This window comes from Cerasibacillus sp., assembly GCF_036516575.1.
Taxonomy (GTDB): domain Bacteria; phylum Bacillota; class Bacilli; order Bacillales; family Amphibacillaceae; genus Cerasibacillus.
Genome location: NZ_DATBTY010000002.1, coordinates 1 through 56,378, shown reverse-complemented (window position 1 = coordinate 56,378; position 56,378 = coordinate 1). Strand labels below are relative to the sequence as shown.

General features: G+C 37.6%; 43 protein-coding genes and 2 pseudogenes. 19 read left to right on the top strand and 26 right to left on the bottom strand.

The genetic code is table 11. The annotated features are described in order from the left end of the window. Window positions 1-110 precede the first annotated feature (110 nt). Window positions 111-896 carry an enoyl-CoA hydratase-related protein gene (locus VIG73_RS00270; RefSeq protein WP_331638174.1) on the top strand — a complete coding sequence of 262 codons (786 nt, stop codon included), beginning with the start codon at window positions 111-113 and terminating at the stop codon, window positions 894-896. A 385-nt stretch (window positions 897-1,281) separates the two neighbouring features. Next, a complete protein-coding gene (locus VIG73_RS00265) occupies window positions 1,282-2,325 on the top strand; it encodes an enoyl-CoA hydratase/isomerase family protein (protein ID WP_331638172.1) in 1,044 nt (347 codons plus the stop codon). 249 nt (window positions 2,326-2,574) lie between these two features. Here VIG73_RS00265 and VIG73_RS00260 read toward each other — a convergent pair whose 3' ends face one another. The 4 genes from VIG73_RS00260 to mmgD all read right to left on the bottom strand — a co-directional run bounded on the left by VIG73_RS00260 (window position 2,575) and on the right by mmgD (window position 8,696). Then, complete coding sequence (locus VIG73_RS00260) at window positions 2,575-4,044, bottom strand: CoA-acylating methylmalonate-semialdehyde dehydrogenase (RefSeq protein WP_331638170.1); 1,470 nt, start codon at window positions 4,042-4,044, stop codon at window positions 2,575-2,577. After that, a complete protein-coding gene (locus VIG73_RS00255; RefSeq protein ID WP_331638168.1) occupies window positions 4,037-4,960 on the bottom strand; it encodes an NAD(P)-dependent oxidoreductase in 924 nt (307 codons plus the stop codon). Before VIG73_RS00255 ends, VIG73_RS00260 begins: the two co-directional genes overlap by 8 nt. An 87-nt stretch (window positions 4,961-5,047) precedes the next feature. Continuing rightward, on the bottom strand, window positions 5,048-6,706 hold the full coding sequence (locus tag VIG73_RS00250; RefSeq protein WP_331638166.1) for an acyl-CoA dehydrogenase family protein: 1,659 nt from the start codon (window positions 6,704-6,706) through the stop codon (window positions 5,048-5,050). Between the two features lie 883 nt (window positions 6,707-7,589). Then, complete coding sequence (gene mmgD / locus VIG73_RS00245) at window positions 7,590-8,696, bottom strand: citrate synthase (RefSeq protein ID WP_331638164.1); 1,107 nt, start codon at window positions 8,694-8,696, stop codon at window positions 7,590-7,592. Between the two features lie 511 nt (window positions 8,697-9,207). Here mmgD and VIG73_RS00240 point away from each other — a divergent pair. From VIG73_RS00240 to VIG73_RS00220, 5 genes and pseudogenes are all read left to right on the top strand, one after another. Beyond that, window positions 9,208-9,786, top strand: coding sequence for a DeoR family transcriptional regulator (locus VIG73_RS00240; protein ID WP_331638162.1), 579 nt, complete (start codon window positions 9,208-9,210; stop codon window positions 9,784-9,786). Window positions 9,787-9,952: 166 nt separating this feature from the next. Further along, window positions 9,953-10,543 (top strand): SCO family protein, encoded by a 591-nt coding sequence (locus VIG73_RS00235; protein WP_331638160.1) that lies wholly within the window; start codon window positions 9,953-9,955, stop codon window positions 10,541-10,543. Between the two features lie 151 nt (window positions 10,544-10,694). After that, window positions 10,695-11,138 carry a FixH family protein gene (locus VIG73_RS00230; RefSeq protein ID WP_331638158.1) on the top strand — a complete coding sequence of 148 codons (444 nt, stop codon included), beginning with the start codon at window positions 10,695-10,697 and terminating at the stop codon, window positions 11,136-11,138. A gap of 78 nt (window positions 11,139-11,216) precedes the next feature. Then, window positions 11,217-11,453: pseudogene (locus tag VIG73_RS00225) on the top strand (ectoine/hydroxyectoine ABC transporter ATP-binding protein EhuA); the annotation flags it as partial. Between the two features lie 325 nt (window positions 11,454-11,778). Continuing rightward, window positions 11,779-13,845 carry an MMPL family transporter gene (locus VIG73_RS00220; RefSeq protein ID WP_331638184.1) on the top strand — a complete coding sequence of 689 codons (2,067 nt, stop codon included), beginning with the start codon at window positions 11,779-11,781 and terminating at the stop codon, window positions 13,843-13,845. Window positions 13,846-14,161: 316 nt separating this feature from the next. Here VIG73_RS00220 and VIG73_RS00215 read toward each other — a convergent pair whose 3' ends face one another. The 3 genes and pseudogenes from VIG73_RS00215 to VIG73_RS00205 all read right to left on the bottom strand — a co-directional run. After that, window positions 14,162-14,719, bottom strand: coding sequence for a hypothetical protein (locus tag VIG73_RS00215; RefSeq protein WP_331638156.1), 558 nt, complete (start codon window positions 14,717-14,719; stop codon window positions 14,162-14,164). Window positions 14,720-15,264: 545 nt separating this feature from the next. Then, window positions 15,265-15,588: a GNAT family N-acetyltransferase gene (locus VIG73_RS00210; protein WP_331638182.1), complete on the bottom strand. Its 324-nt coding sequence runs from the start codon at window positions 15,586-15,588 to the stop codon at window positions 15,265-15,267. Window positions 15,589-15,848: 260 nt separating this feature from the next. After that, a pseudogene (locus VIG73_RS00205) lies at window positions 15,849-16,237 on the bottom strand (hypothetical protein); the annotation flags it as partial. Window positions 16,238-16,403: 166 nt separating this feature from the next. On the opposite strand from VIG73_RS00205, the gene VIG73_RS00200 reads away from it, so the two are divergent. The 9 genes from VIG73_RS00200 (at window position 16,404) to VIG73_RS00160 (ending at window position 26,067) form a co-directional block, all read left to right on the top strand. Further along, entirely contained in the window at window positions 16,404-16,880 is a 477-nt protein-coding gene (locus VIG73_RS00200; RefSeq protein ID WP_331638154.1) for a hypothetical protein, read from the top strand. 946 nt (window positions 16,881-17,826) lie between these two features. After that, complete coding sequence (locus tag VIG73_RS00195) at window positions 17,827-18,681, top strand: sugar ABC transporter permease (RefSeq protein WP_331638180.1); 855 nt, start codon at window positions 17,827-17,829, stop codon at window positions 18,679-18,681. Beyond that, the gene (locus VIG73_RS00190) at window positions 18,678-19,487 is read left to right on the top strand and encodes a carbohydrate ABC transporter permease (RefSeq protein WP_331638153.1); all 810 of its coding nucleotides are present in this window, start codon (window positions 18,678-18,680) and stop codon (window positions 19,485-19,487) included. Before VIG73_RS00195 ends, VIG73_RS00190 begins: the two co-directional genes overlap by 4 nt. A gap of 70 nt (window positions 19,488-19,557) precedes the next feature. Beyond that, window positions 19,558-20,862 carry an ABC transporter substrate-binding protein gene (locus VIG73_RS00185; protein WP_331638151.1) on the top strand — a complete coding sequence of 435 codons (1,305 nt, stop codon included), beginning with the start codon at window positions 19,558-19,560 and terminating at the stop codon, window positions 20,860-20,862. Between the two features lie 108 nt (window positions 20,863-20,970). Continuing rightward, window positions 20,971-21,690 (top strand): glycerophosphodiester phosphodiesterase, encoded by a 720-nt coding sequence (locus VIG73_RS00180; protein ID WP_331638149.1) that lies wholly within the window; start codon window positions 20,971-20,973, stop codon window positions 21,688-21,690. A 79-nt stretch (window positions 21,691-21,769) separates the two neighbouring features. Beyond that, window positions 21,770-22,405 (top strand): phosphate uptake regulator PhoU, encoded by a 636-nt coding sequence (locus tag VIG73_RS00175; RefSeq protein ID WP_331638147.1) that lies wholly within the window; start codon window positions 21,770-21,772, stop codon window positions 22,403-22,405. After that, entirely contained in the window at window positions 22,405-24,012 is a 1,608-nt protein-coding gene (locus VIG73_RS00170) for a Na/Pi cotransporter family protein (protein WP_331638145.1), read from the top strand. The genes VIG73_RS00175 and VIG73_RS00170 overlap by 1 nt, the downstream gene beginning before the upstream one ends. A gap of 92 nt (window positions 24,013-24,104) precedes the next feature. Further along, the gene (locus VIG73_RS00165) at window positions 24,105-24,941 is read left to right on the top strand and encodes an SH3 domain-containing protein (RefSeq protein WP_331638143.1); all 837 of its coding nucleotides are present in this window, start codon (window positions 24,105-24,107) and stop codon (window positions 24,939-24,941) included. Window positions 24,942-25,146: 205 nt separating this feature from the next. Continuing rightward, window positions 25,147-26,067 (top strand): glycerophosphodiester phosphodiesterase, encoded by a 921-nt coding sequence (locus tag VIG73_RS00160; protein ID WP_331638141.1) that lies wholly within the window; start codon window positions 25,147-25,149, stop codon window positions 26,065-26,067. 81 nt (window positions 26,068-26,148) lie between these two features. Here VIG73_RS00160 and VIG73_RS00155 read toward each other — a convergent pair whose 3' ends face one another. The 3 genes from VIG73_RS00155 to VIG73_RS00145 form a co-directional block, all read right to left on the bottom strand. Further along, window positions 26,149-26,283, bottom strand: a complete 135-nt coding sequence (locus VIG73_RS00155) for a YvrJ family protein (RefSeq protein ID WP_331638178.1) — start codon at window positions 26,281-26,283, stop codon at window positions 26,149-26,151. 154 nt (window positions 26,284-26,437) lie between these two features. Continuing rightward, on the bottom strand, window positions 26,438-26,653 hold the full coding sequence (locus VIG73_RS00150; RefSeq protein WP_331638139.1) for a DUF2922 domain-containing protein: 216 nt from the start codon (window positions 26,651-26,653) through the stop codon (window positions 26,438-26,440). A gap of 56 nt (window positions 26,654-26,709) precedes the next feature. Next, window positions 26,710-26,931 (bottom strand): DUF1659 domain-containing protein, encoded by a 222-nt coding sequence (locus tag VIG73_RS00145; protein WP_331638137.1) that lies wholly within the window; start codon window positions 26,929-26,931, stop codon window positions 26,710-26,712. Window positions 26,932-27,184: 253 nt separating this feature from the next. Between VIG73_RS00145 and tagD the strand changes: the two genes are divergently transcribed. Both tagD and VIG73_RS00135 read left to right on the top strand, forming a co-directional pair. Then, window positions 27,185-27,583 carry a glycerol-3-phosphate cytidylyltransferase gene (gene tagD, locus VIG73_RS00140; protein ID WP_331638135.1) on the top strand — a complete coding sequence of 133 codons (399 nt, stop codon included), beginning with the start codon at window positions 27,185-27,187 and terminating at the stop codon, window positions 27,581-27,583. 116 nt (window positions 27,584-27,699) lie between these two features. Continuing rightward, window positions 27,700-28,707, top strand: coding sequence for an LCP family protein (locus VIG73_RS00135; protein WP_331638133.1), 1,008 nt, complete (start codon window positions 27,700-27,702; stop codon window positions 28,705-28,707). Window positions 28,708-29,007: 300 nt separating this feature from the next. On the opposite strand, the gene VIG73_RS00130 is transcribed toward VIG73_RS00135, so the two are convergent. From VIG73_RS00130 to VIG73_RS00105, 6 genes are all read right to left on the bottom strand, one after another. After that, entirely contained in the window at window positions 29,008-30,102 is a 1,095-nt protein-coding gene (locus VIG73_RS00130; protein WP_331638130.1) for an MraY family glycosyltransferase, read from the bottom strand. 365 nt (window positions 30,103-30,467) lie between these two features. After that, the gene (locus VIG73_RS00125; protein ID WP_331638128.1) at window positions 30,468-31,382 is read right to left on the bottom strand and encodes a glycine betaine ABC transporter substrate-binding protein; all 915 of its coding nucleotides are present in this window, start codon (window positions 31,380-31,382) and stop codon (window positions 30,468-30,470) included. Between the two features lie 63 nt (window positions 31,383-31,445). Then, the gene (locus VIG73_RS00120; RefSeq protein WP_414648343.1) at window positions 31,446-32,291 is read right to left on the bottom strand and encodes an ABC transporter permease; all 846 of its coding nucleotides are present in this window, start codon (window positions 32,289-32,291) and stop codon (window positions 31,446-31,448) included. After that, on the bottom strand, window positions 32,284-33,480 hold the full coding sequence (locus tag VIG73_RS00115; protein ID WP_331638123.1) for a glycine betaine/L-proline ABC transporter ATP-binding protein: 1,197 nt from the start codon (window positions 33,478-33,480) through the stop codon (window positions 32,284-32,286). Before VIG73_RS00115 ends, VIG73_RS00120 begins: the two co-directional genes overlap by 8 nt. Before the next feature lie 423 nt (window positions 33,481-33,903). Beyond that, window positions 33,904-37,269 (bottom strand): peptidoglycan-binding protein, encoded by a 3,366-nt coding sequence (locus tag VIG73_RS00110; RefSeq protein WP_331638121.1) that lies wholly within the window; start codon window positions 37,267-37,269, stop codon window positions 33,904-33,906. Window positions 37,270-37,400: 131 nt separating this feature from the next. Beyond that, window positions 37,401-39,707 carry a peptidoglycan-binding protein gene (locus tag VIG73_RS00105; RefSeq protein ID WP_331638119.1) on the bottom strand — a complete coding sequence of 769 codons (2,307 nt, stop codon included), beginning with the start codon at window positions 39,705-39,707 and terminating at the stop codon, window positions 37,401-37,403. 277 nt (window positions 39,708-39,984) lie between these two features. Between VIG73_RS00105 and VIG73_RS00100 the strand changes: the two genes are divergently transcribed. Further along, window positions 39,985-41,442 (top strand): APC family permease, encoded by a 1,458-nt coding sequence (locus tag VIG73_RS00100; RefSeq protein ID WP_331638117.1) that lies wholly within the window; start codon window positions 39,985-39,987, stop codon window positions 41,440-41,442. 175 nt (window positions 41,443-41,617) lie between these two features. Here the strand turns inward: VIG73_RS00100 and VIG73_RS00095 are convergent, their stop codons facing one another. The 10 genes from VIG73_RS00095 to VIG73_RS00050 all read right to left on the bottom strand — a co-directional run. Next, window positions 41,618-43,249, bottom strand: a complete 1,632-nt coding sequence (locus VIG73_RS00095; RefSeq protein WP_331638114.1) for an acylphosphatase — start codon at window positions 43,247-43,249, stop codon at window positions 41,618-41,620. A gap of 44 nt (window positions 43,250-43,293) precedes the next feature. Continuing rightward, on the bottom strand, window positions 43,294-44,937 hold the full coding sequence (locus tag VIG73_RS00090; RefSeq protein WP_331638112.1) for an acylphosphatase: 1,644 nt from the start codon (window positions 44,935-44,937) through the stop codon (window positions 43,294-43,296). A 32-nt stretch (window positions 44,938-44,969) separates the two neighbouring features. After that, on the bottom strand, window positions 44,970-46,598 hold the full coding sequence (locus VIG73_RS00085; protein ID WP_331638110.1) for an acylphosphatase: 1,629 nt from the start codon (window positions 46,596-46,598) through the stop codon (window positions 44,970-44,972). Between the two features lie 36 nt (window positions 46,599-46,634). Then, window positions 46,635-48,134 carry an ATP-grasp fold amidoligase family protein gene (locus VIG73_RS00080; protein ID WP_331638108.1) on the bottom strand — a complete coding sequence of 500 codons (1,500 nt, stop codon included), beginning with the start codon at window positions 48,132-48,134 and terminating at the stop codon, window positions 46,635-46,637. A 14-nt stretch (window positions 48,135-48,148) separates the two neighbouring features. Next, window positions 48,149-50,281, bottom strand: coding sequence for a glycosyltransferase family 2 protein (locus tag VIG73_RS00075; protein WP_331638106.1), 2,133 nt, complete (start codon window positions 50,279-50,281; stop codon window positions 48,149-48,151). 3 nt (window positions 50,282-50,284) lie between these two features. Continuing rightward, window positions 50,285-52,201 carry a glycosyltransferase family 2 protein gene (locus tag VIG73_RS00070; protein WP_331638104.1) on the bottom strand — a complete coding sequence of 639 codons (1,917 nt, stop codon included), beginning with the start codon at window positions 52,199-52,201 and terminating at the stop codon, window positions 50,285-50,287. Between the two features lie 33 nt (window positions 52,202-52,234). Beyond that, complete coding sequence (locus VIG73_RS00065; protein WP_331638102.1) at window positions 52,235-53,773, bottom strand: ABC transporter ATP-binding protein; 1,539 nt, start codon at window positions 53,771-53,773, stop codon at window positions 52,235-52,237. Between the two features lie 45 nt (window positions 53,774-53,818). Continuing rightward, complete coding sequence (locus VIG73_RS00060; protein ID WP_331638176.1) at window positions 53,819-54,595, bottom strand: ABC transporter permease; 777 nt, start codon at window positions 54,593-54,595, stop codon at window positions 53,819-53,821. A 58-nt stretch (window positions 54,596-54,653) separates the two neighbouring features. Then, the gene (locus VIG73_RS00055; protein ID WP_331638100.1) at window positions 54,654-55,433 is read right to left on the bottom strand and encodes a glycosyltransferase family 2 protein; all 780 of its coding nucleotides are present in this window, start codon (window positions 55,431-55,433) and stop codon (window positions 54,654-54,656) included. 14 nt (window positions 55,434-55,447) lie between these two features. After that, window positions 55,448-56,378, bottom strand: a 931-nt coding sequence (locus VIG73_RS00050; RefSeq protein ID WP_331638098.1) for a glycosyltransferase, incomplete at its 5' end; no start/stop codon positions are given.

Below are 56,378 nucleotides of genomic sequence, written 5' to 3'. Positions count from 1 at the left end.
ATAGGAGATAGGAAGTTTTTTCATGGAAATTTTAACTGGAAATATGGTAAGTTCATAGTAGTCATAAAAATTTCCGTTGATTTATTAATTATTTTTAGGGGGTATACAAGATGGATTTGAAAACGGTTTCAATAAAACGTGAAGGAGCAGTTTCCATTGTCGAGGTGAATCATCCACCGGCAAACACGCTGTCTTCTGAAACGATTACTGATTTGAGAAAGGCTTTTGGTAAATTGAAAGATGACCAAGAGACTCAAGCGATCGTTGTGACTGGTGCGGGACGCTTCTTTGTTGCGGGAGCAGATATTAAGGAATTCACAGATGCATTCGGTGACTATGAGAAAGCGTATGGCATGGCCGAAGCTGGGCAAAAATTGTGTGATGAGATTGAGGAAATGAAAAAGCCTGTCGTTGCCGCGATTAATGGGGCAGCGCTTGGTGGTGGCTTGGAGCTTGCTATGGCGTGTGATTTAAGAGTTGCTGCGGATGATGCGATTTTAGGATTGCCGGAACTGAATCTCGGGCTCATTCCAGGATTTGGTGGAACACAGCGCCTGCGTGACATTGTTGGAACAGCAAAAGCGATTGAAATGGTGTTAACGAGTAAACAAGTGAACGGTAAAGAAGCAAGTGGCATGGGGCTTGTCCAGGCGTCGGTTGCTAAGGATGAAGTGGTCGATACGGCTTTAGCTCTGGCGAAATCCCTCATTGAAGGCAAAAGCATGACGAGCGTGACGCGTGCCCTTGAATGTATTGTTAAAGGTGAAAATGAAAGTCTTAAGCACGGCCTTGAGCGCGAGCGTAATCGTTTTGCTGAATTGTTCTTGACTGAAGATGCCAAAGAAGGCGTCACAGCGTTTATTGAAAAACGTAAGCCTGAGTTTAAACATAAGTAGTTTTGGTAGATTACATACCGAGTTGGGCAGAGTCATTCAGATGGTGGACTGAGCTGAGTTCTCTGGCCTGGCATAAAGGCTCAATCTGATGTAGAGCTGATTTTTATTTTGGGAATGTATCCTAACCAAGCGGGACCATCCTACGTAACGATTTTTGTTTGAAAATTTGTCCCAAAATAATCAGCACAATCAACTCACAAATGTGGAAATCGATTTTTCTAAAGAGGCGCATTCCTCTGTGATATCATTAAAAAAGTGATTGACTGCTCGCTTGGAAGTATAGTAGTCTTATGAAAATTTTGTGGTGGAGTTGTCCACCTATCCTATAAATCATCGGGGATTGCGGTTCCCCACTTTATAACTATTAATAACAAAGGGAGGCGTTTTGATGGGTGACGTGTTGTTTTCAAAGGAAAAAAATGGTCTAGGGGTGATCACGCTCAATCGTCCAAAAGCATTAAATGCGCTGAACGATGAGATGCTAAAAGGAATTAATGAAACGTTGAAAGAATGGCGTGACGATGATGCCGTTCAGGTTGTTCTGTTTGACGCGGCCGGTGACCGAGCATTTTGTGCCGGGGGTGACATTAAGACACTTTATGAAGCAAGGCAAGGTGGTGCCAAGATTGAAGAGGCAGTTGCCTTTTTCGACATAGAGTACGAAACCGATGAGTTAATTTATGATTATCCGAAGCCAATTGTCGCCAATTTGGACGGCATCGTCATGGGTGGTGGCGTCGGGTTGACATATGGGGCAGATTTTAAAATTGTTACCGAAAAAACGAAATGGGCGATGCCTGAGATGAATATTGGATTTTTCCCAGATGTCGGTGCGGCCTATTTTCTAAATAAAGGTCCAGGCATGGCTGGACGTTATGCCGTTTTAACAGCCCGCACGCTCGGCGCAGCGGATGTGTTGTATATGGAAGCGGCTGATGCACACGTTCAGACTGAGCAGTTGGTCAAACTACTTGATGAATTGAAATCTGAGGATTGGCTAGCTGGCAATGTGGAGAAGCGTCTATCAGCCCTTGTTGAAAAATATGCTTCAACTCCAGAAGAATTGGGTGAACTCCATAGATTGCAACCAGTCATCGACAAGCACTTTGGCCATGACACGCTGGAGGAAATCGTGGCGTCTCTTGAGGGCGAAGAAAGTGAGTTTGGAGAAAATACGAGGAATAGATTGTTAGAAAAATCACCGGTATCATTGAAGGTAACACTGGAACAACTTAAACGTGGCGAAGGAAAATCATTTGGTGAATGTCTCGCAACAGATTTAATAATAGCTGAGAATTTTATGAAACATGATGACTTTTTCGAAGGTGTCCGCTCCGTCCTCGTTGACAAAGACCACAACCCGAATTATAAATATAAAACACTTGAGGACGTGTCAGAAGAACTGGTTGAATCATTCTTTGAAAAATAAAAAGTCGACGCTTAAAAAATAAAAAGGAGATTTTCTGCAGTCGCAGAAAATCTTCATTTTTTTATGAGCCATTAGCGAGTGGTTGCGCGATTCTGGCCTGAAGTTGCGCGATTTTGACCCGGGATCGCGCGTTTCGGCCTACCAGTATACATTAAAAATAGATAAAACGCCTATCGTTTCAACGATAGGCGTTTTCTAGTTACGCTAAGGCAGTCACTTACACCGTGCAATGTCAAATTTACCTACGAATCAAAACCATCTCTCGGTGACGACTTTTTTCCTTGTGTAGAACTGAACGCCGTCTTTGCCGTTGGTGCCGAGGTCGCCGAAGAATGATGCTTTGTTACCAGCGAAGGCGAAGAAGGCCATTGGTGCTGGGACGTTGACGTTAATACCGACCATGCCGGCGTCGATTTCATTTCTAAATTGTTGTGCGTGTTTGCCGCTTGATGTGTAGATGACGGCACCGTTAGCAAATTTGGATTTATTCGTAAGCGCGATGGCTTCATCTAAATCTTTGACGCGAACGATACTTAAGACAGGTGCGAAAATTTCATCTTGCCAAATTTTCATATCTGGATTGACATGATCAAAAATGGTCGCGCCTACATAGTAGCCGCCCTCTTCTTTTGAAGTAGACTCACCTTTTTCACGCCCATCAACGAGAAGCTCGGCACCTTCTTCTACTCCTTTTTCAATGTAGCTAAGGACGCGTTCTTTATGCGATTGACGAATGAGTGGGCCGACGAAATTGGCTTCATAGCGCCCGTCACCGACATCGAGTTTTTTCGTTTCTGCAACGAATGTTTCAATAAACTTATCGGCAATGTCATCAACGACTGCGACGACAGATGTTGCCATGCAGCGCTCTCCACTACTTCCGAATGCGGAACCGATGATACCTTGGACTGTTTTCTCTAAATGGCAGTCAGGCATGACGACGGAATGGTTTTTTGCACCTGCTAATGCTTGAACGCGCTTGCCGTGGGCTGTTCCTGTTTCATACACATGGCGCGCCACTGGCTCAGATCCGACGAAAGAAATCGCTTCGATGTCTGGGTGTTCAAGCATCCGGTTTACAACGTCCTTCCCACCGTGGACTAAATTAAGTACACCTTTTGGAAAACCGGCTTCATAGAATAGGTCGACTAGTTTTTCGGCTAATAATGGTGTACGCTCAGATGTTTTTAATACAAATGTATTTCCACATGCGATGGCTAGTGGGAACATCCATAATGGGACCATCATCGGGAAGTTGAATGGTGTGATGCCACCGACAACTCCGAGTGGATAGCGCCAGATGGAACCGTCGATCCCTGTGGCGATGTTTGGCAGTGCGTCGTCCATCATCATGCTCGGTGTTGATGTGGCGAGCTCGACCACTTCGATCCCACGCTGGACTTCGCCACGTGCGTCTGTTAATGTTTTTCCATTTTCCATCGTAATGATTTGTGCTAATTCTTCTTTTTCACTTTCTAGTAACTGTAAGTATTTGAATAGTGGACGTGTGCGACCTGGTACTGATTTCTTCGACCACTCTGGAAACGCTTTGAGTGCCGCTTCGACTGCTGCATCCACATCTTCTGACGTTGACAATGGGACGTAGGCGAGTGTTTCACCGGTCGCTGGGTTTGGCACTTCTTCTTGTTCTGTCCCCCGTGAATCGACCCACTGATCACCGATAAAATTTTTAACGACTTTCATATCTGTTTCAATCATTCTGTTCAATCCCCTTCCCTGTTCGTTTTTTTATTTTCTCATATAATACGGCCATGTCTTTGTCGCCATATCCTTCTTGTTCAGTTTCCGTGTAAAGGTTAAGTAATTGTTTACTAATCGGTAAATTCAATTGATGCTGTTCTGCTAAATCCATCGCAAAACCGAGATCTTTTAATAATAGGGAAATCGTAAATCCTGGGTTGTAGTCTTGTTCCGCGATGAATGTTTTATAATTCCGTTCATAGATACGACTTTGCCCATAACTCACATTTAACATGTCGAAAAGTTGGTCGAGATCAATGCCCTTCTTATTGGCAATTTGTAATGCTTCACTCACACCTGCTGTATAAAAGCCGATTAATAAATTATTAATCAGTTTGACGGTCGTACCACTATCAATCGTTTCAGCGACATGGAAGCAATTGGCTCCTAAATGGTTTAACAGTGGTAAAACTTGTTTAAACACTTTTTCAGAACCACCGACCATAAATGTGAGTGTTCGCTGTTCTGCGCCAATGACTCCACCACTAACTGGCGCAGCTAGAAAAGCAATGCCTGCTTCTGATGCAGCATCAGCTATTTTCTCATTCGTTTCTGGAGCGACAGTACTCGTATCGACTAAAACGACTTCTTTATGGCTATGAGCAATTAAGCCATCATCGCCAAGAAAAACCGCTTCTGCCGCTTTTGACGATGGTAAACTTGTCAAAACAACATCACATTCGGCAGCGATGTCTGCTACTTTTTCCCTTACCTCACCCCCTGCATTGACAAATTTCGTCTCAGCTTGTTTGTTCAAATCAAAGCCAATGACTTGATAACCATCTTCAATCAGGTTAGTCGACATCGGCATCCCCATATTACCTAACCCGATAAAACCGATTGTTTTCATAGAATCGCTCCTCCCTTTTCTCATCCTTATTTCGACAAAAATTTCCCGGGAAATATAGCATTAATATTTTTTCATGTGCTAATAAAAAATATGTTGCTTAAACTTGCGCCTTTACACTTTGTACTTTTCAGTGGCAATCATATGTTCAGCAATTTTTCTTTTTGTTAAAAATAAGTTGCTATACATCGGCACGGTGCAGTTTTTCACTGTTTCAACCATCAAGGCTTGGTCACTTCCTGCAATCTCTAAAGCGGCAATCAGTCGATTTGCAGCTGTTTTTATTCTTTGAAATCCTTCCTCACAAATGGCAGAAACAATCCACTGATGAATAGAATCTGCTCTTTCATGAGACTGTGCCCGATAATAGGCTGCTTTCATGCGATAAATATCTATTAACATATCTGCAATGACACCTAGTTGGTCTTGATGTTTATCTTGAGCTTCGCGGTCCATCAAAGGCATTTTTTCAAGAATCATATTTAATATATTCAACGATTCATTGATAAATTTGCTATTTCGGTCATTTTCTCCAACAAATTCGGCAAGGGGCTTTGTTTGATTTTGCTTAAAAAATGCCTTAGCAACGGTCAGTCGGTTAATTTCATTTGTCCCTTCAAAAATCCGATTGATTCGGGCATCGCGGTACATCCGAGCGATGGCATATTCCTCCATAAACCCGTAACCACCATGGATTTGCAGAGTCTCATCGACAACGTGATGCAGCATTTCGGAACTTGCAACCTTGTTCATAGCACAATCCATCGCAAAAACAGATAAGTTGTTTGAATCTGAAACTTGATCTAGTAAACCGGCTGTATAATAGGCCATGCTTTCCGCCCCGTAAATGCCAATCGCCATCTCGGCAATTTTTTCTTGGATGAGCGGAAAGTTGATAAGTTTTGTAGAAAATTGTTCACGTTCTTTTCCGTATTGAATCGCGATTTCAAGTGCTTGTTTCGCCATACCAATATTGGAAAAGGCAAGTTTCAAGCGCGCGACATTTAAAATATTTAAGGCGATATAATGACCTTTGCCAACGGTGCCGAGCACATGTTTATTCGGAACGTTTACACGGTCTAAAATAAGTGTCGCTGTCGATGATCCTTGGATGCCGAGCTTTTTCTCTTCTGGGCCAACTGAGACACCGTCTTGATCGCGCGTCACAATAAATGCTGTAATCCCTTCATTTGTATTAGCAAAAACAACGAAAACTTGTGCGACATGTGCATTGGTGATCCACTGTTTTTCTCCAGTTAATGTCCATGACTGTGACTCTTCATCCCAAGTCGCTCTAGTTCTTGCGGCTAACGCGTCAGAGCCAGCATTTGGTTCGGTCAGTGCATAGGCGCCAATCCACTCGCCTGATACGAGTTTTGGAACAAATGTTTGTTTGTGATAATCGGTCCCATAGTAAACATATGGAAGTAAACCGACACCTGAATGAATATTAAAAGCGACACTGAAGGAAGCTGCGTAACCCATCTTCTCAGCAATAATTCCGGACATTTTCTTACCTAATTCAAGTCCACCATAATCTTCTGGGACTTCAACGCCCATCAAACCGAGCTCCCCGGCAGCAGTAAAAAGTTTACGCGTGAGATCATAATCATGCTGTTCAATCTGTTTTAAGTATGGCAAAATATCTTCATCCACAAATTGTGACACCGTCTGCGCAATCATCTGTTCTTCTTCTGTCAAATGATCCGCTGTGAAAAATTCTCCCGCTTCTCCTCTCGTCGGAAATATCATTTTTGACTCCAAAATTTCCATATATCCAACCCCTCTTCGTTGGCATGGTTTTTGTTTAATACACAGAGTCACTCCTCACGCCATCGTACTTTGATAATGATTTATGAGTCTGCCCCTTTTTTATTGTTAAAATGTAGGGTGCTGGGGGCTCCCCGGAATGGTAGGCTTCGCGCCCTTTTGTTGATAGGTGCTGCCTTCGATGAGCAGGTCCACTTTCAAAGATTGCTCTCGATTTCTAGATATTTTCGCTCCGTCACGGGCCATAACAGACTGATTTTTTTAAGAAAGAACACGCCACTCATTAAACGGTTTTCGCTACACATCTCATGCATGTTCACTTCTCTCCCAAAGAACAAGCATTACCCCAAACCAGATTCACCCCCGCACTAAGGTTTTGCCCCACCCATTTTTTACGATTGAGCGCTTGCTCGAAATTTGGCGATAATAGACAATGCCTCTGTATGTTAACGCAAGAACCTTCTTTCATTTATCAATCTCACACTCTATACCTGAATTGAATTGTTCTGTTACAAACATTCTTTCAAAAGTCGAGCACGCCCCATCGAACTCACACTTTCCTCACAAATCTACCTTATGTTAAAAACGACTCATGACTTAAAACGTTTATATTTTTACATTAATCATTATGTTTATCGGGAATTGCGGTACTTCCCGGATTTCCTTTTTTACCTAAATATTGTATACTGTAAAGGTTGCAGTTTTACTAGCCTGCAATTGTTGGTGAGTTAACACTAATCAATGGTGACACCTTTAAGACGTTTTTACACGATGACTGTCTACAAGACTACTACCTCTCGTAGACCGTACAAATTCTGATCTTGCTCATTCCACCGAACTTTGATCAGCTCTTGTGTGTAAATCAATCTTATGCATTGGAATGCTATCAATATGACTCGCCAACATAATGGACACGTGGTCGGAAGAGTCGATTGTTTGCATGTTGCTCGATAACATGTGCGCTCAAACCGGCCGCACGTGATCCAAAAAATATCGGTGTATACAATGGAATTGGGATATTTAACAACCAGTATACTGGTGCCGCATAGTAATCTAAGTTCGGATAAATTCCAATTTCTCTTTCCATGACCCTTTCTCCCGCTTCACACATTTCAAGTAATGTATAATCGCCTTTTAATTCACATAATTGCTTGAGCGCATCTTTCATAACGAGGGCGCGTGGGTCCATCTTTTTCATATAAACACGGTGACCAAAGCCCATGATTTTTTCCTTATTTTGTAATTTACTCATAATATATTGTTCATAACCAGAAGCTGAATCAACTTCCCTAAGCGAGTACATAACCGCTTCATTTGCGCCACCATGTAAATGACCTTTTAACGATGCAACCGCTCCGGTTAAAGCACCATATAAATCTGATAAAGTCGATGCGATGACACGAGCTGTAAATGTTGAGTTTGGCATTTCGTGTTCACTATAAAGTAATAGCGATTGGTCAAAAATCTTTACCTCTGTTTCTGTTGGCACTTCCCCGGTAATCATGTAAAGGAAGTTAGCACTGTAAGATAAATCAGCACGAGGCTCAATGGGTTCCTTTCCATTTAAAATATGATAGCTATTAGCTACTAATGCTGGAAGTTTCGCCATCATGAGATAAGCACGTTCTTTATTTGTTTCTTCACTTGCATCTTCAAGATTTTTATCATAGCCTGCTAGACATGAAATCCCCGTTCTAAGACTATCCATTGGATGTGTTTCTTCTGGTAATTGTTTTAAAATATGATAGATTTCTGTTGGCAGATTGTACATTCCTTTTAACTTAGATTCCAGTGCTTCTTTTTCTTCAGCGCTTGGTAAAGCTCCTTCTAAGAGTAAATGCAAGACATCAAGATAATCCCTTTCTTGGGATAACTCGATTAACTCATGCCCACGAATGATAATCTTTTCTTGCTCCGTATCAAGAAATGAAATCCCTGTTTCTGATGCTATAACCCCTTCTAACCCAGGTACAAATTTACTCTCTGTTTTCACAACATATTCCCCCTGTTATTTTTTTAATAAAACCACCACAAAATGTAAGCGATTACAATTAGTGCATAATTTTCTAAGCCTCCTTTCTAATAGTGAGATTAAGTCCATTTGTATAATTGTATACCGTTATTAGTTGCTATTGTATCATTATTAATCTCTAGATTCAATAATTTTCTGATTCTTGTAAAGAGGGAATCTAATTTAATAATTATTATTACTTAGCCTTAGTTGGTAAGGAAAGATCGAAAAGTATTGATATAAACGGATTTGTCATATATCCTTCACATCCACACATTGAAAACAACTTATACTATTGGTAAAATGGATGTGATAAATTGTTTGATTCTGTTAGATGTGGTACGATAGATTTTCGCAGTATACGTAGATATAAGATGATGTTGCGGTTATGAGGTGTACAAAGGAAGTTTCCCATAAAGTGGAGATGGGTATTCATGTTGTGCTCAACCAATGAACCCGACATCATCTTTGTATGTTCAAAGGGGGAGTTACTTTGCTGCCAATCGAACGTAGAAATCGAATCAAAGCATTGATTAAGGAAAAAGAACATATGAAAATTGCTGAACTGAGTGAGTTACTTGATGTCTCTGAAATGACCATTCATCGCGATTTAAAACCGTTGATTGACGAGGGGGTTGTCATGAAAACATTTGGTGGTGTCACACTTGCGAAAGATCCACCACAGGCCCAGATTCCAGATAATGCATGTGTAATCTGTCGTCGGCCGATTTCTGAGCGGTTAGCATACCGAATTATTTTAAAAAATAATGAAATAGAAATGGCTTGCTGTTCACATTGTGGATTAATGCGCCATCAACAACTCGATGACCAAGTTATGCAAGCGCTCACGCATGATTTTCTGAAGCAAACAACGATCAATGCAGTGTCGGCGTGGTATGTCATGGATACGTCACTGGTAGTGGCCTGTTGTCAACCACAAGTTTTGTCTTTCGAATCAAAAGAATATGCCGACAAATTTGTGAAGGGGTTTGGCGGGCAAGTATATCCATTTAATGAAGCCATCATTGCCCTTGACGAAAAAATGAGAGGTGGCGGCTGTTGCCATCATTAATTTTTACTCTGTATTGAGATGATCCACGGGGCGAGACCTGATCAATTTTCTTGTATAGAGCTTTTCCATGGCAAGGAAGGGGTCTTTAAGTGTTATGATCAATAATTGATTGGGTAAGTTTTTTGTGCCATCATTATTATATTTTTTTGAAAGGAGCTTTATATTCATGAAGCGAATGAAACTAGTTATTTTATTAATTGGACTTTCTCTCATATTAGCAGCTTGTGGTAAAGAAAACATCGAGACAAATATGAGTGAAGATGTCATAGATTTCGAGTTTACAACACAGGATAATGAAAAGTTAAGTCTAGATGATTTAAAAGGACAATATTGGCTGGCTGATTTTGTTTTTACAAATTGTACGACTGTCTGTTTGCCGATGACGACGAATATGTCTAATCTACAAGACATGATGAAAGAAGAAGGTCTTGATGAAAAGATTCAGCTCGTCTCATTCTCCGTTGATCCTGACCGTGATACACCTGAGGCGCTCAAACAGTATGCTGAAGATTATGATGCTGACTTAAGCAACTGGACATTTTTAACAGGATATGATTTTGAAACGATTAAAGAAATCTCAATCAAATCATTTAAGAGCCTGTTAGCTGAGCCACCTGAGGATGATGACCAAGTCACTCATGGGACGCGATTCTACCTCGTTAACCCTGAAGGAAAAGTAATCAAATATTATAACGGTACTGAATCAGCAAGCATGCATACAATTGTCGATGATATGAAAAAGCTAGATTTAGAGTAATAAATAGATATGATTGACGCGGGGGTCGAGCGATTCTGGCCCGGGATCGCGCGATTTTGGCCCAGCAGGATGGGGCGATCTACTTTTTTAGTAGGACGGAAGGCTCCTTCTGTGGTAAAATATTTTTGAGAGGAATCAGGAGGTTTTTTTCATGTATAAAAAATGGCTTTCAATAGTAATGATGCTAGGTATTGTCATGTTTGCCGCAGCGTGTGGCGCAAGTGATGATACAGATGAATTAACACCGTTAGAAGTTGATCTTCAAGTTCCTAAAACAGCAGAAGTTGGCGAATCCGTTGAACTGAAAGCGGTCGTTACATTCGGCGACAAAAAAGTCGACGATGCTGATGACGTTGAATTTGAAGTTTGGGTCGATGGAGAAAAAGAAGACCCAAACAATATGGACGATAGCGATGCAAGTGAAATGATTAAGCCAAACAATGATGGTGACGGCGTATACACAGCCGAAACAACATTCGACAAAGATGCTGTCTATGTTGTCCAAGTTCACGTCACTGCTGAAGGATTGCACACGATGCCCCTACAAAAAGTCACTGTAGGCGACGGTGCGTCAGAGGATGAAGAAGAAAAATAAATATTAATAACAATAAGGGATGTCTATACCGGTTATATCACGGAGACATCCTTTTTATTTTGCTACTGCTTTTATTACCCAGAGTTGGTCGGTGAAGTATTAGAAGTCATTCGCGATATCGCAAAAGATGGCGAAATGGCGATGATTTTAGTCACACATGAGATGGATTTTGCCCAAGAAATCGCCGACCGCGTTGTTTTCTTAGATAATGGGGTCATCGCCGAGGAAGGCACACCTGAAGACGTCCTAGAAAAATCGAATAATGAACGCTTACAGAGCTTCTTACACCGCTTTCGTAATGGGAATGGTTCGTAGGCTTTTTCGGGGGAGTGTTAGAGAGGTATCTTTAGGGGAGCCTCTCTTGTTTTATGGGAAAATATTGACGCGGGGCTGGGCGGTCATGGTAGAGATTGTTTTGGTCGAGATCATTTTTTCCTTAAGTCGTTTCTTATTCTTACATGGCATTGTCGCATTTATTTGCTTACCCCCTATTTCCAACGTATGATTATAATAAAAGTAAATTTTTTTATTCGTCACTGAATAGAATTAAGCTGAGTGTATTTATTTTAGAAAGGTCGTGTGTTCATTGGTAAGATCAATTTTACATTCCATTACCGATCGTGTCGCAACGAAAAAAGGCATGTGGATCACGTTGCTCATCTGGGTCATTGTTGCAACCTTGTTAACGATATTTGCACCTAGTTCGAAAGATTATCAGGTATCTAGTGTGGAAAAACTGCTTCCTGATCATTTAGAATCTGTGATTGCGGAGAAAAAAGTGGATCAGTACTTTAAAGATGCGGACGGCTTGTCAGCTATACTCGTATTTGAAGCGGAAGACGGTGAAGTTCCTGTAACAGATTTAATTCATATTCTAGGCCAAATTGAAGATGAGAATATTAATGGGGTCAAAGAGGTTATTCCCCTTGAGGCCTTACCTCCTCAAGCATTGGAAACATTCTTTTCTGATGATCAATCGGCTGCTTTTCTTCCGCTTACTTTTGAAGAAAACATAGATACGAAAGAAGTCAAAGTAGGATTAGAAAAAATTTATGCCATTGCTGTTGAACAATCAGATGTAAATATGTATGTCACTGGTCCTGCTGGGATTGCTGTTGATACGACTGATTTGTTTACACGAGCAGATCTTGTCTTATTGTTTTCTACTGTAGGGATTATTCTCGTATTATTAATTTTTACATATCGTTCTCCACTATTAGCATTAATCCCACTTCTTGGAGCAGGGTTTGTTTATCAAGTCGTTAACCAAGTTTTAGGTCTTATGGGGAAAGCTGGGGTAGAGTTAGCTAATCAATCGTTGTCAATCATGATGATTTTGCTCTTTGCTGTCGTTATTGATTACTCATTATTTATTTTCTCACGTTTTAGGGAAGAATTGGTGAAAACAGAGAATAAATACGAAGCGATGAAACTCGCCATGAGAGAAATTGGTATTCCAATCTTTTATTCAGGTTCAACGATTCTGTTAGCGATGCTTATCTTGTTTTTCGCCCAGTTTGGAGACTATCGAAATTTCGCGCCGATATTTGGTGTTGCCGTGTTCATCGTAATGATTGCATCTGTCACACTCGTTCCAGCCTTATTCACACTATTTGGACGTCATTCTTTTTGGCCAAAGATCCCTCGGCTTGGAGATGAACTGATTAAATCGAGTTCCGTATGGAAAAAAGTCGGACGTTTGGTGGCAAATAAACCAGTGATATCTGTCGTCATCATTGGGGCTTTCTTAATTTTATCTGCCAGCAATATTTTTAATATTACGTATGAATTTAATACGATGAAATCATTTCCAGATGATATGCCATCTCGCTTAGGATATGAAATATTGGAGGAAAGTTTTAATAAGGGAGATTTAGCACCGACCACTGTCTTATTTGAGTCGGAAGAAAAAGTGTCAGAACAAGATATGACTGTATTAGCTGAGCGTTTATCAGATGAAAAACTCGTCGGTAATGTGCGTATCAATGATATGACAGAAGATGGAAAAGTTATTTCTTATAGCTTAACGTTCTCTGAAGGACCGTATGATGTCGAAACGATGAATGCTTTAGAAAAAATACGTGACAACGGAGAGCAAATTATTTCTGATAGCAACTTAAAAGGTAAGCTTCATTTCGCCGGTGAAACGGCTTATTCTGTCGACAATCGCTTGGTTAGTGACCGTGATTTAATTGTCATCGTTATTTTAGAAACGATTCTCATATTTAGTATGCTTATTTTCTTAACAAAATCATTACGCCTGCCAATATTAATGATGGGAACGATTTTACTATCTTTTGTCGCAGCATTAGGTTTGGGCGTGTTTTTGACCGATGTCCTCTTCGATATCGATACGATCAGTAACCGTGTACCTGTTTATGCCTTTGTATTTTTAGTCGCGCTGGGCATTGACTATAATATTTTTCTCGTATCAAGATATTTAGAGGAGCGCGAACACCATCCAGTTAAAGAAGCCGTCGAAATCGCCGTAGCCAATACAGGTGGCGTCATTTCCTCAGCAGGTATTGTTCTTGCAGCGACATTTGCTGTACTTATGACGCAACCAATTGAGATACTATTTGTCTTTGGCTTTATTGTAGCCGTCGGGATTTTATTAGATACTTTCTTAATAAGAGGTGTATTAATGCCTGGATTACTCGTTTTATTTGAAAAAGATAGACAGAAAAGGAGCAAACAATCAGCTTGAAAACGAGTGATTTTGGCTCGGGGTCGCGCGATTCTGGACCGGGATTGCGCGATTTCGACCTGTCAACGCTCGATTCTGAATCGGCACCGCTCGATTTCAGCACGTGCACTGAATTAAATTGTGAGCTGCACTCAAAACTTTTATCAGATCAGCGATTAAACAATTCTTTTACATCGACATTTTGTCTTTGTACGGGTGAGATTTTAAACATCTTTTTTGTCTGTGTAGAAGCTACAATCAAGTTGAAGTTGAATACGATTAATGTGTGAATAAACTCTGCCATTCGTTTTGCTTAGTCCATCAAAATGCGACCAAATTAATACTCATCACCCAAACGACTATAGTTTTTGCTTAATGACGTAATAACGATATTCACTAAACCAAACACGAGAGCACCTTTAAATGACAATTCAAAATTTGGTAGAATCAACTCAATGACAAATGGAAAAAATATGACCGTCAACACTGCCACTACGACGGATTCTCCGATATAGTAATCATGCACAATTTCAGGGATAAAAGGTGCGAGTATAACAAAGTAGAAAACTGCTGTACTAAAGATCGTATAAATCACAACAAAATAAAACAATTCTTGATTGATGTGATCTTGATCAGCAAAAAACACTCCTTTATAAAGAAGGGCTGTGTCATCAATTGAGAAAAAGCTTAAAACTCCCAGACTAAAAGCCCCAGATAATCCAAATGTGAAAAGTACAAGAATGGTGTATAAAGTCATGGGGATTAAATAACGAAGGACGCGAAACACATATGACATGCCTGGAATTTTTTTAAGTAATGAAACGGTTACTGTAAATAGAACGACTATCCCAATAAAGATGGCTAAATAAAGTAAATTAATTTCCCTCTCCCCCATTTCTCAAGAACATGAACATGGCTGATGTTATTTTCGCAATATTAATTCTTATATTATCAAATAGACTGCGAGATGCAAATGGGTCTGTAGATGCAATTCAATTCATGAGAATCTTACAGCAAACATGAGATAAAAGCAAAGCAAGATTAGCCCGAGTGAACTAGTTAATGTGATGTAGTCCAGGGCTAAAGATAGGGCTTATAGCACTTTGGAAGACTCAATGCGATACAACTCTCGGAGTGAGGTGACACTTACATCGCATTGGATGGCTCAATGCGATATTACTCTTGGAATGAGGTGACACTTACATCACATTGGATAGCTCAATGTCGCATGACTCTCAATATGAAATAACTTCTGTTAAGCTTCGTTGTTAAAGTCTATTAGATTTCCTTCTCATAGCCGGCCACAGAGAACCAAAAACTATCTTTTACGATTGGCTCTGTTAAAGGTTAATGTTGATATTATATAAAAAATAGAACTTCCAATGATTTGGAAGTTCTATATCGTATTATTATCTTCTTCAACTAAAGCACCCGTTCGTATTAGTTCAATATAATCTCCATTTTTCTACCCTTCGTTGTCATCCCTATTGACCTATAAAATTCAATGGCAGACGTATTTTCCTCGGATACTCCCAATTCAATACTATCAACTTTGAGGCTTCTTCCGAAATCAAAAACGTATTTAGTTAATTTTTTTCCGATACCTTTCTTTCTATGTATTTCAGCAACGCATAAACTCTTTATATATAATACTTTCCTCTCTTTAACAAAGGTATTTTCAGTTACTTCTTCTTCCTTTGTCACTACAACGCCGACTATATCACTGCCTATAGTAGCCACAAAAATATGTTGTTTGTCATCAATGAATTGGCTTTCAAAAAACTATTGTTCGACTGGAGTGGAATTCTCTTTATACAAATCTGGTCTTACAAAAACGTGGAATTCATGAACCTGCCTAAATAAATGCAACAATGACTCGTAATCGCTTTGCTTGGCGTTTCAAATAAATATATCCATATTTTTTTACCTCTCAATAATTTTCTAATGATACTCTACCAATTCTCACTCTTGCAACGAATGCCATCTTAAACAATTCTGCCCCGTTGGTTGAACAAGACATAATGTTAAATTACAAATTTTGTTAATCCGATTGTATCATAAGTTTCCGAATTATGTACCAAATTACCTTTAATAATCAAGTCGTTCATAGTTACTTCATTTCTTTGATGTCGAATGATGTTTCTGACATCTGAAACCAAACAAGATAATCGATTAGATACTTCGTGGCAACATCGTTAAATCGTTGTATCCACGCCTTAAATCCTCGGTGATAATTGTTAAATTCCGAATATGTATCTTCAGTAGAACAAAGTGACGGGAGTTACATGACGAACTAATTTAGCAGACTTTCGCAAAGAATGCCCCTCTATCATACACTCCATAAACTTTATCCATTGGTTGAGATGACGGTTTGATATAGGGCTTTATTTGTAAAGTCAGTAAGTGTCTTTTTAATAAATGTCCTACGATTTTCCATAGCACGCAAACATAGTACGCATATCATATGATAAAATTATACATGCATCACAAGACTTGGCGAATATCAGCTTGGTCATTCATAACAACTCGTACTATCTTCAGGCATTAAAAATACAGTAAAGACATTTGTGGAGGACATCATGAGTAAATGGTTTGTATTAAATATTATGCTATTAATCTTCGTTATTTATAAACTGGTCATTCACCCGCTAATTCCAACAATGCCGCTTCCGATTGTATTTGGTTTTCTTGGCTTTTTATTCTTTTTGTTTAATTGGACAAGGCATGCAGTATTTTCAACGATTCGGGATGTGCCCAATAGAGAGACAAAAATAAAGTTTGCCAATCTCTCGAAAAAAGTGCTCCCCTTCCACAAATGGGTTGGCACAAGTGCGTTAGTCATCATCCTCATCCATGCTGGGTTCATCATTAATAAATATGGATTTCCTTGGCATTATGGAAAATTTGTAACTGGTGTCATTGCGCTAGTCATCTTGGCGAGTATTGTAACGACAGGTTGGATGCGACTATTCAGGCCGACGATTACAAAGCGAATGTTACATATTTACTTTGGCGTGTCGTTATTCTGGTTAATTGTGATTCATATTTGGTTATGATTTTTTCTATGATTCTGCTTAATCCTTGAATGGGCGATCCCGGTCCCAACTATGACATTAAGGCTCGGCACGTTTCTGATTGCATTCACCCAATGACTGGAGGGTTATTCGCGCGATCCTGGATAATAATCGAGCGACGATGGGGCAGAATCGAGCGGTGACAACCCAAAATCGAGCAGTGACATGCTAAAATCGAGCGGTGATAAGCCAAAATCGAGCGCTGATGAGGCAGAATCGAGCGGTGATAAGCCAAAATCGAGCGACGACGAGACGGAATCGAGCGATCCCGGAACAGAATCGAGCACTCCCGCTATGCCTGACTTCGGAGTTTTAGTAACGTCGTAGAGATAAATTTCTTTCCCTACAAGCCTCATAAATGTAAGCCTTTACATTGATTTAGAGTAAAATATATGTAAATATAAAGTAAATTTCCACAACTAGTATTGACAGATGGTGAACGTTTTGGTTAAATACAGGTAAGTAAATAGTTTCTTGTATGGAGATGCGGAGATCCACAGAAAAAACCTTGCAACGCTTTTCAAGCATGTTAGGTATTTTTTGTGGTTTTATTTTTGGGAATTTTCACTAAGATGAGCGATTAACCTTTTCCGATCATGTGAATCCTAACCTAAAGTTGTTTTCCGAAATGGCAATGCTCTTTTTTGCTAGAAAGCCAGATTTACTTTCCTTAAGGGGGGTGATTCAACAATTTAATTGAGAGACAACATGTCATTGATAAAGGGGTGGTATTTTGCAGGAGAAACAGAACAGTCAAGGTTCTAATCAATCATTGAAAAAGGGGACTTCCTCGTCAACAGTACTTACAAAAGTAACTCATGCTCGGCCAAAAAATAGCGATTCAGCAAACAAAGACGGTATTCCGCCAACACAATCGCATCAGAACAAACAGCCAAAATCTAGATATCACAGTCAATCCAGGTTGTTTATGTCTGGCATGGTATATTTACTGCCGGCACTTGCTCTGTTAGGTATCTTCTTATTCTATCCGATGGCAAAGACACTATATTTTAGCTTTTTTGAAGTGTCTGGTGGAGGGCAAGTTCAAGAATTTGTTGGCTGGAAGCATTATAAAGAATTGCTTCAATCAGCTGAATTTATTAAGAGTATGAAAGCCACATTATTATTCGTGCTATATACCGTTCCGGCTGAGATTATCATTTCACTATTTTTAGCGACGATTGCTAGTGAAAAATTGAAAGGAATTGGATTTTTCCGGACGATTTTCTCATCCACATTAGGTGTGTCTGTCGCTGCGGGAGCAACTATTTTCTTGTTTTTATTCCATCCATCGCTCGGTGTGTTAAATGCCATTTTGGAGACATTTGGCATTAACTCAATCGAGTGGTTGACGAATTCAAAATGGGCGTTATTTTCTGTAGCCATGACGACCGTCTGGATGCATATCGGCATTAATTTCATTATTTTACTTGCTGGGATTCAAAACATTGACCAGGAGTTGTATGAAAGTGCACAAATTGATGGCGCTGGGTATTGGGCGAGATTGTTTAAAATCACCATCCCACTCTTATCACCTGTTCTATTCTTTGTCACGATCATTGCGGTCATTGGATCATTCCAGACTTTTGGGCAAATCGATATTTTAACAGGCGGTGGGCCAGCGGGAGCGACTAATATCATCGTTTATTCAATCTATCAAAACGCGTTTTCATATGGTAACTTTGGCTTTGCTAGTGCTCAAGCAATTGTCCTATTCTTAATTATTCTTGTTGTTACAGTTGTACAATTTTACTTTGGAGAAAAGAAGGTGCACTACCAATGATGAGAAAACTATTATTCTATTTTTTGCTTAGTGTATCCGCACTGCTTCTTTTCTTTCCGATTTTGTATGCATTATCAGCAAGTTTTATGGAGCCACATGAAATATATGCTGGAAAACTACTTCCGTCATCGATTAGCTTTGATGCTTATAAAGAAGTGTTTGAAAGTATTCCGCTTATGCATTACTTGATGGTAAGTTTTTGGATGTCTTTCATTGTTATGATTGGACAGCTCATTGTGAGTAGTCTTTCGGCATTTGCCTTTGTTTTCATCCCATTTAAAGGCCGTGATCTGATTTTCTATCTGTTTTTGGCAACGATGCTCATTCCATGGGAGGCAACGATTATTCCAAACTTCCTAACCATATTAAATCTAGGATGGGTCAATACATACCAAGGATTAACTGTACCCTTTTTCGCTTTACCATTCGGTATCTTTTTACTACGTCAACATTTCTTAACGATTCCTAAAGAGTTATGGGAGTCTGCCCAAATGGATGGGTGTTCGCGCTTTCGATTTTATTGGAGATTTGCCTTACCTTTATCTAAATCATCCTTAAGTGCGCTTGGGATTTACGGGTTTTTAACGACTTGGAATATGTACCTCTGGCCGCTTCTTGTCACAGATAGTGATAAAGTACGTCCAGTACAAATTGGTCTAAAAATGCTTATTGCGAACGAAAGTTCATCGTCTTGGAACTTAGTGATGGCAGCTGTTATCTCTATTCTTTTGCCGACATTATTACTCTTATTTATCGGCTTGAAATGGATTAGAGAAGGCTTAACAGCTGGAGCCGTAAAAGGTTAATAATAGGTATCACCTCACGGATTATATGCGTGAGATAAAATACATTCCATTATTGGAGAGGAGAATAATCTTGAAAAAATTTATTAAATCCTTTGTCTTACTCTTTGCATTAAGTCTTGTATTGATGGCTTGTAGTAATGATCAGACTTCATCTTCTGGTGATTCAGGAGATAAAACGACGATTTCATTTTGGCATGCGATGAGTGGAGATAACGGAAAAGCGCTGGAAGACATTGTTGATAAATTTAACGAGCAATCAGATTCAGTTAAGGTTGAAGCCGTATATCAAGGTAGTTATGATGATTCATTAAGTAAACTGCGTGCTGTCGGTGGTTCAAAAGAAGCTCCTGCCATTGTACAAGTATTTGAAATTGGAACGAAATATATGAAGGAAAGCGATTTTATTACACCGATGCAAAAATTTATTGATGAAGATGACTTCGATATTTCTGTATTAGAGGAAAACATTTTATCTTATTACACACTAGATGACCAATTATACTCCATGCCTTTTAACACATCAAATGCGGTGATGTTCTATAATAAAGATATGTTTAAAGAAGCTGGACTAGACCCAGATAACCCGCCACAATCATTCAGTGAAATGAAAGAAGCAGCAGAAAAGTTAGCTGATGGCGATAAAACATTCGGTTTTACAATGGGAACAATCGGCTGGTTCTTTGAGCAATTAATGGCGAATCAAGGTGCCTTGTATTTAGATAACGATAATGGCCGTAGTGGTGATGCAACAGAAGCAGTTGTTAACTCTGAAGAAGGTTTAAAAGTATTTAATTGGTTAGATGAAATGAACAAGGCTAAAACATTTAAAAACTATGGAAGTAACTGGGAAGATCCACGTGGCCCATTTTTCGCAGAGCAAGTCGGTATGTATCTTGATTCGACAGCTAACACAGCTGAAGTGATTAAAAACTCACCGTTTGAAGTTGGTTCTGCTCCTCTTCCAGTTCCAGATGGTGTTGATCCACAAGGTGTCATCGTCGGTGGTGCATCACTCTGGATTACAAATCAAGTACCTGAAGAAGAACAAAAAGCAGCTTGGGAATTCGTTAAATTTATGACGAAAGCTGATGTGCAAGCAGAATGGGCTGCATCGACAGGGTATTTCCCAATTACACCTGCAGCTTATGAAGAAGATGTTCTAAAAGAGGTTTATGATGAATATCCTCAATATTTAACAGCCGTTAAACAACTTGAAGGTACAACGGTCACACCAGCGACATCAGGTGCGTTAACAACAGTTATGCCAGAAGCTCGAAAAATCATTGAAACGGCGCTTGGAGAAATGTATGAAGGAAAAGATCCAAAACAAGCACTAGACGAAGCGGCAGAAAAAATAACGAATGCGTTAAAGTAAATTGATATTTGAACAATATTTACGAGGGGGGGAACTGAGTCGCCGTGCTTGAGAGTAATCGACTACTTCTCCCCTCCTTATTTCAACAAAAAAAATGAGGTGTACATCTTGGTACTTAACTTTGCTCATAGGGGCTCTCTCACAGAAGCTCCTGAAAATACACTATCCGCTATTCAAAAAGCTTTAGAACATCAGACGAAAGCAATCGAAATTGATGTGCAATTAACGAAAGATGGACAATTAATTGTCATCCATGATCATCATTTCTCACGATTAAATAATAACATTCCTGGTCGCGTTAATGATTATACATTGAATGAGATTAAGTCATTCGATATCGGTTCATCTTTTTCAGAAGCATTTGCTGGTGAAACAATCGCCACATTAGATGAAGTATTAGACATCTGTCCAGAAGACGTGCTACTAAATATTGAAATAAAAAACATTCCCATTATCCATGCGGGTATAGAAGATAGAGTCATACACTGTCTAAGCCGTCATAATCGACAAGAAAACATCTTGATATCTTCTTTTGATCATCAAGCGTTGGAAAAAGTACAGGCACTCGCCCCACAACTTCAACTTGGCTTACTGCTTTATTATCGTTTGTTACGCCCGTGGGAATATGCCAAATCGTCAGGGTTAAAATTAAGAAGTGTCCATCCAAATATGATTTATGTTGATCAAACATTCATTGATGAAATACATAAGCTTGGACTAGAGGTATATCCTTATACTGTCAATCATATCGATGAATATAGTCGATTGGTTGACTTGGGAGTTGACGGTGTGTTTTCAAATAATCCAGCTATTTTTGGAGAAGCTTAATTAGAGTAACATGGGAGATTTTTGCATTGGGGGATATGACATGTATCCCCCATACTTATCTCTATATGGGGGTGATATGATGTTAAAACGACAAAGTTATCATAAGATGATGCGTACACAAATGAAAGTTGCAGTCTTAGATATTTTAAACCATATATTGAAAATGACGTCAGATTATCTCGCATACTTGGCGAAACCTTCTGATGATAAAAAGGCCTTGTTACTCGATCAAGAAAAGTATATTGATCAAAGTGAACAGAAAATAAATGATATGATCTTAGAGTTGATTACCTTACAACCTTTAACGAAAGATGATGTAAAAGAATTGTTTGGTATCGGACGAATTGCTGGACAGCTTGAACGTGTCGGTGATCAACTCATTAATCTCCTCACAATTAGTGAAGGAGAAGATGTTGAAGTCCTAAAACCCGTTGTAGAGAGTTTTTTCAAGTATGAATATGACATGATGGAGTGGCTACTGAAAGGGATTAAAAATGAAGATGCAGAACTACTAAAAAAGGTCATCCGTTATGATGAACATGTCAATAAATTAAATATCGGAACATATGAATCACTCGTGCATTCGGTGGAAGAGCATCAAGAAATTACGGGCAGTAATTTAAAAACGATTATTGCAGGCAGATTTTTAGAACGGTTAGGTGATTATCTCGTGACAATTGCAAAAACATTTATCGACATATTGGAGAACAAATAATGACAGTATTATGGCAAAGTTTCTTAGGATTTATTGGTGGCTTAGGCATTTTCTTATATGGAACACATCTGCTTAGCAATGGTTTGCAACGACTTGCTGCTTCAAAAATGCGTGAATACTTAACAAAGTTAACCGATACACGCATGAAAGCTTTGTTTAGTGGAATCGTGACGACCTTTCTTCTCCAGAGTAGTACTGTAACCTCTATTATTTTAGTTGGTTTGGTTAGCAGTTCTGCCATTGGGTTGTCCCAGGCTTTTGGCGTCGTACTGGGGTCTGCGATTGGTACAACATTTACAGTTCAAATCCTCACTTTTGATATTTCCATGTATTCGTCTGTTTTTATCTTTCTAGGCGTTATATTCATCATCTTTGTCAGGCATAATCGGTGGAATACGACAGGTGTCATCTTACTTAGTATCGGTTTTATCTTCTTTGGGATTCACTTAATCTCATCTTCATTAGAACCTTTGAGTAAAGAACAACAGTTACTTGATGTATTATTAAATATTTCAGATATGCCGATTGCTTTTGCGTTCATCTCAATGATTTTGACAGCAATATTTCATAGTAGTGCCGCGATGATTATTATTGGAATCGCATTTGTATCAAATGGTGTTTTAACTGTCGAAGCGATTATTCCCCTTGTATTAGGAGCAAACGTCGGTTCAACTATTCCTGTGCTACTGTCAAGTGCAACGTCGAATCGAAAGGGAAAAAAATTGGCTGTCTTTTATTTTTCTTTTAAATTAATCGGTGTTGTGATTGCTTTTTTAGGTTTAAATTTTTTATTGCCTTATCTCGGTTTGATTCCCGGAAGCCCAGAGCGCCAAATCGCTCATTTTCACACATTATTTAATCTAGGAATTGCCTTTCTGTTCCTACCTTTTTTACCGGCTATTGCTAAACTCTTTAAGAAATTAGCACCTTTACAAGAAGAGGAAGTGACCTTTCAAGTGGAATTAGATCAGAATCTGATAATAGTTCCTGAAGAAGCACTTTATCAAAGTAAAAAAGAAATTAGTCGGCTCGCCCAAATGGTTCAAAATGATATGCTAAAGCGTCTGGGTGATTATATAGATGGCCGTTTAGATAAGCAATCACTTTATCGTGTGGAAATGCTTATCGACGCATCGTATATTAAGATTCAACAATTTCTTTTAAAATTAGCGCAACAAAATTTAACAGATGAACAGTCTAACTTAGAAGTGCAACTTTTAAATATATTAAATGATATTGAACATATTGGGGATACAGTCGTTCGTTTCATTGGAGTAGCTGAAAAGGTTAGTCAAAAGAACATCCTATTAGGTCAGAGGGATTTTGAAAAAATTAAACAATTGCTTCACTATATTGAGAAAACCTTTGATGATTCCATCACAGCTTTTGCAAAAAATGATTTACAACTGGCTAAAGATGTCCTGCAATACCAAGCGGCCATCGATCAGTTTGAGAAAGATGTGAAGTTTGAACACTTCAATAGGCTAATCGATAAGGAAGTGCATGACCCTGATATTAGTGCTGTTTATTTAGATATGATTAATCAATTATTACATGTCTATCATCATGCTATGAATATTTCGCGGACGGTGTTGGGGTTGATTTAGATTGTTTTATTATATATAAAATGGTTGATACGAGTTAAAGGTAGAAAATGGTATTATTTCGTGATAATATTTGTTTGAAGGGAGGAAATTTTATGAAAAAGAAAGTAAATTTAATGTTTATGGCCATTGCACTCATCTTCTCAGTATTTCTCATTAGTGGTCAGGATGTTGCCTCAGCTAAAACGGCAGTAAAAAAAGCGAGTGGTACATACCAAGTAACTGCAAAGAATCTAAGTATCCGTACAAATGCTGGAACGAAGTATAAAAAAGTAGGTAGTCTAGTTAGAGGAACAGAAATAAACATCAACGGCAAAAAAGGGAATTGGTATCGGTTTAAATATAAAGGGAAAAATCGCTATGTCAGTAGTAAACTATTAAAGAAATCAAAGGTATATAAAGCAAGTGGCACTTATCAAGTAACAGCAAAAAGCTTAAGTGTTAGAACTAATGCTGGCTCGAAGTACAAAAAGATCGGTAGCTTAGCTAGAGGGACAGAAATTAAAGTAAATGGCAAGAAAGGGAATTGGTACAGATTTAGACACCCCGACGGTTTTAATCGTTATGTCAGCAGTAAACATTTAAATAAATCAAAGGTGTATAAAGCAAGTGGTCGATATGAAGTTGTACCTAAATCATTAAATGTACGGACGAATGCTGGAACGAAATACAAAAAAGTTGGGACATTGAAAAGAGGAAAGCAAATCATTGTAAATGGAAAAAAAGGCAGTTGGTACAGATTTAAATATAATGGCTATAACCGCTATATCAGTAGTAAAAGTTTGATTCGTGCCAATAAATCTTCTAAAAAAAGTAACTTCAAGAACTGTACAGAGTTAAGAAAAGTCTATCCAGATGGTGTACCTAAAGGACACCCGGCTTACGAACCAAGATTAGACCGCGATAAAGATAATTGGGCATGTGAAAGATAGGCTCATAATCACAGAGTAAAGTAGGGCACCGACCTCTTTACTCTTTTTAATCGTTTATAATAGGCATTCATTTATGATGCTAGGTGAAAGAGGTTACGCGATTTTGGCCTGGGATTGCGCGATTTTGACCCAGGGTTGCGCGATTCAACACAGCACCGTACGTTCCACCTAACAGGGCAAAAAGATTAGGAAGAGGTGAACCTTTATGCGAAACATCCGAATCATTTTCATATCTCTTTTTTTCATTGTTGGGGGCACTGCTTGTAATCAGCAAGAGGAACAATCTGACAAACATCTTGAAGCATTCACTCATGTGGATGCAAACTCATTATTATCACCTGTCCGCTTTGTAAATATTGCACATCGTGGTGGATCCGGGTATGCACCAGAGCACACACTTTTTGCATATGAAATCGGCGAAAAATTGAATGGCGATTATATTGAAATTGATTTACAGATGACTAAAGATGGTCACCTTGTCGCGATGCATGATTCTGATGTATCTCGAACAACTAATGGCGTCGGGGAAGTAAAAGATTATACTCTTAAGGAACTAAAACAATTGGATGCCGGTTCATGGTTTAATCAGCATAACCCCGACTATTTTGATACAGAGTTTATTGGCGCAACAGTACCGACACTAGAAGAGATTTTTGATACATTTGGTCAAAAAGCAAATTACTATATTGAGACAAAAACACCTGAAATGTATCCCGAAATGGTTGATTCGCTTATTGAAACTTTAAAAAAATATGGGTTCACCGGTCCTAATCTACCAGAGGGGAAAATAATCATCCAATCATTCAGTGATAAAAGCTTATTAGACGTCCACAAATTGGCACCTAACCTTCCATTGATTCAATTGTTGAAAGTTGATGAGACGTCATCTTTAACAGAAAATGAATTGAAGCATATCCAATCTTATGCAACAGGAATTGGCATCAATTATAAAGCACTGACGAAAGAATTAGTTGATGAGGCTTTTCAAAATGGTCTCTTAATCCATCCTTACACAGTTAATCGCAAAAAAGATATGGAACGGCTTCTCAAATGGGGTGTCGATGGTATGTTTACTGATTATCCCGATCTTTTGGATGAAGTCATTAATATTAGACATAAGAAATAACCATTTTTACCCATCTGAAAACTCCAAACTTAATTATGCCGATCCATTCCAGCATCATGAGTTTGGAGTTTTTCGTTTTAATTACTTCATTTTTTCAGGTAAAGAGTGGATGGATTCGATCAGCTGATTAAGTTTTCCTTCAATGCGATGAAGTAAATAAAACGTCACCGCAATCGGAAAACCCAAATCTTTCACAAAAGCCACCCATGCTTCCATATCCACTCTAAACTCCCCCTCTCCATCATGAGATATTTTCCATATTCGATTTATATAAATCGAATTAATATGATTCCGTTCGTTTCCATTTATCCACTCTTTTAATAAAAAGAGGGCGTCCAGACACTTCCTTGGACAGCCCCCTCCCTCCCCATTACGTGAGTTCAATTTCTTGTACATATCGTTCTGTGATTTGCGCACTGTATTTTTCAACGAGTCCTCCACCTTTTGATGTGAAGGCATCTGCTGCAATAATTTCGTCCATCACCAGGTTCACTTCAACTGGGTCAATCGGCTCAATCGGTTCTTCAAGTGATAGGGTAACGATTTTTCCATCGACATTTTTAAACTTCAATTCCAAGTTCTTCACGATCACTCACCTCCTATTTCAAAGTGTTACCAGAAACATTCTAGACGACCGACTATTTACGCCTGACGAATCTCAGACTTGTCAATACGTTCAACGTTGAACAAAGGACGCTCTTGTAGGCTAGCCAAGGCTTGGGACGCATTAAATAAGTCCTCCACAGTTGCATCAGTGTGCACATTAAATGTTTTTGCCTTGTAAATCGGCTTCCCTGACATAACATCTTCACCTACATAGAAGACAAGGCGTAATTGTGACGTTAGCATATCAGCTGCTGCCATTTATATCACCTCCTTCACCAACATAATCGTGCTAAATCATATATAGGGGGCATCTTTCAAGAAAAAAATAATTTCTAGTTAAATAAGGTAAGTTTGTGCAAATTGTTAAATCTGTTATATTCAGTTGAATGATGTATGTCAGTTGTTATAAAATAGAAGGTATGAAAGGAAATGATTATTACATCCATGCATTACCCTACATTTAATTAATATTCCTTTCATCTTGGAATTTGTATTAAGGGAGCAGGATGAAATGAAAAAAGTCATAACATATGGCACATTTGACTTACTCCATATTGGACATATAAATATCTTGAAACGCGCTAGAGAAATGGGTGATTATTTGATTGTCGCCCTATCAACAGATTCTTTTAATAAGACCAAAAAGAAAAAAGCATACTATTCATATGATGATCGTAAAATTATCCTTGAGTCAGTCCGATATGTAGATCAAGTTATTCCTGAAAAAACGTGGAAACAAAAAATTAAGGACATCCAAACATATGATATTGATTTGTTAGTTATGGGAGATGACTGGAAAGGTGTATTTGACTTTTTAAAACCTTACTGTGATGTTATCTATTTACCCAGAACACGTCATATTTCTACTTCAAAAATAAAAGACGACCTCTATGAAGGATGGCAACAATAAATATTGGATAAAACTTTCTTTCCATTAAATAGAGAACTAGATTGCAAATTTCGAGGAAAATACCTATAATTAATAAAGTTAAAGGTTTTAAGATTAGCAAAAAGGAGCCTAAACTTATGAACAGGTTGGCTGTTAGAAAAGTTAAGAAAAAGAGAAAAGTAAGAAAATTCGTTCTTTTATCATTGGTCTTAGTGTTGGGACTTATTGGTTTTGGTGGTTATAAATTTTATAAAACGTACAATGCAGCGAGTAAATCATATAATGACCTTGACGGGCGAGAAAAATCGGAATTACGAGAGGAAGTCGTCACCATAAGTAAGGATCCCGTATCTATTTTATTAATGGGGATTGAAGACTACTCTACTGAAGGTGCAAATGGTCGAACAGACAGTTTGATGCTCATCACATTTAATCCTAAAGACGAACGGATGAAATTATTAAGTATCCCACGTGATACTTACGTAGAAATTGTTGGTAGAGGGACAATGGATAAAATTAACCATGCCCATGTTTTTGGTGGCAAACAAATGACGATTGATACAGTTGAAAAATTTCTCGGTATTCCTGTTGACTACTATGCGTCCGTTGACTTCGATGCTTTTATTGAAATTATTGATATTCTAGGTGGAGTTACAGTTGATGTTCCGTTTGATTTTGAAGAAAAAACGATGGCTCCTGGTTCTAGATGGGTCCAGTTTCATGAAGGACCAATGGATTTAAGTGGTGAAGAAGCTCTCGCATTCGCACGGATGAGAAAGCAAGATCCTAGTGGCGATATTGGTCGAGCTGAACGTCAACAAGAAATTGTTAAAGCCATTGTTGATAAGGCAACATCATTTAGCGCATTAACAAAAATTGATGAAATCGCCGAAACAATAGGCGATAACATCGAAACCAATATGCGTATTACAGAAGGTCTTGCCTTCTATAAAGCCTATCCTGATTTCAGTCCAAAAAATATCGATCAAATTAAATTTGAATCACATTCAGAACGGATGGATGGAATCGTTTATGAAATCGCTGATGAAGAATCCGTTGATGAAGTTAGACAAATTTTAAAACAACATCTAGAATTAACAGATGGTAATGACAGTGTCTACGCTAATGAAGCATTAGACGAATAAACGAAAGCCCCCTTGACCTTATTCAGTTTGGTTAAGGAGGCTTTTTTACTGTTTGTTATTCAAATATATACGATTTCAACTTACCCATCGAACCACTCGGACATTTTGAATAACCAGCTGTTTTCAAGCGTTCAATGCTAAGTGGTAATATACCCTGTATGTATGTGATCTGAAAAACACCAATGATTTCCATACAAATAACAGGCATCTATCATGTATTAGACAACTGCAATCAGTTATCGTTTAGAGAATATCCATCACTCGCTTTGAAAAAATAATAAAGCACTAGTTAATCCATGACTAGTGCTTGTGTCGGCTCTCCGCCGATTGTTCTATTCCGATAAGTTTTTGTATCGTAGTAAGTACTGGTTTACGATTTAAGTAGGTAATACCAGCCATTTCTGCAATTAATTGAATACCTAAAAATGTTGCAACCATGATGACGAGCGATGCTAGTAAGGTTGCACTATTAAAAACGATGGCCATAATCCCAAAAAAGAGACTGAAACCATAGAGGATTAAGACCGTCGCACGATGTGAATAGCCCATTGACATTAATCGATAGTGGATATGCTGTCGATCTGCTGTTGCAATGCCTTGTTTATTTAATGTCCGACGAATAATAGCGAGGATTGTATCATAAATTGGAATAGCAATGACAATGAACGGAACGATAAAACTAAATAGAGCTACATTCTTAAATAAACCAAACATGGAGACAACTGCAATCGCATATCCTAAAAATAACGCCCCTGTATCACCCATAAAAATCTTCGCTGGATAAAAATTATGAACTAAAAATCCGAGCGTCCCACCGATTAAAATAATCGTTAAATAAACAACAATAACACGATAATCCATTACTGCCATTATCATAATACTTGTAAGTGCAATCGATGACACACCCGCTGCTAAGCCATCAAGGCCGTCAATTAAATTAATTGCATTTGATGCGCCCACAATCCATAAAATTGTAATTAAAATACCAAAATTGCCTAAATATACCGTTCCTGCAAAAGGAATCGTTAATTTATCAATAATTAATCCAGACGACACGACAACAGTGGCTGCAGACACTTGTCCAATTAATTTATAAAATGGTTTCAAATCGAATATGTCATCAAGGATACCAGTCAAGAGAATAATGAAGGCTCCAATAATGATTTCATCTAGGTATGGGTGTGACGGTTGCAAGTAGAGATATCCTGCTGCTGCCCCAATAAAAATAGCTAGTCCACCCAAACTCGGTTTCTCACCATTATGAAATTTTCGCTTACTGTCTGGTTTATCAACAAGTTTATATTTGTTAACAATCTTAATAATTAGTGGAGTAATTAGTAATGCGGTCATACATGAGATTATAAATGCGATGACTAACTCACTTACATTCCACATAATACACCTGCTTTTTATAAAACATTATTTGTTACCAACTTCATTTTACCATAAAAATGTGGCAGAAAGAAGATAAAATGTAGCAGTCATTGATTATTCCTTCAACCAAATATGTAAAGTTAATTTCAGTTCCTTAACAATTTGAAGTGCTCATGTTAAGTCATAATAATAAGATTCAAATAATAGTTTATTTAAAGGGGTCATGACATTAAATTCATAATGTTCCCCCATGTATGGATCCCTGCTTCATCATTCTTCTCACTTCCCCATCTAACAAAATAATAATTGGATTCAAGGTATGTTAGGTATTATTAACATAAAAAGCGGAGAAAACAACTACGTTTTCTCCGCATGTCAATTGCTACTTATTTTGTATCCAAATCTTCTATTGAATCAATGTCCATGTATGCTGGGACGACTAGACCGATTTTGGCTCCTACTAAGTTTCCACCAAGATCGACTAGATCATCTTTATACTGTTCAAATAAATCGCCGTGTGTACCTGGTAACCATGCAGCAACCATACCGTCAGCTTCACCGGTTGCGACTGCTTGCCACATAACCGCATTATCTAATGGTGTGATGGTTACGTCATAGCCTAAATCTTCTAATACAGTTGCGACGACATTTGTTGAACCGACTTCTGTATCCCATTCAACATAGACAAGTTCAATTTTATCGCCATCAACTTCGTCCACACCGTCTACCCATTCTGCAACTTTTTCTTCATTTTCTTTGATCCAATTTTCAGCTGCTTCTTTAGGGTCTGTGCCACTTGACACTTCAAGCATAACAGCCTCTAAATCTTCAGCTTCCCAAGAGAAATTATCGAGCACTTGATACGCTTCAGGCATATCGTCTTCTAATCCTTTTCTAACCATCGTATGAATTGTTTCTTCTTCACCAAATACACCTTTAGGATCGTCTAGATATTTTAAGTCATACTTAGCGAACTTCCAGTGTGGTGACCAACCAGTAACAATAATCGGTTCTTCCTTGTCGTATGCTTCTCCTAAAGCTGTTGCCATCGCACCACTAGATGAAGCTTGCACTTCCCAGCCTTCTAGGCCATATTCTTCAACAGCTGTTTCTGATGCTTTAAATACACCTGCACCTGGCTCAATACCAGTAATTGTATAGTTCATTTCTTTACCGTATTGTGGATCTCCAGATGTATTCGCATCGTCTTTCGTATCGCCATCTGAACCTCCACATGCAGCGAGTAATAACGTTGCTAGGATTCCAATAACTAGTCCTATACGTTTAACGTTTTTTAACATAAATTAAAAACTCTCCTTTTGAAAATATATATTAAAACTTTTCTGGTGAAAAGTTTTTTCGCATTAGTTTTTTACTTTACCTTTATTCATATACTGAGTAAATCGGTCAATGATAATGGCTAAAATAACAATTCCAAGTCCAGCAACAAACCCTGTTCCAACTTGAGCACGCTGTAAAGAAGATAATACTTCTCTACCAAGACCTGGTGCACCAATCATTGAAGCAATCACGACCATTGATAGGGATAGCATCACCGTCTGGTTGATCCCGGCCATAATCGTCGCTTTCGCCATAGGTAATTCCAATTTAAATAGCTTTTGAAAACCGGTACTACCAAATGCTTCCGATGCTTCAACTAATTCTTTCGAAACTTGTCTAATTCCTAAGTTTGTAAAACGAACAGTTGGTGGTGTTGCAAAAATAAGAGATGCAAAAACTCCAGGGACCATCCCAATACTGAAAAATGCAACTGCTGGAATTAAATAAACAAAGGCCGGCATCGTCTGCATAAAATCAAGAATCGGTGTGATAATGATCTCAGCAGTCTTACTTTTTGACATTAAAATACCTACTGGAATACCAATAATAACCGATAATACACTGGAAACTAAAACGAGGGAGAATGTTTCAATAAAATGTGACCAGTACTCTTGATTGTGAATTAACCACAATCCAATGATTGAAAAAATAGCTAATCCTAATCGTTTTCCGGAGATAAAAAATGCTCCAACGGCAATTAATAAAATAAAAATAACAGGCGGTATTAAATTTAACGTATCTGCGGTCCATTCCATAAAGTTGCCAAAATGGACTTTTATCGGATCAAAAATGAAAGAAAATGAATCTGTAATCTTTCTAGTCAGCCATTCTGTTTTTTCTGCTATAGGAATTTGGGGTATATTAAACATTTCCATTTACCCCCCCTTCACTTGCTAATCCAGCGATAATGGCACCACGAACGAGGATACCAACTAATCGTTCGTCTTCAACGACTGCAATTGGGATAGGTGTATCATAAATCATATTAAATATTTCATTCATCGGGGTATCTTTATCGACTTTTTTAATGTCTGTCTTTAATATATCGCTTAAGTTACGATTTTCTTTATTTCTTGCTTCTAATATATCATCTGCTGTGACATACCCTTTTAAGGTACGATTACTATCAACGACTAAAATACTTGATATGCCTTCTGCTCTCATTCTCTCAAGCGCAACTCGTGGTCCATGTCGATCAATATTCACTGTTTCAGGTCGTTTCATAACATGTTTAGCTGTTAGCACTTTTGAACGATCAACATCTTCAACGAATTTTTCAACATACTGATTGGCTGGGTTAACTAATATTTCTTCTGGGGTTCCGATTTGGACGATTGATCCATCTCGCATCAATGCTATGCGGTCTCCTAATCGAAGAGCTTCATCTAAATCGTGGGTAATAAAGATGATTGTTTTCTTCATTTTTGCTTGTAATTCGATTAATTCATCTTGCATGTCCTTTCGAATTAATGGATCTAGAGCAGAAAACGCTTCGTCCATTAATAAAACTTCTGGATCATTTGTTAGTGCTCGCGCTAATCCAACACGTTGTTGCATTCCACCAGATAATTGGTCTGGATATTGGTGTAAATATTCACCGAGTCCGACGATTTCTAACGCTTCCTTCGCTTTTTTTCGACGTATCTCTTTATCTACCTTTTGAATTTCTAAGCCATACTCCGCGTTTTCAAGTATCGTTCGATGTGGAAAAAGCGCAAAGCTCTGAAAAACCATGCTTAACTTTTCTCTACGTACTTGTCGTAAATCTTTTTTATCTAGATTTGATATGTCTTTTCCTTCTATATAAATATGTCCTTCTGTCGGTTCTATAAGCCGGTTAATGAGACGAATTAAAGTTGATTTACCACTACCGGATAATCCCATGATGACAAAGAACTCGCCTTCTTCAACTGAGAAATTTGCTTTGTTAACAGCTACCGTACAACCTGTTTCATTTAATATTTCCTGCTTTGACATACCTTTTTCTAAAAGTGTTAATGCATCTTTCGTACGTTTTCCAAACACTTTTGTTAAATTTTTTACTTCAATTATTGACACAATTTCACCTCTATTAATTTTTGACTATGTCTAGTAGAGAGGATTTAATAAGTGATCAAACGATAATCGCTCTAATTAATAGTCACTTTATAACGATAACGTTTATTTAATCTCATTACAAATTTGATTGAACTTCATTTTCTTGTAAATATCTTTATATATAGCTTTTAGGATAAGACTAACGGTCTATACTTATAATTACTCGTTTATGCTCTATTATGGTCTGTTTTAATCCGATTTTAAGAAAAATAATGTATTTATCATGTGCAATTCTGGAAATGTTTTACTCCCTCATGCAACATTTTTCCTAAACAGTTAGAAAATGTTACTGGATTTAGGGGCAGGAATATACAGTTTTATTGAGTAAGTCATTTTAATTTTTTATAAAAAAACTAGTCCCCAAAAGGGAACTAGTTTAATAGATTAATTATATCGAGCAATATCAAAGTGGAGTACTGGATTGTCTATGTCATTATAGATCGCTTTAATTCTACTTATTTGCTTTTGTGCCCATTCGATATCGGAAGCGTATTGTTTCCACGCGCTTCCGTTAACCATATCAGGATTCCAGCGCATTTTGTAAAGCGTGTTTTGCTTAAATCGATTATGAATGTAATCTTGTCCAGCAAATTGGGCGCCACCTTCAATGGCTGCTTCAGGAGTAAACCATCCTTCTTTATATGCTCTGATGGCTCCTTTGCGACGAGGATCACTATCAACGGCTCCAATTCCAAACATATTGTAAGTCGTTTTTATGTCTGTTAAACTACTACGGTTTGAACCCGTTACTAGTACAAGTTCGCCATTCTTGTTTTTGCCAACTTCAATACCTGTTGCTAAGTCAGAAGAACCATTCCCTGTTTCTAGTAGGGCATGTGCCACTAGATAAGCCTCATTCACATTGTGTGCCTTAGCACCATTAATAAAGCTTTGGCCTTTTTCGTGTAAGATACCTTTGCCTGATAAATGTTTATTTAACTCAGTGTATGAGGCGCCGGCTAATTTAGATAAATCTAAATGCTGGAATTCATCAGCGGCTACTGGGTCCATGGCTGCTTTTACATCAGCACGTGTCGGGTTTCTCCATGCAGTATATGCAATCTCGTGCCAAGCTGACCCTTCCTTTATAATCGTTACGGTAGTGCCATTACTAATCACACCGTATTTATGGCTACTACCACTTTTTTCTGCGCGAACATTTAAATTAGCTGTTGTTTCGGCTGTTTTACCAGTTGACTTTGATAATGAGCTGTGCACGTAAAGTGTCATACCTTGGTACCTGATTTTATACCATTTTGTACTACCACTTACGGATGCGCCATTAATGGTTTCAAGGATTTCAAATTTTGTTCCTCTAATAACCGATGTCACAATAGAGTTTTCCTTTAAATCTGGATTGCTTCGTAAATTTACTTTTGTTCCGGTAATTTCACCGTTTTCAGTTACTTTGACATACTTGGCTGATACATAAGCTGGGGCATTCCGGTATTTATCTGTTTGCTGGAGACGTCCCATTTGGATATCAACCGCAGCATTTAGTGTTAAGCCGTAATCCGTATGTGTCACATAACGCTTTTCTCTTGGTTCGGCTGTCATTAATGTTTTATAGGTAATTTCATCGACTATTCCAGACACAGGTAGACCGTAGTCAGCTTGGAATTCTCTTACTTTCTTATCCATAAAACTACCGAACAGCGTTGTCTCTTGTATATTTCCATAGCCAAGCGCGTTTAATTTTTGCTTTAATAGAACTATATCGGAATGGCGCTTGCCTTCCTGAAATGGACTATTTAATATCTCATTTATTTTCGCCATTGTGCGACTATCAGCAATCCCATTAGCATGTAGATTAAAATGCTCTTGGAATTCTCTTACTTTTTCAGCTGTGAAACTACCATAAAGGTCGGTTACTTTAATATTGCCAAAGCCTAACCGGTTTAAATTTTCTTTTAGTTTGATTGTATCTGGATGACGCTTACCTTCTTGGAATGGACTGTTTAATAGTTCATCGATTTTATCCAATGTACGGGTATCAGCTATTCCAGTAACTTTTAAACCGTAATATCCTTGGAAATCTTTTACATGCTTTTCTGTAAGACTACCGAAATTATTATTACCTATAAAACTACCAAATCCTAATTTAGATAATTTTTGCTTTAACTCTGCAACTTGTGGATGACTATTTCCTATTTGTAACGGACTTTCATAAATTTTTTGTAGTTCTTCTAATGTATTTAAGTCCATTTTTCCTGTTACGTTCAACCCATAATAAGTTTGAAATTCCTTCACCTTTTTAGTCATAAAACTACCATACAATGATGTTATTTGTATATTTCCAAAACCCACTGCATTAAGCATTTCTTTCACTGTTCTAATACTATCATGGCGTCCGCCTTCTTGAAAAATACGATTGTACTCTGCGCTAATTTTGCTCTCCGTATTCTCGTCAATTATTCCACTAACCGGCAGTCCGTGATCAGTTTGAAATTTCTTCACACGCTTTTCCATAAATTCACCAAAATAGGTTGTTACTGTTATCCTTCCGTATCCTATCCAATTTAGTTGCTTTTTTAATTGAATTAATACTTCATGATGCTTCCCTATTTGCAAAGGGCTTCCAAGTACGTCGTTTATTTTTTCTAAAGTTTTTGAATCAGCAATTCCTGTCACTTTTAAACCATAATATTTTTGGAAGTCTATTAAATGCTTTTCTGTAAGGCTTCCGAAATGATTATTGCCTACAAAGCTCCCGAATCCTAATCTAGATAAATTTTGTTTTAATTCGGCAACTTTTGGATGACTCTTACCTTTTTGTAATGGGCTTTGATAAATTTTTTCAAGTTCATCCAGTGTATTTAAATCCATTTTTCCTGTTGCGTTTAAGCCGTAGTAATTTTGAAATTCCTTCACTTTTTTAGTCATAAAACTACCATACAATGATGTTATTTGTATATTTCCAAAACCCACTGCATTAAGCATTTCTTTCACTGTTCTAATACTATCATGACGTCCGCCTTCTTGAAAAATACGATTATACTCTGCGTTAATTTTGCTCTCCGTATTCTTGTCAATTATTCCACTAACCGGTAGTCCGTGATCAGTTTGAAATTTCTTCACACGCTTTTCCATAAATTCACCAAAATAGGTTGTCACTATTATCTTTCCATATCCCAACCAATTTAATTGTTTTTTAATATCAATTAAATCGTTATGGTGCTTCCCTTGTTGTAATGGGCTATTATAGATTTCTTCTATTTTAGTAAGTGTTGTCGTATCTACTATCCCCGATTGCTTTAAGCCAGCATATTCCTGAAATTGTTTCACTCGTTTAGTCGTAAAGGTTCCAAAGTAATCTGTTACCTTAATACCTCCAAATCCAATACGATTCAGCATCTTCTTCAATTCAACAACTTGCTTGTTACGATCTCCCTCTTTAAGTGTTGTCGTTTGAATAGAAGACTTTTGCATCGTGACTATTTCTTCAGGTTCACGAGATTGTTCATCCTTAACTGCTTCTTCTGATTCTTCCTCTTCCACCTTATCTTCTGCTTTTATTTCCGTGTCCTCTGGTGAATCATTTTGTTCTGCTTCATTGCGTTCTACATCGTTTGGATTCTCTTCATTGATCGATTCTACTACTTCTTCTTGTTTTTCTTCAGCTGTCGTTATCGATTGTTCAACTCGTGTTTCTCCATTTTCTTCTTGTGCTTTAGCAATATGTAGATTACTAGGTGAAGAAAGAACAAGCATTAAAGTGGATGATATAATGATAGTCTTCTTAATCCGCAATGAGCTCACCTCCTTTTTCCCTTAGTATAATAATCGGCTAAAATCATTATAATTTCAAGTTTTTGCACGTGGAAATGTTGCCAATTTTTATATTAAAAAAAGAGCTCACCAATTGAGAGCTCTCATTTTTATTATTTCTTCCTTAAATCAAATGCCTTAGCTAAAGCATCTGCGGTATATGTTCCAATCATTTCACGATAATTTGAACTTGCGAGTTTTAAGTTTTCCACCCGATTATCAATAAATAGATATTCTACTAAGATAGATGGCATTTCCGTGTTGCGTAAAACATTGAAATTCGCATTTTTCTTACCACGGTCATTTACCTTTAATTGACGGATTAAATGATTATGAATTTGATTTTGCTTCTGCCTAGTAAATGACGATACATTTCCATTATGAATGTATGTTTCAAAGCCACTGGCATAGCCATTAAAGGAATTGTTATGGATACTAATAAAGTATGTTGCCCCCCAGTTGTTTGCCATTCTAGCTCTGTCTTCTAGCTCAATAAATGTATCAGTCGTTCGTGAAAATTTAATCTCTACACCGTAATAGTCTTTACGAAGTGCGTTAGCCGTTTGATGAGCTATATCTAGCACAACGTCTTTTTCGTTCAGACCATATGCTCTGGCGCCTGGATCCTTCCCTCCGTGACCAGGGTCAATGAAAATTTTGACAATGCTATTATTTATTTTGTCATAAGTAATTTCATCAATTATGCCACTTACCGGAAGGTGACTCCTCTTTTGGAAATCCCTTACTTTCCTTTCCATAAAACTTCCATAGAGTGTTGTTTCAGCAATATACCCAAAGCCTAGTCGATTTAGGTTTTGCTTCAGTTTCACAATATCTTTATGGCGTTTCCCTTTTTGATAAGGTGATGTTAATATGGTATTGATTTTATTTATTGTCTTCGCATCAGCTTCTCCAGTCACTTTTAATCCATAATGATGTTGAAAGTCTTTAACGCGTTTTTCTGTAAAGCTTCCATAAAAAGACGTTACTTTAATCTTGCCAAAACCGAGGCGATTTAAATCTTTCTTTAACTGAATGACATCTTGATGGCGCACGCCTCTTTTTAAAACAGTTGCAGATGCTTCATTTAGTGCTTTCTTTGTTGGTTCATCAACAATTCCAGTTGCTTTTAAACCGTTTTGTTTTTGAAAAGCTTTTAAGCGCTTTTCCATAAAGCTTCCGAAGTATGACGTTACCTTAATATGACCGAAGCCTAATTCATTTAATTGACGCTTAAAATGTTTAATATCTTCATGACGTTTACCTTTTTGATAGGGGCTTTTTATCAATTCGTCTAATTGATCCAATGTCGCCAAATCTGCTTGGCCAGTTGGATTCAAACCGTAATATGTTTGGAACTCATTTACTTTCTTAGCAGTAAATGAGCCATATAACGTTGTTTCTTTAATTTTACCAAATCCTAACTGATTTAATTGGCGTTTTAATTTAAGAATTCCTTTATGACGTGCCCCTTTTTTCATGGATTGATCAAAGACACCATCTATTTTTTGTTGTGCGATGTTATCAATCAACCCATTTACTGGTAAACGATAGTCTCTTTGGAACTCTTTTACTTTCTTTTCCATAAAATTACCAAAATTAACCGTCTCTAAAATATTGCCATAGCCTATCCAATTCATTTTCTTCTTTAAAGAAATTAATACATCTGATTTACTACCTTGTTGCAATGAATTTTCTAGTAACGTATCTATTTTATTTAATGTTTCTTTATCAGCAATTCCAGTCACTTTGAGTCCGTAGTGTTGCTGAAAGTCTTTCACTTTCTTCACAGTAAAACTGCCAAAAAGTTCTGTAACTCGAATATTACCAAAACCTAACCGATTGAGCTTTTTCTTTAAATCTTTTGTTTGTGGATGATGTACACCTTTGCGGAATGGATTGTTAAAGTATTCTTCCAGCTTAGTAAATGTTTTTTCATCTACCTTACCTGTTACAGGAATATCAGCAAATTCTTGGAACTGCCTTACCCTTTTTATTGTAAAACTACCAAAGAGTTTCGTTTCTTTAATCCCACCAAAGTCTAGTTCGTTTAGCATTTTTTTAACTTCGATGACTTTTTTATGTCTGTCACCTTTCGCTAGTGGGAATACGGTTGTTACTTTTTTTGTTTTTGGTTGCACTTTAGTAGATTCTTGTTTGTCTTTTATTTCCTGAGTAGAGTCGGATTCTACTTCTTTTTGAGAATCTTCTTCTACATAAATTCCTTCTTCTACAGGATTCTCAGTCGATTTATCATCAACCTCTTGTGATTGAGGTGAATATTCTTCACCTTCCTGTTCCACCTTTTGTTCTACTTCTGAAGTTGAGTCTGTTATCTCAAGTTGATCGGCTGCAACCATTATTGGATGACTGGCTATAAAAAATATTGTTAAAAAAGTAGGTAATGCCCTTAATCGCAACCATTTACACCTCCTATATATTACATCTATCTATATACATCGGACTATAAGATTTTTTTTCAAGTTTGTTTCCCTAAAATATTTATCAATTTCAAGACATATAAAGAACAAATATAAGAAATTCTAATTGTTATTGAAATAAAAGTTAAACCCTTAATCTTTTTTGATAAGTTTTGTTTCTGATATAATATTAATATTAAATATTTTTATGGAAAGAATTGTTAATGATATTAAAATTGCACAATCTAAAGTTTATTCACCAAGTTAGGAGACAACTATGAAAAAACGAGAATCACTAAATAAGTCATTGAAACCGCATTGGGTATGGGCGATTGCGTTAGGTTCCTCCATTGGCTGGGGAGCGTTTGTACAACCAACTAATTGGATATCTCAAGCAGGCCCCTTAGGAGTTATTATTGGATTTGGTATTGGTGCCTTGTTAATGATGCTGATTGCTGTTAGCTATGGATTTTTGATAAAGAATTTCCCTGTTTCTGGCGGGGAATTTGCCTATGCGTTTATTAGTTTAGGACGAAAACATGCCTTTATATCGGGATGGTTTTTATCATTAGGGTATATATGTATAGTCGCACTAAATGCTTCTGCATTTGCATTAATGTTTAAGTACATTTCACCATCATTTATCCAGAAAATGCACATGTATGAATTAGCAGGATGGGATGTCTATTTTACAGAAGTAATTATTGCTACAATAGCATTAATTGTTTTTGCTTATCTGAATATCCGTGGATCTGGGTTAACCGGAAGCATGCAATTTATTTTCTGTGTTGTTATGGTTATTGGTGTGCTCCTTTTATCTGTTTTAGTCGGTCTGTCGCCTAGCACTGATATAGGAAATATAAAGCCGTTTTTCAATCCAGAAGTGACAACATTTTCAGCTATAATTTCTATTGTAGCCATTGCTCCCTGGGCCTATGTTGGATTTGATAATGTACCTCAAATGGCAGAAGAATTTCATTTTTCTTCAAAGAAAGCTTTTCGTCTAATTATTTTTGCGATGATTGCTGCATTTTTACTTTATAGCTTTATGATTTTTACAACTGCTATGACAGAGCCGTGGTTAGTTCTAGTAAGTGAGGAGCATTTGTGGGGGACAGGCTTTGCTATTGAAAATGTGTTAGGAACAATCGGATTATTTATTTTAGTAATTGCATTAACAATGGGGATTTTCACTGGTTTAAACGGATTTATTTTATCAACAAGTCGCTTGTTATTTGCGATGTCTCGTGCCAAGGTTATTCCATCTGCTTTTTCAAAGCTTCATCCTAAGTATAAGACACCTTATGTAGGGATTATTTTTACTACTATCATCGCTATGGCTGCTCCTTGGTTTGGTAGAGAAGTATTAGTATGGATAGTAGATATGTCTTCCATTGGTGTGTCTATTGCGTATTTTTATACATGTTTTACTGCATATAAATTGTTTAAATGGTCTAAGAAAAACACTTCTGGACCAGAGCAAGCGCTTGTTGCTCCGTGGAAAAAACTAATAGCCGGTATTGGTATTATAGCAAGCTTAATATTTATTGCATTATTGCTCATCCCAGGATCTCCTGCATTTCTCGGTATTGAATCTAGAATCGCTTTGATACTATGGATTGTAATTGGTGCGGGCTTTTATTTAGTTAAACGAAGAGAATATAACAGTATATCAGAAGAAGAATTAAATTATCTTATTTTAGGTGAACACGCAAACGGAAAATTTTTAAAGTAATTAGTTTGATACTCTTTCCAAAATATTAAAACTAAATTTGCATCTTAAACGAATCTTTTAATAACAAATTTTCACGAAAAATTTGTTATATAATAAAATATAAAGCGCATGAAACGGACATTATTTCCCTATATCATGCGCTTTATTTATTCATAAAGAATATATTACGTCGTTATTATTTATTTTTATTTATAATATTTCGAAATGGTTTAGTTAATTTCCATGATTTACTTGACTTTATACTGTTTATTTCCGTAATATATTTCTTATTTAATGATTTCAATCTCTTTATTTCTTTTTGAAGCTTTTTTACTTCTGTTTTAGTTTGAGTTAATTGATCAAAATCACTTTTAGGATGAGACTTTTTAAATTCAAATCCCACTTTTATTGGCTTATCCCAACCTTTTTCAATTATTTTTTTAACTTGAGCATTTTTAGGAGCTTTATTGGTAATAATATTTCTAAATTTATCAATGTTCTCAGGTGACCCTGAAACAACTATCGATGTTTTTCCGTTTTTTAAATGTTTAAAGTATCCGTTAAGCCTCAATTTTGCTGCATGGGCTCTAATCCATTTATCATATTTTACGCCTCTTAAGTTACCTGACAACCTGAATCTCCGCGAAACTTGGGGTTCCTTAGGCCAATCTGGTATTACTATTTCTCTAACATTTCTTGAATAAAAGGCTTGATATACTGGTTCAAAATCAAAATAAAATTTTTCATTTCTATATTGATTGACTGTTTCTGGAAAATAAAAGTCAATTATTTCTTTTGGAACATCTCTGGCTTTTCCTTCAATAGGAAAAATATGGTTACTTATTTGTGGACGAGAATTTATTTCATTCACATATCCTTCTCCAGTTTTTTCATTAACAAGCATATCAACTGCACACTGTGTTAATCCTGGAATAGACTTCATAGCACTTACTGCAATTTTCTTTAATGAGTCTAGCATTTCATCGGTAATATCTACAGGATCTCTCTCCGATAAATATACACCTTGTCGCCTTAAAAAAATTCTTTCCCCTTTTTCTGGGATTGAATTTACAGTTAAACTTTTTTCTTTTAGAACAGCTCTCATGTCTTGATTAGGCTTTATATTCCTAAATCTTAGAAAGGGGTTTTTACGCCTAATCTTGTTTTTTATTTTTATAAGTTCTTCAATCGTATGTTCCCCGTCTCCAATCACACTAGGTATAGTCCTTCGAGTTGCTGCAACAACTTGATTATTAATGACATATATTCGATAGTCTTCACCAGTAATAAAGCGCTCAACTATCACATTTTGAAAACCTTGCTTATGTCTAACATCTAATAGTGAGCGTTTAAAACTTTCTATTGTTCTAATATCAGTAATTACTCCTCTTCCACTAGAAGCATTTGTTGGTTTTAGTACAAGAGGAAAACCAAGTTTTTCAGCATAAGCAATAATTTTCTCATCTTCTACATCTGAACCAAAACTTTTTCCTTCTGGAATTGGAATATTATTTTTAGCCAGATATTGATATGTCAATGGCTTGTTAGAGCATATTTTTATTGCGTCCTCTGATACACTATCTCCGCGTGAAACTGTAAAAAAATGTGTCCGCTCACCATTGCTTAGTGAAAATTGAGCGGAAGGACCTATAGCTATAGATGGTCTTATATGAAAGGTAAGCTTTAACCCTCTACGCCATCCTTCTAACGCAACAAGATAAGTACAAGTTTTATAATCTTGAATATCGCTAGGTAAATCTCTTAAATGTTCTAACCAATTTTCGGGGTTAATTTCCATTGAATACACCTTCTTCATAATAATATCCATTTATCACACTGACAAATCAATAACCTCAGATAAAATTTTCGATATTACTTCTTCCCTTTCACAATCTCCCCAACTTTACGGATAGGTGTTGAAAATTTCCATGATGTACTATTAAATACATGACTTATATCCTTATTAATTCTGTTCTTCTGTTTTGTAAGTCGAGCGAGTTCTTGATTCATCTTTCGTAATGAATATTGAGCTGCTCTTAAGGTTGATGTGTTATATCGTTCAGTTATTTCGAAACCGACAGTAACTGGTTCTTCCCATACTTCTTCTTCTATTTTTGCTACTTTAGATCCTTGTGGGTATTGTTTAAGAATCTGCCTAAAACCATCGACTTCCTTCTTATCTGTTCCAGCAATAATTATTTCGATTTCGTCAAATACCATGTTTTTAACGTGCCCATTTAAATTTCGATCAAGGGCTTGTTTTTTCAACCAACGATGGTAATGATGCCGTTGTACATCACCGATGACAACATACCGTTTAGCGTGAAGTTTACCCATTGGAGCAGGAGCGACTTCAACTTCAATTGCCGTTCGGTCCTCTAATGGTTCTAGAACTGTTGTCATATCAAAGTAAATTTTGGAATCGCTTGTATCGATCCCTTTTGTCTCTGGAAAGTAATAATCTATGATTGCTGCTGGAATATTACGTGCTTTACCTCTTAAAGGAAAAAGTGCTCCGCCAATTTGTGCGGTTGGATTAATTTCTAAGACGACAGCAGGCTGCTTTATTGCTGGGTCTTCATTAACGATAATATCGACTCCAGCATGGTGTAATCCTGGGATAGCTTTCACAGCATCAATGGCAATTTGTTTAATGTTATCTGGAATCTCATCCGTTACATCAATTGGATCGCCACCTGATGAAACGTTTGTTTTTTCACGAAGCATGAGTTGCTTTCCCTTTTCTAAGACACTATCAAATGAGTGACCTTGTTCTGTTATAAACTCGGTAATCTCTTGATCGGTATGAATTAAACAACTGTTCAAACGTGCGTTTTGTCTGCGTTCATAGTTTTTCAATTCAATAAGTTCTTCAATTGTATGTTTTCCATCCCCTGTTATATTTGCAGGAATACGATTATAAACAGCAATCACTTTGTCCTCAACGACATAAAGGCGGTATTCCTTACCAGACACATGTTGTTCAACAATGACTTCTTCATAGCCTAGTTCGTGTCTGACATAGTTAACCGCATCACGAAACTCTGCTTCATCTCGTAAATTCGTGACAACACCATTACCAAGACTCGCATTCGTTGGTTTAAATACTAAAGGGTAGTCAAGGGTACGGCTATATTCAATGATTTCTTCATCCGTTGCTTCTGCTGGGAAGCCTTTCCCTTGTGGAATAGGTACACCTGCTTTATCTAACCATATTTTCGTGTCACCTTTCTCCGAACCAATTTCGACAGCCTCATTCGAAACTTTATCCCCCCTTGTTCTAAAGAAGAAATGTGTTCTTTTTTCAGAACTCAAGGAAAATAAACGACCAGGTGGATTTACACCGAAGACGATCATATCGTCGAAATGTGGTGTATCCTTTGTATACCATTTTAATTTTAGACCTCTCCTCCAACCTTCGAGAGCAACAGCAAATGCATCGAGTCTTGTTTTCCGTGCATTTCTAACAATTTCTTCGGTGAGCTGAGGTAAACTTACTCCGCTGAATTTCTTCATTTGAAAAATCTCCTCACTTATTTGATACACGTTCATTTATTTTTAAAAATTGCACCAAGAACACGAATTGGCTTCGTTGTTTTCCAAGATAGACTGTCGTATAGTTTGCGACGCTTTACTTCTGCTTTCTTCATTTCAAGTGTTGTTTGTTCAATTTCTTTATTTAATGCTTCAAGTTCTTCTTTCAGTGTTTTGATGTCTGCTTTAACTTCAAAGCCTACCTTTAATGGTTCGTCATAGGGCATTTCTTCAACAGCAAGAACTGTTGCACGTTCTTCATCTTCCCAGAAAGCATTTTTAAAGTCATCAACCATTTCTGGGTCTAGACCACCAACAATAACATCAATGTCACCATTTTCTTTGTTCATAACAAAGCCATGCAAATAGCGCTCGAAAGCCTGTTTACGTAGGCCACGATGGTAGCCTATATCTTGAACATCACCTACAACCGTGTATTTCTTAGCATAAACTTTCCCCTGTGGGCTTGGTGTTACCGTTGAAACATGTGCTTGTCTTGATTGTAATGGCTCAAGAACATCAAAAAGGTCAAAATATATCTTTTCATTTTCTTGGCGTCGGCCTTTTGTTTCTGGAAAATAATAGTCAATAATAGCTGCTGGAACATCTCGTGCTTTACCTTTGACTGGATAAAGGATGCCACCAAGCTGTGATGTTGGATTTAACTCGATTACATAACCTGTCTCTTGATTTATATTCACGTCTTTGTAAAGCAACATGTCAACAGCACCATGTACGAGGCCGGGAATAGCTTTCATAGCTTGCACTGCTGTTTTCTTAATATCTGTTGATAGTTCTTCCAAAACGTCGACCGGGTCTCCTCCAAGTGAGATATTCGCCTTCTCACTTAGAAAAACTTGTTCTCCCTTTTCTGGTACGGAATTTAAGCTATAACCAAGGCGACCAATGTAATCAAGTAGTTCTTTATTTGATTCTATCAAACAACTGGACAGGCGTGGGCTTAAGCTACGTTCCTCATTTTTCAATTCAATCAATGCTTCAAGTGAATTTATACCATCACCAATCACATGAGGAGGAATCCGTTTAATAGCACCGACTACTTTGTCATCTACAACGTAAAGACGAAGATCCTCACCTGGTATATATTTTTCTACAATCACATCTTTATAGCCGAGTTCATGTCGAACATAATCAATGGAATAAGTCATTTCACCATCACTTGTAATATTGGCGACAACACCTTTTCCGAAGCTTCCATCTATGGGTTTTAGTACGACGGGATAACCAAGTTGTTGAGCATATTCCAAAACTTGATCATCAGATTCATCTTTAGAAAAATACTTTCCTTCAGGTGTTGGAATCCCTTTTTCTCTAAAAACATGCTTTGTTTTTGCTTTATCCATTCCGATTTCAACTGCTTCATTTGTGACAAAATCGCCACGAGAGCGAAAGAAGTAGTGTGTTTTATCATCAGAACTCAACGAAAAAAGAAGTCCAGGATTATCGACAAACCATGTTTTCATATCTTTAAATTTCTCTGAGTCCTTAACATGCCATCTTAATGTTAATCCTCTGCGCCAACCTTCTAATGCAACGACATAAGCGTCGAGTAGTGTACCATCTGCCTCAGAAACAAACTCATCATGTAGATGTGGTAACCACTCTTTCTTAACCTCTTCCATTGGATATTTTCCTCCTACATTCATGTTCCAACAATATTATTGTTCATTCACTGTAAACTTTTTAGAAAATGCCTTAAACCCTTCAAACCGTTTCCCAACTAATAAATCATTGGTTAAGCGGTTCTCTGCATCTATATAGTAATCCCCTAAGAGTTGATCGATTTCTTTATTAAACTCATCGTAGTTTCCTGGTTTTGGTGTAAACTCTCCAAAAACTAACCCATTATGTGAACGTAAAAAGTCGATTCGGACAAAAGGAGCGGGAATTTGTTTACTTAACTCTTCGACCATTACCATTTCTTCTGGTGTTACCCCTTTTCCTTTAAAGACTTGTTCGGTATATTTCCCAACATGTATCCGTTGACCTGTCTCAGTCCACCAGCAATATTTTGCTTCGGGATAACGTTGAATTTCTAGTATGATGCCTACTTTTCCATAAAACGTATAAAATTTGACATCACGGGCAGGGATTGTGGTTTCAGGGTCTTCTAAAATAAGTTCTTCCATCAACCATTCGTCTTGATCCACCCAATTTATATGCAAGTCTTTTTGCATGCTTTCTAGCAATTCATCCCAGCTTGTCAATTGCTTTGAACGCTTTAAGTCCACGATATCGTGGATTGTTTTAACAAGGTAGACACCTCGTGAACCCGCACCATCTGCTGGCTTAATAACAACCCCTTCTCTCGTTGGAAGGTCTTCTAGTTTGTATGTCGTATCAGCTACCCATGGGGTTCGGATACCGAGTTGTTCAACGAATGTGTATGCCTTTTGCTTATCATCAAGCAACCATTCTGGTAATGGTTCGTGTGCCAGTTGTTTCTCGCGCATCCGTCTGTTTAAACTACCTCTAAATGATGAAACATGCATTAGTGGCACAGGATTTTCATCTCTTAAACCAGGACGCATCATGAATTCAGGTGTCTCTTCATTCGTTAGTGCTGAGAACACTTTATTATAAATCCAATCACGGTAATCTTCATTTTCATTCATATAAAGACGTGCAATATATGTTAGTGCCGTTACATAGTTTTGATTGAGCTTTTCTTTATTCGAGACCATTTCATTTAAAAATGGAATTAATTCACCACGATCTCTTAATTCACGAATATAGCGTGTGATTTGATCTTCATGGAGTGTTTGGGTTACAAATTGATTGTCTCTAACTTTTTGATTTGCTTCGTATAAAGCCTTTTCTGTCGCTTGTAATTTCGTTTGTAATTCATATATTAAACGTTCTTGTTCGACGAGTTGTTCTCGCCGACTCATTTTGTGAAACAGTCGCTCTGTTTTTCTAATTGGTTTTGAGATTTTCCAAGTTGGACTTGCCTCTATCTGCTTAATATCTTTCTTTGTTCTTTGAATACCTTTTTCTATCGTTTGAAGCTGTTCTTCTGTTTCTAATAATTGTTGAACGAGTGCTTCTTTCTCCTCGTTTTTCGGTTGTGAACGGTTTGTTAAGATGCTGTTTTCTTCCCGCTTAAACCCAGCTACTGACTGATCTTTTGTATAATCTTGCTTCAATTTTTGGGTCATCTTAATCATCCCCTTCAATTATTCATCTCGTCCACTAACCAATGTTTGAGTCTCTTTATATACGTTTCTTCATTAAATTTATCTGAATCTAACCAATTATCATTTGCTAAGGTAATAAAACGTAAATCTCTTTTGTTTGCTTCTAACAAGTTTTGGCGAATTGTTTCATTTATGGGGTACCAAATACCTCGTAATTTATATATATCGATTAACTGTCTGGATGCATCTCTCAGTAAATGATTTTGTTTAGGTTTTTCACATATTAAAATGGCCGCTACTTGTGCCAATATATTAGGAATATAGGCTTGCTTATATTGTAAAATAACCGGATCCTGCAAGAATATCATATCACATTTTATCTGTTCACCATAGACGAGGACTTGAACATTTTCACCATCTATGAGTTTGCGAATTGATGCGTGTATTTTTTGCCGGTGATGTGTACCATATGTTGCCATATGCACGAGTCCGGTTGTAAGCCCAATTTGATTGTGTATCACGATCATCTCGCGTATTGTTTGATAGTAAGCGTCATTTTTTCGACTAAAATCTGCAACAATGACAATATCGAATTCACGGCGACCTGAGCATTTATCTTCACGTTGTGGCCACATTGGTTCAGGTACTGGAAATAAACGCTTCTCCTGTGGATAAGGATAGTATAAATTATCAGCTGATTCATGATAAGCGGAAAATGCTTCCACATATTCTTTTCGTGCACCCATAAAGAAACCGTTATAACCAAAAGCAGAGCTTGCCGTTAACGATGTAACAGACTGACGTGGTAACGATAATGGGCCAGTTTCCACATCGATTATACTCTCTTTTCCGAAGGCTCGTAATAAGCGGCGTTTAAATTCACCATCTGCGGCAAAACGCACACTATCCCAAAACCCGAGTTTTTCCATGACTGGTTCTCGGCGGAACATGAGTGATGACATATTTGGAAATATATATTTTCCTGGTGTACCGCGGCGATACGCTTTTAATTCTTCGGTTAACCGCGCATGGCCTGACGTGTTCGCGATAATGCTTGGATTTTCAATTAAATGTGTCACTTGGCGCTCGAGTTTTTCCGCATGGGACCAATCATCTGCGTCATTCACGGTCACGAATTCTCCTGTCGCTTCCTTCAAAGCGATATTCCGTGCAACATAAGGACCGCTATTCTCAGGTGTTGAAAAGACTTTAATCCGTTCATCTTGCTCGGCGTATTTTTTAATGACAGCACGTGTATTATCTGGACTGCAATCATCGACAATTAGAAGTTCAAGATTGCGCCATGTTTGCGTTAAAATCGAATCAATGGCTGTTTGGATGCCGACTTCTGCGTTATATGCTGGTAAAATGACCGATACTTTCGGGCCATTTGTTACTGTTCGGTCAATTCGTGTTGTTTGTAAATCATCATATGTTGTGCCACCATCTTTAAAGGTGATCGGTGCCAAATCATACAAAGCCATGACACGATTAAAGTAATCGAGACGGCCTTCTAAAGTTGCTTCTAGATTCGCAAGTGCAAAGTAAAGATCAGGATGTATTTCTCTCTGAAGTGCCACTTCGATTACTTCTTTACCAACTGTTTGTTCTCCTAAAAGGTCATACATTTCTGCTTCAATAATCGCAATGCGGCGAAGTTGATCGCCGTCCTTTTCACCGTGCTTCGCGATTTCTAAATAGCCTAGAGCATGGTAGGCTCCCGCTGCAGAATAATCATTGGCATACCAAAGAGCAAGTTCCCAAGCACTTGCTCGTAATAAATAATGATTGGTTGTCGTTTCAAAAAGGTTCTCTAAGTCACTTAATGCGCGCTCGGTAAAACCTAAATCATATAAATGGTATTTATAAGGTTTTAAATCGTTTTGTGCTTGTTTGCGTTTATAAGCGCTACTATATAGTCGTTTCGGGTTTCTTCTTCCGAGTACATAAGCACCCATCGTGCGAATTGTTTTTTTAATCGTTTTCGGATTTAATAGACGCCATAATTTACTATTTTTGAGCGCATGAAATTCCCGCTCACGATTTGCTAGCGTTTCTGTAAGTCGTCTTTGTTCAGCTTGTTTTTTATTCAATTCACTCTGTAATTGGTCAAGCCTTTGCTTTAATTCGCTATTTGGTTGTTGGTCGTCAGTGTTATTGTTCTTCATCGTTTAAACATTCTCCCAAACCTGATTTGCTATGTGAAGGTGGTCCAATTGTTGATCATTTAATTTATCCTGAATGGATTGATTTATTGGATACCAGACACTTTCTTTACCGAAGTACGCTTTAATATGCTCTGCTATTTTCATATTCGTTACATCTGTATCATCATTAATCAAAACGCGAGTGTCTTCCGTTTTCACATTCGGTATATACGCCTGTTTATAAAGTAAAGCATTAGGATGTAGTAACAATAGTGTTTCTGAGTCTAAGTGTTCTCCATAGACAGTCATTTGAACGAGTTGGCCGTCAATCAATTGGCGGATGTTATCCTGAATCGGGCCTTCCTCTTGCAAATCATAATGATTTAATTGCACAAGGGCGACTCGTTTATCTAGTTCGCACTGCCTCATTAATTCATCATATACGAACGAGTCGTCTTTTCTAAAATCAGCTGCAAGCACCACATCAAATTCCCGTCGACCTGAGCGCTTATCTTCACGTTGGGGCCACATCGGTTCGGGTACTGGAAATAGGCGCTCCTTTTGTGGGTAAGGATAGTATAAACTATCCGCTGATTCATGATAAGCGGAAAATGCTTCCACATATTCTTTTCGTGCACCCATAAAGAAACCGTTATAACCGAAGGCCGAGCTTGCTGTTAATGACGTGACAGACTGTCGCGGTAATGATAACGGTCCTGTTTCCAAATCAACGATACTGTCTTTGCCAAAGGCACGTAGTAAGCGGCGTTTAAATTCACCATCTGCGGCAAAACGGACACTATCCCAAAATCCGAGATTCTCGATCACGGGTTCACGGCGAAACATAAGGGATGACATATTTGGAAAAATATATTTTCCCGGTGTACCACGGCGATATGCTTTTAGTTCTTCCGTTAAGCGAGCATGACCGGATGTATTTGCAATAATGTTTGGATTCTCTACTAAATGTTTGACTTGACGTTCAATTTTTTCTGCATGGGACCAATCATCTGCGTCATTCACGGTCACGAATTCTCCTGTCGCTTCTTTTAAGGCGATATTCCGTGCGACATATGGACCGCTATTTTCCGGTGTTTGAAAAACTTTAATCCGTTCATCTTGTTCGGCATATTGTTTAATAACGTCCAGTGTGCCATCAGGACTGCAATCATCAACAATTAATAACTCAAGGTTACGCCATGTTTGCGATAAAATCGATTCAATGGCTGTTTGAATACCGACTTCTGCATGATATGCAGGTAAAATAACCGATACTTTCGGTCCATCGGTTATTTTACGGTCAATTGGCGTTGTTTGTATGTCGTCATAACTTGTGCCACCATCTTTAAATGTGATTGGGGCTAAATCAAATAGGTCCATCACACGATTAAAGTAATGAAGACGACCTTCTAACGTACCTTCTAGGTTTGCGCGTGCAAAGTAAAGGTCGGGATGTGTTTCCCTTTTTAGAGCCTCTTCGATAATTTCTTTTCCAGTTTCTTGTTCTTCTAATAAGTCATACATTTCCGCTTCGATAATCGCGATACGACGCAGTTGATCGTTCTCCTTTTCTCCCTGCTTCGCGATTTTTAAGTATGTGAGAGCTTTATTTGCCTGTTCTTTTGAATAATCATTCGCATGCCATTGTGCTAATTCCCAAGCAATCAAACGCTTCACATGTTCATCTTCAGTCGCGTCATAAAATTTTTTAAGGTCTTCAAGTCCTTTTGACATAAAACCAAAATTATAAAGGTGGCGCTTTATTTGCTGTAATTGATGACGTTGTGCGCGATACTTACCACCGCTTGTCAGCTGTTTCAGTTTATCTTTTACATCTTCTGAGAAGAGTCCAGTGATGGCTCGGCGCTGTTTTTCATTTAATACGGTATAAACAAACCAATCGATTGGTCCAACAAATATCTTTTTAAATATGTGACGCATACAGACAAACACCACCCTTCTTAGGTTGACGGTTTATTTTTTGTTTCGTTTTGTTTGTTTCGGTTTCTTTTTAGTGACACCCATTGCTTCTCGATACTGAGCGACAATTTCTTCAGCATCACCATCAGCTCGGATTTCACCTTTTTCAATCCAAATCGCACGTGTACACACTTTTTCAACGAATGACATACTATGTGAAACGATAATGACTGCTTTAGCTAGTTCCATCATGTCTTGAATTCTTTCAGTCGCTTTTTGTTTAAAAGCTAAGTCACCTGTCGATAACGCTTCATCGATAATAAAAATATCAGGTTGTAGAATCGCTGCAATACTAAAGCCTAGTCTAGAGCGCATACCACTTGAATAATTTTTAACAGGTTTATGAATCGCTTTTCCTATTCCAGAGAATTCAACGATTTTGTCATATTTTTCATCGACGCGTGACTTTGGAATACCTAATAACATCGCGTTGAGGTGTATGTTGTCAGCACCAGTAAGTTGCGGATTAAATCCTGTTCCATAACCTAATAATGCTGATGTTTCCCCTGCTAGATGGATATTTCCTTCATCTGGTGCATAGATTTTTGTTAGAACTTTACATAACGTACTCTTTCCAGCCCCATTGTGGCCGATAATGCCAACAACTTCTCCCTCTTTTATCTCAAAGTTCAGGTTATGTAATGCCCAAAATTTACCCGTGTTTAAATCAAACGATACGCCGAGATTTTCTGCTTTAATAATCGTTTTTGTACCGATTTTTGCATCCGTTTTTTTCAGTTGTAAGCTCCGGCGTTGTCTACGCGGGATTTTAGGAACGGTTGCACGATATTGTTTAATAATTTCTTTCGGATCACCAATTGCACGAACTTCTCCTTTGTCTAACCATATGAGACGATCGCAATGGCGCTGGGCATACCGGAGACTATGGGTGACAATAATGACCATCTTCGCTTTTGAGACGAGGTCTTTCATTTTTTCGGCTGCCTTACGACTGAAGCGTGCATCTCCTGTATTTAATGCTTCATCTAATATTAATATTTCAGGGTCTAAATGTGACGCGACACTAAATCCAAGTCGGGCACGCATACCGCTTGAATAATATTTCATCGGTTGATCGAAAAACTCTTCGATATCTGAAAACTCGTGAATACTATCAATGTATTGGTTAATTAAGTCACGATCTATCCCTAGCATCATACCGTTTAAATATACATTTTCACGTCCGGTTAGCTCTGGGTTAAAGCCCATACCAAAAGAGAAAAGAGCTGTTACTTTACCATCTACTTTTAGTTCGCCCCGATCTTGTTGTAAAATGCCGGTAATCACTTTGCTTAATGTTGTCTTTCCTGCTCCATTTGAACCGATAATACCAAGGATTTCTCCTTGGTATCCTTCAAAACTGACATCTTTTAATGACCATGTCTTCTTTTGCTTCTTATTGATGTTTTTTCTTCTGTCTTTTCGATTAAATTTACCTATCACTAATGATTTAAAGTCATCTCTTTGAATATCATTTGCAAAAGAGACACCTATATTTTTCGCTTTAACAACTACATTTTTAGAAGTTTGCATCCTTCATTAAACCCTTTTCTATCCGTATTTACGTTTAGCACGAGACTACAATGCTTTTATGATCTTATGTTCATGTTTATTGTAGTAAGAGATCATGTAAATGCCTACGATTAGGGAAGCAACGAGTATAATTGCGAGCGCCGTTAAGTCTGGTGTCCTGTGATGCATTAATATATCACGATATGAACTAACGATAATCGCAATCGGGTTATAATCGACCGCCCAACTATACTTTTCTGGTAGTCGGCTTCCTTCCCAAATAATTGGTGATGCATAGAAAAACAAACGCATGATATGGCTTAATACGTTATCAATATCACGAATGAATACTGTGATATAGCCAAGGAACAATCCGACAGCCAGTAAGAAAATGGTTTGTATGATTATTAAGACTGGTAAATAGAGTACATACCATGTCAGTTTAACACCGAAAAATAGTAAAAATAACGCAATGACAATTAGCCCGAATAAAAAGTTAAACAGTTGGGTAAACGTAAATGCCACTGGAAATATCGATTTCGGTAAATAAACCTGATTAATAATGGACTTATAACGGAGTATGGATTTCGCTGATGAATTAATTGTCGTACTAATCCAACGCCATACGACGAGTCCAATAACAAGATAGACCGGGTAATCCGGGCCTCCTCTATTCAGGATAATAACAACTAAGAAATAATATACGAGCACGTTTAAAAGCGGGTCTAATAACCACCAGAAATAACCGAGATAGCTGTTTCGGTGTTCCGCTTTTAAACCCGATTTAACGAGATAAAATAATAGATCTTTTCTTTTTAACATTTCTTGCAAGTATGTTTTCATAAACAATCGACACCGCCTAGTATCTTTCTTCCTTGAATCATATAGCCGATTCAACAGCTTACTTCATCAATTTATATTTAATCAGATTTTTTACTGACGTAAATGCATAATTCGCAAAATACCATATGCTTTTCAATAAGCTTTGTTTTTCTATATGACGATAAACATACCAATTTCGTTTCGCAGCTTTCCATTTATTACTTGAGATCGAGCCTTCCACAAGACGGTACTTGGCCAATGTATCAGGCATACCGTATGCGAGATGCCCTTTCTTCGTAATCGTTAGCCAATACACGTAGTCTTGCCGCGTCCGAATGTTCATCATTTTTAAGTCGCCAATTTTTTCGCGATCTAACATAACCGTTAAACAACCGATGACACAATGCTTCATTAAATCGTCGTAATCAACATGATGTGGTGCATCAGATACGGCATTTGTCATTGTACCATCTTCTTGCATGCGAGTGTAACGCGTAAAGGAAAATGCAATATCTTTTTCTTGCATAAAGGCTAACTGCTTCTCCAATTTATCTTCTGTCCATAAATCATCACTGTCGAGAAAAGCAATGTATCTTCCTTTTGCATGAGCCATCGCTGTATTTCTTGCAACAGCGGCACCACTATTTTCTTCGAGTTGTATCAATTTGACCCGTTGATCTTTCTGTTGGTATGTTTTAATCATATCAACCGTTTTATCTGTTGAACAATCATCCACGATCACCATTTCCCAATGTGGATATGTTTGGTTAAGAACAGATTCAATCGTCTCTCCGATAAACCGTTCGGCATTATATGCCGGTGTAATCACAGAAATTAATTCCTGTTGTTTTTCTTTCATTTGACACAATCCTTTTATGATGTTAGCAAATCTTCATACCATTGGATTAGCTTTTGTTCTTCCGAATGCCAATTGAGCTCATTTAAAACCGCTTGTTTACCGTTTTCTCCCATCTTTCTTGCTTCTTTAGGGTGATTTCGCAAGTATTCAATCGCTTGTTTAATCTCCTTTTCGTTGTGGGGGTTAACGGCTATTCCGCATTGGTATTTTTCAACAAAATTCTTCCAAACGGGGAAATCTGAACATATAATTGGTAGTCCCGCATTCATATATTCAAAGAACTTCGTTAGTTCCTTCTTCATATAATGATCTGTTGGCGGAAATAGAGCAACACCTGCCAGCCAGTTATGCTTTATATACATGGCTTCAATATCTTCTTTTTCAATATATTGATCAATACCTTCAATATGAAGTTGCTCTTTATGTTCACCCGCTAGCGCGTACATTTTCTCCGCAAGACTACTTGGACACTTCCCGATAAATTGTACCGAAACCGTCGGGTCAATCTGTGGAATTGTCGCATGGATTAATGCACCACGGTCTTCGGTTACATTACCTGTATATAATAAACCATTTTTGACCGGTTGGTTATCACGGTCATGATCGATAAACTTTTGATTAATGGTTGGGTAATTTAAGACACATACACCATTTGGATAAATGTCTTTATAGTATTTTTCCGCTAAACATAGTTCCATTTGTTTTGCGAATAGTTTTTCCATTGTTTTATACAGTTTAGCAAATAATTTCCGTAAGAATGGTGACATATATTCTTTTTGTAGGATACTTGTCACATAGTCTTCGTGAATATCATAAACCACCCTGTTTGTTTTCTTTTTTAAGAGCCAACCTACTGGCAGTAGTTCTGGATCATGAAAGTGGTACACATCTGCTTTTAATTGTTTTGCTTTTCGGTAAGCATCTATTGTACCAAAAATCATTCGT

Bases quoted from the DNA above. Each gene is read 5' to 3' on its own strand.
- VIG73_RS00270 (WP_331638174.1), top strand. From the start codon at position 111: ATGGATTTGAAAACGGTTTCAATAAAACGTGAAGGAGCAGTTTCCATT.
- VIG73_RS00260 (WP_331638170.1), bottom strand. From the start codon at position 4,044: ATGATTGAAACAGATATGAAAGTCGTTAAAAATTTTATCGGTGATCAG.
- VIG73_RS00255 (WP_331638168.1), bottom strand. From the start codon at position 4,960: ATGAGAAAAGGGAGGAGCGATTCTATGAAAACAATCGGTTTTATCGGG.
- VIG73_RS00250 (WP_331638166.1), bottom strand. From the start codon at position 6,706: ATGGAAATTTTGGAGTCAAAAATGATATTTCCGACGAGAGGAGAAGCG.
- VIG73_RS00235 (WP_331638160.1), top strand. From the start codon at position 9,953: ATGAAGCGAATGAAACTAGTTATTTTATTAATTGGACTTTCTCTCATA.
- VIG73_RS00230 (WP_331638158.1), top strand. From the start codon at position 10,695: ATGTATAAAAAATGGCTTTCAATAGTAATGATGCTAGGTATTGTCATG.
- VIG73_RS00220 (WP_331638184.1), top strand. From the start codon at position 11,779: ATGTGGATCACGTTGCTCATCTGGGTCATTGTTGCAACCTTGTTAACG.
- VIG73_RS00215 (WP_331638156.1), bottom strand. From the start codon at position 14,719: ATGGGGGAGAGGGAAATTAATTTACTTTATTTAGCCATCTTTATTGGG.
- VIG73_RS00200 (WP_331638154.1), top strand. From the start codon at position 16,404: ATGAGTAAATGGTTTGTATTAAATATTATGCTATTAATCTTCGTTATT.
- VIG73_RS00195 (WP_331638180.1), top strand. From the start codon at position 17,827: ATGTCTGGCATGGTATATTTACTGCCGGCACTTGCTCTGTTAGGTATC.
- VIG73_RS00190 (WP_331638153.1), top strand. From the start codon at position 18,678: ATGATGAGAAAACTATTATTCTATTTTTTGCTTAGTGTATCCGCACTG.
- VIG73_RS00175 (WP_331638147.1), top strand. From the start codon at position 21,770: ATGTTAAAACGACAAAGTTATCATAAGATGATGCGTACACAAATGAAA.
- VIG73_RS00170 (WP_331638145.1), top strand. From the start codon at position 22,405: ATGACAGTATTATGGCAAAGTTTCTTAGGATTTATTGGTGGCTTAGGC.
- VIG73_RS00165 (WP_331638143.1), top strand. From the start codon at position 24,105: ATGAAAAAGAAAGTAAATTTAATGTTTATGGCCATTGCACTCATCTTC.
- VIG73_RS00160 (WP_331638141.1), top strand. From the start codon at position 25,147: ATGCGAAACATCCGAATCATTTTCATATCTCTTTTTTTCATTGTTGGG.
- VIG73_RS00155 (WP_331638178.1), bottom strand. From the start codon at position 26,283: ATGGAAGCATGGGTGGCTTTTGTGAAAGATTTGGGTTTTCCGATTGCG.
- VIG73_RS00145 (WP_331638137.1), bottom strand. From the start codon at position 26,931: ATGGCAGCAGCTGATATGCTAACGTCACAATTACGCCTTGTCTTCTAT.
- tagD (WP_331638135.1), top strand. From the start codon at position 27,185: ATGAAAAAAGTCATAACATATGGCACATTTGACTTACTCCATATTGGA.
- VIG73_RS00135 (WP_331638133.1), top strand. From the start codon at position 27,700: ATGAACAGGTTGGCTGTTAGAAAAGTTAAGAAAAAGAGAAAAGTAAGA.
- VIG73_RS00130 (WP_331638130.1), bottom strand. From the start codon at position 30,102: ATGTGGAATGTAAGTGAGTTAGTCATCGCATTTATAATCTCATGTATG.
- VIG73_RS00125 (WP_331638128.1), bottom strand. From the start codon at position 31,382: ATGTTAAAAAACGTTAAACGTATAGGACTAGTTATTGGAATCCTAGCA.
- VIG73_RS00120 (WP_414648343.1), bottom strand. From the start codon at position 32,291: ATGTTTAATATACCCCAAATTCCTATAGCAGAAAAAACAGAATGGCTG.
- VIG73_RS00100 (WP_331638117.1), top strand. From the start codon at position 39,985: ATGAAAAAACGAGAATCACTAAATAAGTCATTGAAACCGCATTGGGTA.
- VIG73_RS00095 (WP_331638114.1), bottom strand. From the start codon at position 43,249: ATGGATATTATTATGAAGAAGGTGTATTCAATGGAAATTAACCCCGAA.
- VIG73_RS00090 (WP_331638112.1), bottom strand. From the start codon at position 44,937: ATGAAGAAATTCAGCGGAGTAAGTTTACCTCAGCTCACCGAAGAAATT.
- VIG73_RS00085 (WP_331638110.1), bottom strand. From the start codon at position 46,598: ATGGAAGAGGTTAAGAAAGAGTGGTTACCACATCTACATGATGAGTTT.
- VIG73_RS00080 (WP_331638108.1), bottom strand. From the start codon at position 48,134: ATGACCCAAAAATTGAAGCAAGATTATACAAAAGATCAGTCAGTAGCT.
- VIG73_RS00075 (WP_331638106.1), bottom strand. From the start codon at position 50,281: ATGAAGAACAATAACACTGACGACCAACAACCAAATAGCGAATTAAAG.
- VIG73_RS00070 (WP_331638104.1), bottom strand. From the start codon at position 52,201: ATGCGTCACATATTTAAAAAGATATTTGTTGGACCAATCGATTGGTTT.
- VIG73_RS00065 (WP_331638102.1), bottom strand. From the start codon at position 53,773: ATGCAAACTTCTAAAAATGTAGTTGTTAAAGCGAAAAATATAGGTGTC.
- VIG73_RS00060 (WP_331638176.1), bottom strand. From the start codon at position 54,595: ATGAAAACATACTTGCAAGAAATGTTAAAAAGAAAAGATCTATTATTT.
- VIG73_RS00055 (WP_331638100.1), bottom strand. From the start codon at position 55,433: ATGAAAGAAAAACAACAGGAATTAATTTCTGTGATTACACCGGCATAT.